The organism is Paenibacillus sp. P32E (assembly GCF_001909085.1).
Classification (GTDB): domain Bacteria; phylum Bacillota; class Bacilli; order Paenibacillales; family Paenibacillaceae; genus Paenibacillus_AQ; species Paenibacillus_AQ helianthi.
In genome coordinates, this window is sequence record NZ_LVYY01000001.1 from 115,343 (window position 1) to 173,013 (window position 57,671).

Annotated in this window: 24 protein-coding genes (2 of these 24 running past the window's edge); 18 read left to right on the top strand and 6 right to left on the bottom strand. The window is 54.9% G+C overall.

The annotated features are described in order from the left end of the window. From A3848_RS31520 to A3848_RS00465, 12 genes are all read left to right on the top strand, one after another. Positions 1-8,436 carry the final stretch of a non-ribosomal peptide synthetase gene (locus A3848_RS31520; RefSeq protein WP_143192313.1) on the top strand. The gene continues 14,361 nt to the left of window position 1, outside the view, so 8,436 of the gene's 22,797 nt are visible here — the last part of the coding sequence; the start codon falls outside the window, past its left edge; the stop codon is at positions 8,434-8,436. Next, positions 8,426-25,183, top strand: coding sequence for a non-ribosomal peptide synthetase (locus A3848_RS00415; RefSeq protein ID WP_074082882.1), 16,758 nt, complete (start codon positions 8,426-8,428; stop codon positions 25,181-25,183). The genes A3848_RS31520 and A3848_RS00415 overlap by 11 nt, the downstream gene beginning before the upstream one ends. Positions 25,184-25,228: 45 nt before the next feature. Then, positions 25,229-28,099: a beta-ketoacyl synthase N-terminal-like domain-containing protein gene (locus A3848_RS00420; RefSeq protein ID WP_074082883.1), complete on the top strand. Its 2,871-nt coding sequence runs from the start codon at positions 25,229-25,231 to the stop codon at positions 28,097-28,099. Between the two features lie 66 nt (positions 28,100-28,165). Further along, positions 28,166-39,109, top strand: coding sequence for a non-ribosomal peptide synthetase (locus A3848_RS00425; RefSeq protein ID WP_074082885.1), 10,944 nt, complete (start codon positions 28,166-28,168; stop codon positions 39,107-39,109). 30 nt (positions 39,110-39,139) lie between these two features. Further along, positions 39,140-40,468, top strand: coding sequence for a diaminobutyrate--2-oxoglutarate transaminase (ectB, locus tag A3848_RS00430; protein ID WP_371916069.1), 1,329 nt, complete (start codon positions 39,140-39,142; stop codon positions 40,466-40,468). A gap of 83 nt (positions 40,469-40,551) precedes the next feature. Continuing rightward, positions 40,552-41,973: an MATE family efflux transporter gene (locus A3848_RS00435; RefSeq protein WP_074082888.1), complete on the top strand. Its 1,422-nt coding sequence runs from the start codon at positions 40,552-40,554 to the stop codon at positions 41,971-41,973. A 52-nt stretch (positions 41,974-42,025) separates the two neighbouring features. Continuing rightward, a complete protein-coding gene (gene uvrA / locus A3848_RS00440; protein ID WP_083611826.1) occupies positions 42,026-45,874 on the top strand; it encodes an excinuclease ABC subunit UvrA in 3,849 nt (1,282 codons plus the stop codon). Between the two features lie 83 nt (positions 45,875-45,957). Beyond that, a complete protein-coding gene (locus tag A3848_RS00445; protein ID WP_074082891.1) occupies positions 45,958-46,635 on the top strand; it encodes an MBL fold metallo-hydrolase in 678 nt (225 codons plus the stop codon). 28 nt (positions 46,636-46,663) lie between these two features. Next, positions 46,664-47,032 carry a hypothetical protein gene (locus tag A3848_RS00450; RefSeq protein ID WP_074082894.1) on the top strand — a complete coding sequence of 123 codons (369 nt, stop codon included), beginning with the start codon at positions 46,664-46,666 and terminating at the stop codon, positions 47,030-47,032. 35 nt (positions 47,033-47,067) lie between these two features. After that, positions 47,068-47,802, top strand: a complete 735-nt coding sequence (locus A3848_RS00455; RefSeq protein WP_178381863.1) for a 4'-phosphopantetheinyl transferase family protein — start codon at positions 47,068-47,070, stop codon at positions 47,800-47,802. Positions 47,803-47,819: 17 nt separating this feature from the next. Next, a complete protein-coding gene (locus A3848_RS00460) occupies positions 47,820-48,779 on the top strand; it encodes an acyltransferase domain-containing protein (RefSeq protein WP_074082897.1) in 960 nt (319 codons plus the stop codon). Between the two features lie 231 nt (positions 48,780-49,010). Beyond that, positions 49,011-49,205: a MerR family DNA-binding transcriptional regulator gene (locus tag A3848_RS00465; protein WP_305953415.1), complete on the top strand. Its 195-nt coding sequence runs from the start codon at positions 49,011-49,013 to the stop codon at positions 49,203-49,205. Positions 49,206-49,209: 4 nt separating this feature from the next. Here the strand turns inward: A3848_RS00465 and A3848_RS00470 are convergent, their stop codons facing one another. The 5 genes from A3848_RS00470 to A3848_RS00490 form a co-directional block, all read right to left on the bottom strand. Further along, positions 49,210-50,007, bottom strand: coding sequence for an RnfABCDGE type electron transport complex subunit D (locus A3848_RS00470; RefSeq protein ID WP_074082899.1), 798 nt, complete (start codon positions 50,005-50,007; stop codon positions 49,210-49,212). Continuing rightward, the gene (locus A3848_RS00475) at positions 49,997-50,893 is read right to left on the bottom strand and encodes an FAD:protein FMN transferase (protein WP_074082901.1); all 897 of its coding nucleotides are present in this window, start codon (positions 50,891-50,893) and stop codon (positions 49,997-49,999) included. The genes A3848_RS00470 and A3848_RS00475 overlap by 11 nt, the downstream gene beginning before the upstream one ends. 11 nt (positions 50,894-50,904) lie before the next feature. Then, complete coding sequence (locus tag A3848_RS00480) at positions 50,905-51,450, bottom strand: FMN-binding protein (protein WP_074082902.1); 546 nt, start codon at positions 51,448-51,450, stop codon at positions 50,905-50,907. Between the two features lie 194 nt (positions 51,451-51,644). Continuing rightward, complete coding sequence (locus A3848_RS00485; protein ID WP_074082904.1) at positions 51,645-52,907, bottom strand: sensor histidine kinase; 1,263 nt, start codon at positions 52,905-52,907, stop codon at positions 51,645-51,647. Continuing rightward, positions 52,897-53,583: a response regulator transcription factor gene (locus tag A3848_RS00490; protein WP_074083318.1), complete on the bottom strand. Its 687-nt coding sequence runs from the start codon at positions 53,581-53,583 to the stop codon at positions 52,897-52,899. Before A3848_RS00490 ends, A3848_RS00485 begins: the two co-directional genes overlap by 11 nt. 648 nt (positions 53,584-54,231) lie before the next feature. Here A3848_RS00490 and A3848_RS33265 point away from each other — a divergent pair. Further along, on the top strand, positions 54,232-54,414 hold the full coding sequence (locus tag A3848_RS33265) for a hypothetical protein (RefSeq protein ID WP_305953416.1): 183 nt from the start codon (positions 54,232-54,234) through the stop codon (positions 54,412-54,414). A 29-nt stretch (positions 54,415-54,443) separates the two neighbouring features. On the opposite strand, the gene thyX is transcribed toward A3848_RS33265, so the two are convergent. After that, positions 54,444-55,151, bottom strand: coding sequence for an FAD-dependent thymidylate synthase (thyX, locus tag A3848_RS00500; RefSeq protein WP_074082906.1), 708 nt, complete (start codon positions 55,149-55,151; stop codon positions 54,444-54,446). A 145-nt stretch (positions 55,152-55,296) separates the two neighbouring features. Here thyX and A3848_RS00505 point away from each other — a divergent pair, with 145 nt between their 5' ends. The 5 genes in view from A3848_RS00505 to A3848_RS00520 are tightly spaced (at most 21 nt apart) and all read left to right on the top strand, a layout consistent with a single transcriptional unit that may run on beyond the window. Further along, on the top strand, positions 55,297-55,815 hold the full coding sequence (locus A3848_RS00505; RefSeq protein WP_074082908.1) for an NUDIX domain-containing protein: 519 nt from the start codon (positions 55,297-55,299) through the stop codon (positions 55,813-55,815). Next, on the top strand, positions 55,812-55,958 hold the full coding sequence (locus A3848_RS32015; RefSeq protein ID WP_178381864.1) for a hypothetical protein: 147 nt from the start codon (positions 55,812-55,814) through the stop codon (positions 55,956-55,958). Before A3848_RS00505 ends, A3848_RS32015 begins: the two co-directional genes overlap by 4 nt. A gap of 2 nt (positions 55,959-55,960) precedes the next feature. Next, positions 55,961-56,809, top strand: coding sequence for a GNAT family N-acetyltransferase (locus A3848_RS00510; protein WP_074082910.1), 849 nt, complete (start codon positions 55,961-55,963; stop codon positions 56,807-56,809). Positions 56,810-56,830: 21 nt separating this feature from the next. Further along, positions 56,831-57,316: a GNAT family N-acetyltransferase gene (locus A3848_RS00515; RefSeq protein WP_074082912.1), complete on the top strand. Its 486-nt coding sequence runs from the start codon at positions 56,831-56,833 to the stop codon at positions 57,314-57,316. A 15-nt stretch (positions 57,317-57,331) separates the two neighbouring features. Continuing rightward, positions 57,332-57,671, top strand: the 5' portion of a protein-coding gene (locus tag A3848_RS00520; protein ID WP_256702106.1) for a YoqH family protein. It continues 212 nt past the right edge of the window; 340 of the gene's 552 nt are visible here — the first part of the coding sequence; the start codon lies at positions 57,332-57,334; the stop codon falls past the right edge of the window.

Here is a 57,671-nt window from a genome sequence, read left to right on the forward strand (position 1 = left end):
ACCGCCGATTGGCGGACCGAGGATGGCTTGGATCAGCTTGCCCGGTCCTGGACGGCGGGCGGCACCTATGACTGGAGAAGGTTGTACGCGAATCCAAGTCCGCGCAAAGTTTCGCTGCCCGCCTACCCCTTTGCCCGCAAGCGGTACTGGGTGAACAGAAGCGAGCGCGGGCTTAACGAGCAGCGGGCAGAGCATAGCCGCCTGGGCGCCTTGCTTGATTCCAACCTGTCTACTTTCGGGGATCAGCTTTACCGAAAAGTGTATGATCCATCCGAGTTCTATTTGAAGGATCATATTGTGAACGGGCGGATGATTCTTCCGGGTGTCGTCTATCTGGAGATGGCCCGTTCGGCCGGGGCCTTATCGAGTCCCGGACAGAAGGTAACCGGGCTTAGAAATGTTGTGTGGACCCAGCCATTGGAATTGACCGGCGAACCGAAGGAAACCGGCATCAGGCTGCGGAAAACAGACAAGGCTGCCGAATATGAGATTGTATCCGAGCAAGGGGCCGTATACTCCCAGGGGGAAGTTGCATATGATGCGTACCCGGAAGTAACCGGCGGGTCGGTGGCCATTGAGCAGGTTCTTGCCCGGTGTACTGAAAAGGTCGAGCATCCGAGGCTCTACTCCCTGTTTGAAGCAGCGGGCTTCCGCTACGGGCCCAGCTTCAAGCCGGTTCATGGCTTGAGCTGCAACCGGACGGAAGCCTTGTCCCGGATTTCCGTCCCTGAGCCGCTGAGAGAGAGTATGGACGACTTCTTGCTGCATCCGGTGCTGCTGGAGGGTGCCTTGCAAACGGCCGGATTTCTGGTGCATCACGGACTGGAAACGGCCTCCCCATACATTCCGTTTGCGCTGGGCAGCCTGGAGATACACAGCAGACTTACGCCGGATTGCTGGGCTTATGCCGCCTTTGCGCCGGAACAGGAGAGCGGCGGTGTAAGAAAGCTGGAGGTGGCTATTGTGGATGAGTCCGGCAGGGTGTTAATCCGAATGAAGGATTATATGGTACGGCCGTTATCGAAGGACAAGCCGTCAGTGCGGACATCGCCGGTAGCTGATGTCCCGGTGGCTCAAGCCGAGGAGCGGAATACAGATGCGCTGCTTGCTTATCTGCGTGAGGAGCTGACCGGCATTCTGGCCGGGATGGTGAATATTCCGGCTGCGGACATATCCGCGACCCGTGACTGGAGCCAGTATGGCATCGAATCGATTCTGTTGACGGAGCTCTCCGGTTTGATTAATGCCAGACTGCATCTGGAGACCACACCCGCTCTTTTCTTCGAGGTGAACGATTTGACTGTCGATAATGTAGCCGGTCATCTGCTCGCCAAGAAGAGGGGAGCACTAGAAGAGCGTCTCAAGGAAAGTGAGCTGCAACAGATCCGTCAGGAGCATGAACTATCGCGGCTTACCGTTGCAACAGCCTCCTCTCCGGAATACGCCGGCGAAACCGTTCTTTCCTCCGTAAGTGATGAAGGGGGAGCAGAACCGATAGCGATTATTGGTATCGGCGGAAGAATGCCGCAGTCAGACAATCTCGATGCGTTCTGGGAGCATTTACGGGAAGGGCGCGACCTGATTACGGAAATCCCTCCGGACCGGTTCGATTGGCGGGACTACTATGGCGACCCCCGGAAAGAGGCCAACAAGACGAACAGCAGATGGGGAGGGTTTTTAGAGGAGGTCGATAAGTTTGACGCGGCTTTCTTCAATTTAACCCCTGCCGAAGCCAAGTACATGGACCCGCAGCAACGGCTCTTTTTTGAGACCGTATGGGAGACGATCGAGGATGCGGGGTATAAGCCCCGCAATCTGTCCGGCAGCCGGACCGGTGTATATGTGGGGGTGTCCAACGGGGACTATTCGGAGGTTCTGGCCAAAAGTCCGGTGGATGCCTTGACGATGACGGGGAACAATCATCCGATGATTCCGAATAAAATCTCCTATCATTTTGGCTTCACTGGACCGAGTGAGCCGATTGACACGTTATGCTCCAGTTCGCTTGTGGCGATTCACCGGGCAGTGGAGGATATCCGCAGCGGCCGCTGTGATCTGGCCATTGCCGGCGGGATCAACGTTATCCTGAGTCCCAAGCTGTACATCAGCTACAGCAATGCGGATATGCTCAGCCCGGACGGCCGCTGCAAAACATTTGCCAAGGACGCCAACGGCTTTGTCCGGGGGGAAGGAGTCGGAGCGCTCCTGCTTAAGACGCTCAGCCGGGCGGAGGCAGAGGGTGACCGGATCTATGCGGTAATTCGGGGAAATGCGGTTAACCATTGCGGGCGCTCCAAATCTCTGACTTCACCGAACCCGCTGGCCCAAGCCGAAGTGATTAAAGCCGCTTACGGTAAGGCGGCCATAGATCCGTCTACGGTTACGTATATTGAAACGCATGGCACCGGCACCCCGCTGGGCGACCCTGTAGAGATTAACGCGCTCAAGCTGGCTTTTGAAGAGCTGTATGACCAGTGGGGCATTCGTCCTGGAGAAGTTCCGCATTGCGGGCTGGGCTCTGTCAAAACAAACATAGGACATCTTGAATCTGGGGCGGGCATAGCGGGGGTACTGAAAATTCTGCTTGCCCTTAAACATAAGACCCTTCCGGCAAGCCTTCATGTGAAGGAGATAAATCCGTATATTGATGTGAAGCATAGCCCGTTCTATATCCTGGAGCAGAGCCGGCCTTGGAGCCGGCTCCGGGACGGAGAGGGGCACCCGGTTCCCCGCAGAGCGGGAGTCAGCTCATTTGGAGCAGGCGGGGTAAATGCCCATCTGGTCTTTGAGGAATATGTGAAGCAAGATGCGCCCAAGTCTGCAGACATCTCCCGCTCCGGGACTGCCGGCAGCCAGATCTTCGTTCTGTCCGCGAGGAACGAAGAGCGGCTCCTTGCCTACGCCGAGCGGGTGCTGCAGGAGCTTGGCCGGACAGAAGCGGATTTGGAGGATATTACTTTTACGTCCCAGACGGCAAGGGAAGAGCTGGAGGTGCGCTTCTCCGCCGTTGCAGAAGATAGGCATGCACTGGTTCACAAACTTCAGCAGTTTATCCGCGGTGGAACCGGCGACTGGTACAGAGGAAGCATCTATGACGAGGACAATCTGACAAACGCCGGTGCTGCGGAACAGGCTATGATCCAGGAATGGATAGAGCGGTATAATCCGGGGGAGCTTGCGGCTCATTGGGTGAAGGGAGCAAGAATTGACTGGAGATTGCTACATACGTCGTCGGCACGCTCACGGGTAGCTTTTCCGACATATCCGTTCCAGAAAGAACGTCATTGGATAGACGGAACAGACAGCATCAAATGGCTGTACGGGATACCAAGTTCCGGTGGACCAGGCGCTGAGGGGGGAGATGTTAAGTTAACGGAGGCAGGCGGCAACCATCCGCTGTATACGGCCAATACCTCAACCTTGCGGCAGGTAAAATTTCTTTCGACACTCCGCAGCACCGCCCCGTTCATCCGGGATCACCGCATACACGGCGGCATGATTGCTCCCGGTGTCATCTACCTGGAGATGGCCAGAGCGCTGGGTGAACTCGCCGCCGAACAAGCGGTTGCGGGATTGCAGGATGTGGTATGGGTTCAGCCGTTGACCGTGCCGGAGGGGGGCAGGGAGCTGTCTGTTTCCTTCTCCGGGCTTGAACGGGATTCGGAAAGGCTTAACTTTGTAATCTCCAGCCTGCAGGCAGACGGGAGCGAAATCGTTCATTGTCAGGGCCGGGTTCTGCTGGGGAGGCAGAGCCGTAAGGAGCCCGACAATCTGCCGCTTGCAGAGCTTATTCGCCAATGCGGCTCAGAAGAGACGGGGAAGGATTTCTACGAGCAGGCGCAGCGGAAGGGTTTCTCCTACGGTCCCGCTATGCGGAGTATCCAAAAAGTGCATAAAAATGAAATGAAAGCGCTCTCCAATTGGATTATACCTAAAGAGTGTAGGTCTTGGGATGCAAAGTATATGCTGCACCCGTCGATTATGGATGGCGCGCTGCAAAGCACAATGGTCTCCGGACTTGAAGAAGCCGGCGATACGGCATATCTGCCCTTCAGCCTGGCAGAGCTGTATTGGTACCGTCCGCTGCCGGAGAAAGGGTACGTGTATGTAACTCCGGCAGGTGCAGGCGGTTTGGATGCAGCGGTTGGGCAGACGTTCAAGAAATATCATATTCGGCTGCTTGACGAAGCGGGCCGTGTCTGCGCAGAGTTTACGGACTTTGCCAAAAAAGCGGCATTCCTTCAGCCTGGACCGCAGCATACGGACAGCTTCCTGTTCACCCGCAGCCGTTGGATCGAAGCGCCGTTGAATGGGGATGGCAGAGAGGAGCGGCCGAGAACTGCCGTCGTATTCGTATCCGGCGAAGAGGCCTTGCTTCAGGTCAAGGATAAGCTGCCTGGTACCGAATGCCTGATTGCCGTTATGCCCGGAACTGAATTTGCGGCATGCGGCAAGCTGGAGTACCGGATCAATCCGGTGAACCGCCGGGATTATGAGGCTCTCTGGAGAGTGCTGCAGGAGCGGGGAATACAGCCGGACAGCCTGCTGAGCATGCTGACGGATGGCCAGGCCGGGCTGTCTGCTGTAGAGTCCGGGTTCTATTCACTGGCCTATATGATGCAGTCCTTTGGACAAATCATGAAGCCGCTGCCGCTGCAGCTTGTGTTCGCCTATCCGGTCCACCGGGAACCGCAGGAGACCGAGGTATACCACGCCGCTGCAAGCGCGCTGCTCAAAAGTATGGCGCTGGAGAACCGCCTGCTGGCGTGCATTTCCTTAAGCTCAGACCAGCCGGATCTTCTGGCTGCACAAGCGGCTGCGGAGCTAAGGCGGGAAGCGAAGCCGGCTGAGGTAGAAGTAGTCCGTTATCAGAATGGGCGCAGGCTGACCGGCAAGCTGATCGAATGCGGCCTTCCCCTCAACGGAAAGGGGCCGTCGCCGTTCCGTAACGGCGGGGTCTATATTATCAGCGGCGGCTTAGGGGGCGTAGGCCGGTTGGTGTGCAAGCATCTGTTGTCGGTCTATCAAGCCCGGATAGTCGTGTTTGGCCGTTCTCCGCTCGATGGGGAGAAGGAGCGGGAGCTGCGGGAGCTGGAGGAGCTGGGCGGCGAAATCCTGTATTGGAACAAGGATATTACCAACGGAAGCGATGTGGCCTTCGTCATCGAAGAAACGATACGGTGTTTCGGAAGCATCCATGGTGTGCTGCACCTGGCCGGGACAATCCGCGATGCTTATTTGACGCGTAAAACTGAAGAGCAAATGCGGCAGGTGCTCGCTCCCAAAATCGATGGACTCCTCCATCTGGACACGTATACCCGTGACCTGCCGCTTGACTTGTTTGTCCTCTTCTCTTCGATTTCAGGCCAGATAGGGAATGTGGGACAAAGCGATTATGCTTATGCCAACCACTTTTTGGATCACTTTGCGGTATGGAGGGAGAGCCTTCGCCGGAAGGGGCAGCGTCACGGCAAATCGTTATCTGTCAACTGGCCGCTTTGGCGCGACGGGGGAATGACGATAGATGCTTCCGCCGAAAAACAGATGCTGGAGCTGACGGGCATGGGAGCGATGGACACCGCTTCAGCCTGCAGCATCCTGGAGGCGGGGCTTCATTCCGGGGAAGCCCATGTTACTGTGTTCAGCGGGAACCGGAATCAAATCGCAGCCGTGTTTGGCATCGGCAGAGCAGAGCAAGGTCCGGCTGCGGCCGACGTTGCCGTCCCTGCCCCTGCGGAGGCCGCTGATCTGTCGGCAGAAGCCGTCAGCCGGGAGGCGGCCGATTCGACTGGCTTGCGGGAGCGGACGCTGCTTATGCTGACAGAGGTATTTGCCAAGATCAGCGGGATTGCGGTCGATACCTTCCAGGAGCGGGTTCCCTTCGAAAGGTACGGCCTTGATTCCATCATGCTCATGAAAGTCAGCACGGAGTTGGAGGCTTACCTTCCTTCTATGTCCAAGGTGATGTTTTTTGAGCTGCAGACCTTGGGCCAACTGGCAGATTATTTTACCGAGCATTATGAGCTGCCGTTGCGGGAGCATCTGGATATGCTGCATGAAGCTGCTGTGGCAGCCGAACCGTCGACTGAAGTGCATGTGCCGGCCGAAGCTGCAGAACCGACGCTCCCGGATTATACCGGACAGCATAACGTTGTTCAGCCGGCAGACCGGCGTGACGGTCAGGAGATTGCGATCGTAGGCGTGAGCGGCAAGTATCCCTCTGCAGCGGACCTGGATGAATTCTGGGAGCGGTTGAAAAGCGGGACCAACTGTATTACCGAGGTGCCGCAGGAGCGGTGGGACGGAGACATTTATTATGATGCCGACCAGGAGGTTCAGGGGAAAAGCTATTCCAAATGGGGCGGTTTCATCGACGGTGTAGACCGGTTTGATCCGTTGTTCTTTAATATTTCTCCGGCAGAGGCGGAGCTGATGGACCCGCAGGAACGCCTGATGCTGGAGACGGTCTGGGCAACGATGGAAGACGCAGGTTATACAAGAGAAACGCTGGGAAGCTCTGTGGGCGTGTTCGTGGGTACGATGTACAAGCATTATCCTTGGGCAGCCAGACATTTGGAGGTTGGGAGCCTGCTCGCCAGCACCTCCTATTGGTCGATCGCGAACCGGATCTCCTATTTCTTTAACTTTCAGGCGCCGAGCATGGTGATTGATACGGCTTGCTCGTCTTCCCTGCATGCTATACACCTGGCCTGTGAGAGCATCAGGCGGGGAGAATGCTTGAGCGCCGTTGCCGGAGGCATCAATCTGACATTGTTGCCTGACAAGTATTTGGGGCTGAGCCAGACCCGGATGATCGGAAGCGCCGACCGCAGCAAAAGCTTAAGCGACGGTGACGGCTACGTCATGGGGGAAGGGGCGGGAGCCGTACTTCTGAAGCCGTTGTCCGAGGCGGTCAAAGACGGCGATGTCATTTATGGCGTCATCAAGAGCAGTTGCTCCAATCATGGAGGGAAAACGAACAGCTTCACCATGCCAAACCCCAATGCGCAGGCAGCGCTCGTAACGAGAGCCGTGCAAGAGGCCGGCATTCCGATAGACACGCTTCGTTATGTGGAATCTGCCGCCAATGGTTCTCCGCTTGGCGATATGATCGAGATCCATGCCCTTATCAAAGCGTTTAAGGAGTTGGGCAGCCGACCGGGCAGTATTTCGCTCGGAACGGTGAAGGCCAATATCGGCCATTTGGAAGCGGCCTCGGGGATCTCCCAGCTGACGAAGGTGCTGCTGCAGATGAAACACAGAACCTTGGTGCCGACCATCAGCGCCGATCCGTTGAATCCGGATATTAAGCTTGAGGGTTCGCCGCTATACCTTCAACAATCGCTCCAGGAATGGGAGCCTTCCCCCGGTGAGCCTCTCCGCTCATTGATCGTTTCATTCGGTGCCGGAGGCTCCAATGCCGCACTGGTCGTGGAAGAGTACAGGGTAGCTCAGCCTGGCGGCAGCGAAAGAGTGGATACCTGGCCGCTGTTGTTCGTATGGTCAGCCAAGAATGATGAGCGGCTCATGGAGCATACGCGCCGAATGTACAGCTTCATCGCGAATCATCCAAGCCTACCGGCTGCGGATATCGCTTATACGCTGCTGAGCGGACGCGAAGGGATGGAGAGCAGAGTGGCAATCGTTGCAGAGAGCAGAGCGGATCTGCTGAAGAAGCTGGAGCTTGTCCTGGAGGGAAGCCGCCGCAAGTGGGGGATTTATTACGGAACACTCGACCCTATGGACGGGATATCCGGGAAGGAGGAGGCAGACGATGTGCAGCGGGCTTGGGAACGCGGAGATCTGGGTGGGCTCGCACAGATGTGGGTGAACGGTGCGCAGATCGAAGCCCGCTCGTTCCCGCAGCTGAGTCAGGCCCGCCGTGTTCCGCTGCCGTCGTACCCTTTTGAGCGTAAACGCTGCTGGATTACAGAATCATGGACAGGTGCAGAGCCGGGCGGCAGGATCGCTCCCCCGGAAGAGGTGGCAGCGGGCAGCAAGCCTGAACGGCCTGAAGGATACACACTTGCAGAGCTGGTGAAACAGCTGGTCGCCGATATTGTCAAAATTCCGGTTGAAGAGCTAGATGCCGATTTGCCGTTCCACAGGTTTGGTTTTGACTCGTTAAGCGGAATGCGCTTTGTAAATAAACTGAAAGAACGGCTTGGGACAAAAATACCGGTCAGCGCCTTGTACGAACATCCGACCGTTCATAAGCTGGCGCAACATTTAGCGGATGAAGGGATCTGGAGCAGCAACGGATTGACCGAAGCTGACCAGCGCAGAGAAGGTGGCAGCGATGGTGCAGCGGAGGTGTTCCGCATGCTGCTTGCGGGGGTAAAAGCGGGAAGACTTACCGCAGCCGAAGCAAGCAGGCTCCACCAAAAGCTTGTCAAAACTGAAACGAGAGGTGGCTCTAAGCGAGATGAAGCTTGAAGATTTGTACCAGTTGGCATCGGAGCTGTCTGACGAAGAAGCATTGGAGATGTGCAGACAAGAATCGTGGGAAGCCGCTGAACCGGAGCGGGACGAAGCAGCGGGATACCCTTTATCCGAAGGACAAAAAGCGTTATGGGTCATCTATCAGCTCTCCAGGGACAATTACGCGTACAATACGCCCTTGGTCTTCCGGTTGCGGCCGGAAGCCGATCTTCCGGCACTGAAGCGGGCGGTTGGCCTTCTGGTGAAGCGCCGGACCATCCTGTCAACCCGGATTGCCGTCACAGACGGCAATCCGTTGCAACATACGGATGCCGGGCTGCCAATCGATATGCTGGAGCAGGACACCGCCCGGATGACGGAGGAGCAGCTGGAGGTCTTGATGAAGGAGGAGGCACGCAGCCCGTTTGAGCTGGAGAACGGTCCGCTGTTCAAGGTACGGCTGTATCGGCGGCCGGATGGTGCGCATTTGTTATTTTTCAACATCCACCACATCATATTTGACGGAATATCTTCCCAGATTCTTGTAGAGGAGCTGGAAGCCTGTTATCAGGCGGAGCTGTCCGGCGGGAACGGCAGTCCCGGAAGCGACGAACTGGATTACGGTGATTATGTGCGGTGGCAGCGGGCATTCTTGGCCGGCAGAGAAGGAGAAGCGCAGAAGCAGTATTGGCTCGGCAAGCTGAACGGGGGGCAAGGCCATATCGAACTCCCGTATGACAAGCAGCGGCCGGCCTCTCCGGGCTTCTCCGGCAAGAGCCAGGCGTATCCGCTGCCCGGAGATACCGCAGAGAGGGTTCGTGAACTGGCTGCCCAGCATGGTTTTACTCCATTTATGGTGATGTTGTCCGCTTATACAACACTGCTCTACCGGTACAGCCAGTCCGAGGATATCCCGGTGGGGACTCCGATGGCGGGAAGGCCGGAGGCCTATTTCGAGCGGGTGATCGGCTATTTCATGAACATGGTGGTCATCCGAAGCAAGCTAAATGAGCATTCCCGCTTCATTGACCTGCTTCGTAATGTCAAACAAGCCGTGTTTGAAGCGCTTGAGAACAGCGACTATCCGTATTTCACGCTGCTTCAGGATATGCGCAGACAGGATAAGTCGGTCCAGTCTCTGTTTAATACGGCATTCTATTACCAGAACTGGCTGGAGCAGCCGGGTCTCAACAAGGCATCTGCCTTGATTGCTGGCCCGTATGAAGGGCTTCGCCAGGAGGGCGAATTCGATTTGACTCTGGAGATTATGGACCTGGGGGACGGATACCGGCTGTACTGGAAGTACAACCCGGATCTGTTCGAGGACCGTACGATTGAGCGGATGAACGGGCACTATGTCAATGTGCTGTCGGCCTGCGTTGCGGATACGGAGCTTTGTCTGTCGGAGATCGGCATTATGGAGCCTATGGAAGCAACCGGGATGCTGGACAAGCTGAACCATACGGAATGCACCTATCCGATTGACAAGAGCGCCGCCTGTTTGTTCGCAGAGCAGGCAGAGGCGGCTCCCGCTGCCACAGCGGTAATTTCAGGCGGACAAGCGCTGACCTACGGGGAACTGGATCGAAGAAGCGATGTTCTGGCATCTTATCTCCAGTCCAGGGGGATCGGCAGAGGCCGGTTGGTTGGCGTATTTATGGAGCGGTCGGTTAACCTGCTGACGGCATTGATCGGGGTGCTGAAAAGCGGAGCCGGCTTTGTGCCGCTGGACCCGCTCTATCCGCCAGACCGCATCCGGATGATGCTTGAAGACAGCAAAACTTGCTGTGTTATCAGCGAGGCCGGTCTGTTAAGCCTGCTGCCGGAAGGAGCTGCCACCGGGCTTGCCGTGGACTCCGAGTGGTCCGGCATTGAAGCGGCGGCCGGGAGTTACGGCAAGCCGTCCCGAGAGCATGATCCGAAGGATGCGGCCTACGTCATTTTCACATCCGGCTCCACCGGACGTCCGAAAGGGGTCGAGGTGGCACATCAAGGGCTGACGAACTTTCTGTGCTCAATGGCCGAAGCGCCGGGATTCGGAGCAAGGGATCATCTGCTTGCCGTCACCACCGTGTGCTTTGACATTGCCTATCTGGAATTGCTTCTGCCCCTGGTTTGCGGCGGGGTTGTGGAGCTTGTGCCCTCGCATGTGGCTAAGGACGGAATTGCGCTGAAGGACCGGATTGAAGAAGGCGGGTTTACCGTCATGCAGGCCACTCCGGCTACCTGGAGCATGCTGCTCAAGGCCGGCTGGAGCGGAAGCAGACCTTTCAAGCTACTGTGCGGAGGGGAAGCGTTGTCTCCCGGATTGGCCGATCAGCTGTTGGAGCGGGCCGGAGAAGTGTGGAATATGTATGGACCTACCGAGACGACAATTTGGTCGTCGGTCCTGAAGGTCAGCGGCGGCTCGCCGATCAGCCTGGGTCATCCGATCGCCAACACGCAGATGTATGTGCTGGATCAGAGGCTGCAGCCTTGTCCGCCGGGAGTAGCAGGAGAGCTGCATATCGGCGGATATGGTCTCGCCAATGGGTATTGGAATAACCGGAAGGATACGGACGCTAAATTCATTGTCCACAGTCTGGACGGCGGAACCGGGAAGCGGCTCTATAAGACGGGAGATCTGGCCTGTTACAGAGCGGACGGAACCATTGAATACTTAGGGCGGATGGACAATCAGGTGAAGATTCGCGGTTACCGCATCGAGCTGAGTGAAATTGAAACCGCATTGAAAGGGATCGGCGGGGTGCAGGATGCGGTTGTAGTGCTCCGCAATGAAGGTGAACGCAGGCCATTGACGGCTTTTCTCATAACCGGAAATGCGGCGGAGCCGGAAGCGGCGCTGCTTAAGAAGCGGTTGGCCGAAGTGCTGCCGGACTATATGATTCCCGCCCATTATATTGCCGTTGAGACATATCCGCACACCTTGAACAACAAAATTGACCGGAAAACATTGTCAACGGCACCGCTTGCAGATCTTCGGGGGATCGGGACAGCGGCTGCTGCGGAACAGCCGGGACCAACGGAACCGAGAGGCTCCGAAATTGCGGCAGAGGATATGAAAGGCGGGCTGATCCGGGCGATCGCCGGCATAATGGAGCTGGACCCGGACGAAATCGACACAAATGTGCCAATCGGCAATTACGGCTTCGATTCCATCTCGTTTACGGACCTTGGGGTTGCAGTCAACCGTCTTTTTGGTATCAAAATAAATGCGACACTGTTCTACGAATACAGCACGATTGACAACATCGCCGCCTACTTGTCGGAACAGGTCGGCATTGTCCCGGCACTCCGCTCCGAGCCGGTGCTGGAGGCTGCCGGGCAGGCTCCGGCGGAGGCGGAAGGGGACCGGCGTGCGGCAGCGCCAGGCGAAGCCGGGGCGGTGCTGTCCGGTAATGCCGGCGCGGCTGCCGAACAAGACCGGGAGGACAACCGGATTGCCATCGTCGGCATGTCGGCGCGGCTGCCCGGTTCACCCACTCTGCAGGACTTCTGGAATAACCTGGAGCGCTGTGCAGATTTGGTTACGGAAATTCCGGAGGACCGCTGGGATTACCATTCGTTCTACGGAGATTCCAAGAGAAGCAGCAATAAGAGCCATTCCAAATGGGGCGGATTCATGTCCGGCGTAGACCATTTCGACTCCCTGTTCTTCGGGATATCGCCTAGAGAAGCCGAGATTATGGACCCGCAGCAGCGGCTGTTTCTGGAAGTGGTCTGGGAGACCTTCGAGAATGCCGGTTACAGGCTGTCCGAGCTGTCGGGGTCGGATACGGGAGTTTTTGTCGGCTGCACAGGAACCGATTTTCTGGATGTGCTGCAGTCCAGCGGCAAAGCGATCAACGCCCATTCCATTTCAGGGCTGTCCCGCACCGTCATCCCGAACCGGGTTTCCTATCTGTTCAATTTCCATGGACCCAGCGCCGTTGTCGATACAGCATGCTCCAGCTCGCTGGTTGCAGTACATAGAGCGGTTGCCGCCATCCTGAACGGCGAATGCTCCATGGCTATCGCCGGAGGCGTCAATCTGATCCTCAGCCCCTTTGCTCACATTGCCCTGAGCAAAACGGATATGCTGAGTCCGGACGGACGCTGCCGGGCCTTCGACCAAAGCGCCAACGGCTATGTCCGCGGCGAAGGCATTGCGGCCGTGTTGTTAAAGCCGCTGGCTCAGGCGGTTGCGGACGGCGACCACATTCACGGGGTCATCTGCGCCTCGGCGGAGAATCACGGCGGTCGTACTAATTCTTTGACCTCCCCGAATGTCAACGCCCAAGCGGATCTGCTGGTCCAGGCTTACCGGAAGGCAGGGATTGATTCCTCCACCGTTACCTATCTGGAAGCTCATGGAACCGGGACGGCGCTCGGTGATCCGATCGAGATTAACGGAATCCAAAAAGCGTTCGACACCTTGGGGCATTGGAGCGGCGGCAGCAAGGACGCAGAGCCTTACTGCGCCATCGGTTCAGTGAAAGCGAACATTGGCCACCTTGAGGCTACCGCAGGAATTGCCGGTCTGCTGAAGGTGCTGTTGGCGATGAAGCACCGGACGATACCGGGCAATCCGCAGCTGAGCGAGCCTAATCCGCTGATTGAGCTGGAGCGCTCCCCGTTCTATCTGGTGCGCGGCACACAGGCCTGGAAGCGGCTTACGGGCAAGGATGGAAGGGATATTCCATTCCGTGCCGGGGTCAGCTCCTTCGGCTTCGGCGGAGTGAATGCCCATATCGTCATCGAGGAATTCATGCAGCCTGACAGCGTGGTCAGCGACGACACCGGCGGAGAGTTCCTGATCGTTCTGTCCGCCCAAACCGCAGAGGCTCTCCGGGAGTATGCGGAAAGGCTGCTGAACTTCCTGGAGAATGCTCAAGCGGTCAGCTCCATTCCCTTGAGTAAGCTCGCATTTACGTTGCAAACGGGCCGTGAGGAGTTCGAGGAACGCCTTGCGCTGTCAGTTCATTCACTGGATGAGCTGCAAGAAATGCTGATCTCATTTATCGACGGGCATGCTCCGGCGGGCAATCTGTTCCGGGGAAGCGCCGGTGGCGATGGACAGAGCGTCCATCAGTTGCTGGAGGGCTCCGAAGGAGCGGATTACGTCCGTATGCTGATAAAGAACAAGCGGTACCGGAAGCTGGCCTCTCTGTGGGCCGACGGAGCACGGATCGACTGGAAGCTGCTGTACGGAACCAAGCCGGGCAAGCTGCCGCTGCCGGTGTATCCTTTTGCCCGGACAGCCTTTAAGCTGCCGGTGGATTTCAACGAGCTGCTGAAACCCGCCGCCAGAAAGGCCCCGTTGATCGACCGGGTGTATCCGGCGCCGGGCGATGCGGCGGTCTGCTTCCACAAAACGTTCAACGGACGCGAGCCGATCCTGAAGGACCATGAAGTAAACGGCATGGAGATCATGCCCGGCGTAGGCTACCTTGAAATGGTGCATCAGGCGGCGTCCATGTTCAGATCCGGCCCGTTTGTCCTGTCGAAGCTGGCGTGGCTCCAGCCGCTGACTGTTGCAGAGGAGCAGCTGGATGTCTACGTGCTTCTCAAGGAGCGCGGGGAGCAGCAATTCGGCTATGAGGTGCGCAGCGGCGGCACAGAGGGAATGCTGCATGCCCAAGGCACCATCGGCAAGGCCTCCGAAGTTCAGGAAAGCAGGCAGGTGTCCATTCCGGACATTCAGGCGCGTTGCCGGACAGTGCATGAACGGGAGCCTTTTTACCGTCTTATCCGTGATGCAGGCATTCATTACCGGACCTACTTTCAGTCGGTGCAGCGGATATGGTCCAACGGGGAAGAGGCGCTGGGCGCCATGCAGCTTCCTGCGGACTATGCCCATGAGCTGGAGGAATATAATCTTCACCCATCTCTGGCGGACGGCGCGCTGCAGACGATGGCCATTCTTATGAACAAGGGCGGCGCCCCCCGAATCCCGTTCGCTGCCGAACGAGTGGAATTCTTTCGCCCGCTTACCGCTGAATGTTACGCCTATGTGCAGAGAAACGGCGAGCATTCATTCCACCTGGCCATTCTGGATGATAAGGGCAACGTATGCGTTGCCTTCACGGAGCTGATGTCACGGGGAGTGAAGCAGCCTGCGTCCGGAATGTATTATTCCACGCAGTGGAAGCAGGCAGGCTCGGCCGATTCCAGCGCAGCCCTAACCGGACATGAACAAGTTCTGGTCATTGCGCCGCAGCTACCGGTAGAGCTTGCACCTGAGTTCAGACAGCGGTTCCCGAATGCGAAGATGCTTCGTATGGGACGGCGGACGTTCTGCGTCCACGAACATGAGTATGAGATGGATACAGCCGATCCGCAGGCGTTCGAGCCTTTGCTCGAGGCCATCGGCCCCGTCGATCAGGTGTATTTCCTGGGCGGGCTGCATGCTTGCGTCTATGGACCGGCTGACTTGAACAGGATACGGGAGCTGGAGGAGCAGGGGGTTATCGCGTTGTTCCGGCTCATCCAGGCGCTGGGCAAGCGGGAAAGGACCAGACAGCCGCTCAGGCTGCTTATTGTGACCAACCAGGCGGCGCTCGTCACGGGAACGGAGACTGCGAATCCGGGGGCTGCGTCTCTGATCGGCTTTGCTATGGGGGCGGCAGCGGAATATCCGGCCTGGCGCATTCGCCATCTTGATATATCCTTGCAAGAAGCTGACCCGGCGGATCTAACGGCGAAGCTGATCGCTTATAACACACAGGATGTCAGTGAAGGAGAGGGGCTGACCGCACTGCGGGGCGATCGGCTGTACCGGCAAGCTGTATACGGGCTGGAGCTGCCTCCTGCCGCCCATAGTGCCTTCAAGCAGCAGGGAGTGTATTTTATCGTGGGCGGTGCAGGCGGCATCGGTCGAAGCTTGAGCGAATACTTGGCGGCCCAATACCGGGCCCGGTTGGTCTGGGTGGGAAGACGTACGCTGGACGAAGAAATCGGACATGCAATCCGGAGCATTGAAGCCAAAGGCGGAGAAGCCGTCTACCTTCAGGCGGATGCCAGCGACGCTGCACAATTGGGACTGGCGGCGGCACAGGCGGTGGAGCGTTTCGGCACAATCGACGGAGTTATCCATTCCGCCCTTACGCTGCGGGACCAGACCATTGAATCCATGTCCGAGTCCGTTCTGCGGGAGGTGCTCGCGCCCAAAGTTGCAGGCACGGCGGCCCTTTACCATGTATTCAAGGAAGCGCCGCTTGATTTCATGCTCTTCTTCTCCTCCACCAGTTCGTTTCTCAGGAGCGCAGGGCAGAGCAATTACGCGGCAGGCTCCAGGTTCCAGGACCTGTTCGCTCAAGCGGTATCCTCTGCGGCCCGCTTCCCGGTTAAGCTAATCAACTGGAGCTACTGGAGCGAAACCGGAATAGTGGCGGGCAAAAATTATGTAGAGCGCCTCAATTCACTTGGAATGACCGGCATCCACACCGGTGAAGGCATGGAGACGATCGAACGGGTCCTTGCGAGTCCGGTGGAGCAGGTGATTGTCATCAAAGCCTCTCCGCGGATACTGGAGGTGCTGGGATATGATCCGGAGCTGAAGCTGATCGCGCATCGGCCATCATCTCCCGCAGCCTCCCTCGCCCTGCCGCCGGCTCCGGAACCGACGGGAACCGCGGAGGTGGACCGGCTCATCGCCGGATTCCGCAATGTGGAAGCATACGGCATGCATAGGCTGGCCGGCGTAATTCGGAGAATGGGCGGTTCGCAGCATTCCGGTGAATCGCATAGCATAAGCGGACTGCGGGAACGTCTGGGAATCATTCCGGCATACGACCGGCTGTTCGATGCGATCGTGCGTATGCTGGCCGGGCGCGGCTACATGCTGCTGGCCGGGAATTCGGCCGCGATGCTGCCACGATTGGACCAGCCGGAGACAGCGCAGCCGAGCCAACAGGACATGCTTGAGGCCTATCCGCTGCTGAGCCCTTACGTTGCGCTGCTCGATACGTGCCTGGAGGCGTATCCCGAAGTGCTGACCGGCAAGCTGGACCACATGCAGGTGCTGTTCCCGGACGGCTCCAAATCGCGGGTAGAGCCGATCTACAAAGGCAATGCGCTGGTGGATTATTACAACAAGACCGTAGCTTCGCTAATCCGCCGGATCGTTGAAGCCCGCCTGAAGGCCAATCCGGGCGAGGTCGTCAAAGTATTGGAAATCGGTGCGGGAACAGGGGGCACCAGTGTTTTTGTTTTCGATGCCCTTAAGGATTTGCGGGAGCAGATTGAATACTACTATACAGACATATCCCCTGGGTTTACCCGGTACGGAGAGAAGCAGTACGGGGAGACCAGCGGGTTCGGACTGTTCCGAACGCTGGATATTGAGAAGGACATCGAAGCCCAGGGCTTTGAGCCGGATTCGATGGATATCTGCTTCGCCTCCAACGCCATTCACGCAACGGGGGATATTCAGCGGGCTCTCGGCCATGTGAAAAGACTGCTGAGAACGGGGGGGCAGCTTATTCTGAACGAGCTGACCTCCCTTCAGGTATTCTCAACACTGACCTTCGGCTTAACGACCGGCTGGTGGCTGTTTGAAGATCCCGAGAAGCGGATTCCGGGATCTCCGCTGTTGAGCCCAAGGCAATGGAAGGAGGTGCTCGGATTATGCGGCTTCCGCCATACCCGACTGGTTGATTTGCTGCAGCGGGAAGGGGAGGACAGGAGCCAGAGCATTATTGTGGCGGAGAGCGACGGTGTCGCCCGCCTGCCGCAGCCGACACAGCTCCATCCGGCAACCGAACCGGTGCCGCCCAAGGCAGCGCTGCCTGCCGCTGCTGAAGTCCGGCCGGAGCCGGCCGTCGTACAGGGAAGCCCGGCTCCCGCTGCGGAGCAGAACGTTCTGGAGGAGCTGCGCGAAATGTTCGCTGCGGTGCTGAAGATCGCTCCGTCGGCGCTGAAGCCGGATGTGCCTTTTGAGAAATACGGGGTCGATTCCCTGATTATCATCGAGCTGAATAAGCTGTTCGAAGAGAAGTTCGGACAAGTATCCGGCACAGTATTGTTTGAGAACACCACGCTTAGGATGCTAGCCGCCTATTTTATGGAGCATCACCAGGAACAGGTTGAACGCAGCTTCACCAAGGAGCCTGCGGAAGCTGCTGCGCCGGTTGTACATGAGAACGACCTGCCCGATAGGTTTACGAAGGAGCCGCCGACAGCTGCTGTGCAGGAGCCAATCCACACAACATGGCGCGGCTCACTCCGGGAACAGCCTGCCGACATACCGGCGACGGGCAGTCATGCTCCTGCTGCAGCGGGGACGGGGGAAATCGCTGTAATCGGACTAGCCGGCCGTTACCCGCATGCCGATTCGCTGGATCAATTCTGGGATAACCTTGCCGCCGGCAAGAACTGCGTTGCGGAAATTCCGCCGGACCGTTGGGACTGGTCGGCCCATTATGATCCGTCCGGCTCTTCTGCGGACAAGAGCTACAGCAAATGGGGCGCTTTTATTGCGGACCCTGACAAATTTGATGCCGAGTTCTTTGAATTCAATGCAGGGTATGCGGCAGAGATGGACCCTCAAGAGCGCATCATGCTGGAGCTGACTTGGCATCTGCTTGAAGATGCGGGGTATCCGTACCGGTCATTGTCGGAGCAGGGACTGAAAACAGGTGTTTTTCTCGGTGTTATGTATGGGACTTATGGGATGATGGGGGCGCTGGCTTCGGCAGAGGGCGCTAACAGCCATGCTCAATCCTCGTATTGGCTGATCGCCAACCGCATCTCCCATTACTTTGATTTCAAGGGACCGAGCTTTGCCGTGGACTCCGCTTGCTCGTCCTCGTTAACGGCTCTGCATCTGGCCTGCGAGAGCATCCGTCGCGGAGAATGCAATACGGCGGTCGTCGGAGGGATTAATCTGATCCTGCATCCGAGACATTTGCAGCGGTTGTCCAATCTGCACAACCTCAGCTCGGACGACAAGACACGAACCTTCAGCGGGGAGGCAGACGGCTTTGTTGTCGGAGAAGGAGCCGGAAGCGTGCTGCTGAAGCCGCTTGAGCTGGCTGTGCGGGACGGAGACCGGATCTACGGGGTAATCAAAGGCACGGCCGTTAATTCGACCGGAAATGCCGGAGCCTTCATGTCGCCCAATCCGGCGGTGCAGGGTGCTTTGATTGCGGAGGCGCTGGAACGGGCACAAGTCGATCCACGGACCATCAGCTGTCTGGAGGCCCATGGAACAGGCACAGCTCTGGGAGATGCCGTAGAAATCAGCGGCTTGACCAAAGGTTTCCTTCCTGGCGGTGCAGATCGGCAGTATTGCGCAATCGGGTCGGTCAAATCGAATATCGGCCATCTGGAAGCAGCTGCCGGAGTATCCGCCCTGACGAAAGTGCTGCTTCAGCTGAAGCATCGGCAGCTTGTGCCCACCCTGCATGCTGAGAATCCGAATTCCTATTTGAAGCTTGAACGGACCCCGTTCCGCCTTCAGTTGGTGCTTGAGGAATGGAAGGCTCCGGTCATTGCTGGGACGGTGCTCCCACGGCGGGCGGGCGTCAGCTCATTTGGCGCCGGCGGAGCCAACGCCCATGTAATTGTGGAAGAGCATACGGCTGCCGAGCGGCCCGGATACGGAGAACAGCCGCATCTGATTGTGCTCTCCGCCAAGAAGGATGCAAGACTCCATGCCTATGCAGCCAACCTGTATGCGTATCTACAGGAGCATTCCGAGCATTCACTCGGGGAGATTGCGTATACGCTGCAAAAGTCCAGGTACCACATGGACAGAAGATTGGCCTTTATTGCAGAATCCAGGGAGAACCTTCTGCACATGCTTCGTCAGGCCTCCACCGGCGATTATACCGGCATGCTGTGCGGGGGCGCGGAGCCGGATTTCGAGACGGATGATGAAGCGGTAAGCGCAGCTATTCAGGAACGGAATCTGCCGCAATTGGCCCGGCTGTGGCTGGCCGGCAGTCGAATCGACTGGCCTGCCCTGTATGCACACGGCACACCGGCGCTTGCGACGCTGCCGGGGTATCCGTTCGAGCGGGTCCGGCACTGGTTGAAATCCGGTAAGAACGGGGACGGCCTTCTGCTGCCGCCGGTTGAACGGCCTGCCGGGGAGCGTTCGGGAACCGGCGTCTACACCCGCACCTTCAGATACAATGAACCTTATCTGCGCGACCATGTTACATTCGGGAAGCAGGTGATGTTGGGCGTTACCCATTGCAGCCTGGCACTTGAGGCAGCCCGGAAGGCGTATCCCGATAGACCTCAGGCGCATATCCGCAACCTTCTGCTGATAGAGCCGGTTATCGTGGAGCGGGATGAGTGGGTGGAGGTCGGTATTCAGATGGACGGCGCTGCCTTTGCCAGCGTGTATTCCGGCGGAGTGCACAGCGGACCAAGGAAAGCGGCGCGGGGAGAGTATTACTTCTCCTATGAAGCGGAGCCGCCGCCCCTGGATGTGGAGGACTTCATCCGCCGCAGTGACCGGACGTATACTGCCGGAGACATCTACACAAGGAAGAAGCCCGGCGTATACGGACCGGCTCTCCAGACGGTAGCCGAAGCGTATGTATGCGGGGGCGAGGCGGTAGGCAAGCTCAGGCTCACAGATGAAATGCTGCGGGACGGGCAGCGGTACTTCGTTCATCCGGCTTATCTGGACGGAGCGATGGTTACCCGGTTCGCGCTGCTGGAGGATAGCGGAGAGCCGGAGCCGTTCATTCCCCTGATGGTCAAGAGAATAACCGTCTTCCGGCCGCCGTCGGGCATTTGTTACAGCCGGGTGCAGCCGGTTAAGAGCAATGAAGAAATGTGGGAGGTGGATCTGACGCTGTATGACGAAACGGGAGCCCCTTTGGTAAGGCTGGAGGGCTTTGTCGCCAAAAGAGTGAGAACCGATGAGGACGACAGGCGCAGGAAGGATCCGGTGTTTGCGGCCGTTTCGGCCGGAGAGCCGGAGGAGGCGGCAGAGACGGGTGGACCGATCCCGGCGGTCAGAAGCTATATTGCCGGGAAGCTTGCCGGAATTTTGCAGGTGCCTGCATGGTCGCTCAAGCCGGAGAAGAACTTTATGGACATGGGTGCCACTTCGATGGTGCTGGTTAACCTATCGCAGACAATCGCAAGCGATCTGGATGTGGAGCTTTACCCGACGCTGTTCTTCGAATACCCGACTATTGGCGCGTTGTCGGAATATCTGGCGAATGAGTATACGCAGCAGTGCACCGCTTATTTAGCCGGTGCAGAGCTTCTCAGCCCTGCCGGGGCGATTGCCGCGGCAAGCGAAAAGGAGCCGGGAGGGCGAGCAGCGGCGCATATGCGTGAGGCGCAGGCCAAGGCAGGGATTGTGCTGGAGGAACGGAAGGAGGCGGACGATCCGTTGGCCGATACCGGTGCGGCGGAGAATGGGGCAGTCGCCATCATCGGGATAAGCGCGATGCTGCCGGGCTCGGCGGATCTGGAGGACTTTTGGAGCAAGCTCGAAGCAGGCGAAAATCTTGTAAGCGAGATTCCCGCAGATCGCTGGGACTGGCGGCGCTACTATAAGAATAACCCGGATGAACCGGGCACAACGAATATTATCTGGGGCGGGTTCATGAAGCACATGGATACCTTCGATCCGGGCTTCTTCGGCATCTCTCCCAGGGAAGCCAATCTGATGGACCCGCAGCAGCGGCTTAGTCTCCAGCTTGTCTGGAGCGCCATTGAGGATGCGGGCTATAATCCAAGGCAACTGGCCGGCAGCAATACAGGAGTGTTCATCGGCGTGGCAGGACATGATTATGCCGACGTATTGGCCAAGGGAGTTGTCGAGAGCGAAGCGCAAGCGCTGACGGGCAATGCCCATAACGTGCTCACCGGCCGGATCTCCTTCCTGCTGGATCTTCACGGTCCAAGTGAGCCGATCGATACGGCTTGCTCCAGCTCGCTCGTCGCTGTGCACCGTGCGGTTGAATGCCTGGGCAACGGCGAATGCGATTTAGCTCTGGCCGGGGGCATTAATGTCATTGCAAGCCCCTCCTTGTATGTTTCGTTCGACAGCGTCGGCATCTTGAGTCCCGACGGCAAGTGCAGGACGTTCGACAAGGATGCGAGCGGTACGGTCCGCGGCGAAGGAGCGGGAATTCTGCTGCTGAAGCCTCTGAACCAGGCCGTTCGGGATGGAGACCACATCTACGGCGTCGTTCGGGGAACCGCTGTCAACCACGGCGGCAAAGCCGGGTCCCTCACAGCGCCCAACCCGAAGGCGCAGGCCAATGTCGTCGCAGCCGCTTATGAAAAGGCAGCGATCGATCCGGGCACCGTCGGCTATATCGAAGCCCATGGAACTGGCACTGCCTTAGGTGATCCGGTGGAGATTAACGGTTTGAAGGCAGCGTTTAAACAACTGTACGGCAAGTGGAGCCGCACGTATAACGGCCCGCATATCGGCATTGGCACTTTGAAGACGAACGCCGGTCATCTGGAGACGGCGGCGGGGGTAGCCGGAATCCTGAAAATTGTCGGGGCGATGAAACGCGGGGTTTTACCGGGCCTCCTTCATTTTGACGAGATCAATCCGTATATTCAGCTAACCGGCAGTCCGTTCTATCTGGTCAAAGAGACGCAGCCCTGGAGCCGGATCAAGGACAACACCGGCCGCGAGCTTCCTTACCGGGCCGGCATCAGCTCCTTCGGATTCAGCGGAGTGAATGCCCATGTTGTATTGGAAGAATACACCGGCGCTTGTCTGCCGGAGCCTGATCGGGAAGATGTGCTGATTACTCTGTCTGCACGCAACGAAGAGCGGCTGCGGGAATACGCGGAATCGTTGAGCCGGTTCTTGAAGCAGAGCGGGACCGGGGAGTCCGGCCACGCTGCAGCAAGGCTGCAGGCTATCCTTACCGGCGAGGTGCAGCAACTGGTCGCCGAGATTGCCGGAATTTCAGGCGAGGACCTGGATGGCGAAACTCAGCTTATGGAGTGCGGCTTGGACACCATTCTGCTTGCCCGGTTGGGGGAAGCGGTGGAGGAGCGGTTCGGCCCAGGAATGGAGAGCATGGAATGGCGGCCGGAATGCCGCATTAAGGAGCTGGTGCGAATCCTTGCTGCCACAGCATCTGTGAAGCGCCGCTTCGGCCGGCACAGGGGAGCTGCTGCAGGTGTCAGTCTGCGGCAGATTGCGTACACGCTGCAAACGGGCAGAGAGGCCATGGAAGCAAGACTTGCCTTTATCGCCGAGGACCTGGAGGATCTGCAGGCCAAGCTTGAAGCATACCTTGACGGAGCAGCGGCTGGAGATTCCGGCATCAGCTCATCGCAAGGTAGGGGGGCTCACAGGTCCGAAGACGACCTGGAGGCAGAAGTGGCACAACTGAAGCTTCCCGAAGAGCTGGAGCGGCTCGCTGCCTTGTGGGCGCAAGGCGCTGATTTCAGCGAATGGAACCGGCTGTATCCTTCCGGCTTGCCCGGAAGAGTACAGCTGCCCGCATATCCGTTCTCCCGCCAACGCTATTGGGTGGAACCGCTGGCGGAGGTGTCCGCCGGGTCGGGAGAGCCGCCTGCCGTTGTCCCGCAGGCGGCTCTGACCGCACTCATCGACAGCAATGAATCGAATTTAGTCCGCCAGTGCTATAAGAAGCTGCTGCGGGCGGAAGCGTTCTATCTGCAGGATCATATCGTTGACGGCCGCATGATTCTGCCCGGTGTGGTCCACCTGGAGATGGCCCGCATGGCCGGGGAATTGGCACATCCGTACCAGCATGTGACCGGCTTGGCCAACGTCACGCTGATTCAGCCGCTGCAATTGACGGGAGAGCCTGTCGAAGCATGGACCTCCATTCATCAGTCGGCAGCGGGCTACGACTTCAGGATTAGCCTGGAAGACGGAACGGTCAGCTCCCAAGGCGAGATTCACTACGGGGCACTGCCGGATGTTCCGTCCGAACGTTTAGATCTGCAGGGAATCGCCCGGCGGTGCCGCACGGAAATGGAGCAGAACGAATTTTACCATTTGTTTGAGGGTGCCGGATTTGCCTATGGCACAACCTTCAAGCCGCTGCGTCGAATCTCCTTTTACGGTGATGAGGCGCTCGCGAGCATTCATTTGCCTGACCGCTTGCAGCAGGATTTCCATTCATTCCTGCTGCATCCCGTCCTGATGGAGGGGGCGCTGCAGACTGCGGGCTTTCTGGCCAACCGCCATGCTCAAAAGGAAAGTCCGTACATCCCGTTTGCGATTGGCAGTCTTGAAATCTACGGTGAATTGCCGGAGCACTGTCTGGTGTATGCCTCGTTCTCGTCCTCTGCATGCGAAGAAGAGGTGCTGAGGCTGGATGTAAGTCTGATCGATTCCGAGGGGAACGTGCGAGTCAAGATTAAGGACTACAGCGTGAGGCCGCTTATCCGGCGTGGTAACGGCCAATCCCTCCTGTACCGTCCTGCTTGGGAGGAGAAGCACAGGGAGCAGGATGACGTTCCCGTGGAGGGTCCGATCGTGCTGTTCCATGATGACAGCAGCTTATGCGGGACATTGTCCGCAGCGACGGGCCAACGGGTCATTCTTGTGAAGCCGGGAGATCGCTTTAGGCGCATGGGGAACGACAGCTATCGGATAAATCCGTTATATGAAGAGGAATACCGCCAATTATTTGAAGAGCTGGAGGAAGTGGCTCCGGGCTACTCACATATCGTACACATGTGGTCGCTTGAAGCACGGGGCGAGAGCATTTCCCCGACCGACCAGCTTGATCGCGGCCTGTTGTCACTCTTCTATGTGAGCAGGGCTGCTGTCGCTGCCGATTCGGACCGTGAGGTCCGGATGGTTCATCTGTATCGGCGGGATGAGCCTGCAGGCGCGGCCGTCGGCGGCTTTTACAAAAGCTTATATCTTGAGAACAGACACTGGCTCGGCCGTTCCGTCGGTATGGACCCGGATGCCCCGGAGCTGCTTCCGGAAATTCTTCTGCGGGAGCTTACCAGCGGCGGACCTGAGCGTGAGGTGCGTTATCTCGGCGTTGTGCGGCAGGTGAGAAAGCTTGAGATTTACGAGCCGTCACACGTAAACACCACGCCCTTGAGGGAGAACGGCGTTTATTTGATTACGGGGGGCGCGGGCGGCATAGGGTTTCAGGTCGCCCTGCATCTGGCCAAAAGTTACCATGCTAGGCTGGTATTGAACGGCAGAACGGCTATGAACGAGGGGATTGCGGCCAAGCTTGCTGAATTGGAACGGGCGGGAGGCCAGGCGGTCTATGTGAGCGGAGATATATCCGAACAAGCGGATGTGGGATTCGTGCTGAGACAGGCCAAAGCCCAGTTCGGCCGGATTAACGGAATTCTCCACTGTGCTGGCATTATCCGGGATTCTATCGCCCTCCGCAAGCAGCGTGAGGATATCATGGATGTGCTGGAGCCCAAAATTTCCGGCGCGGTTTATCTGGATGAGGCGTTGCGGGATGAGCCGCTGGATCTGTTCGTCCTGTTCTCCTCGATATCGGGCGAGATCGGCAACGTTGGGCAATGTGACTATGCCTATGCCAACAGCTTCCTAGACCATTTTGCCCGCAAACGGGAAGCGCTGCGCATGGAGCATAAGCGTTACGGTAAAACCGTCTCCATCAATTGGCCATTGTGGGAGGACGGCGGCATACCGGTCGATGAGGCAACCAGGCGTTTCATGAAACAAACACTGGGGTTGTTGCCCCTTAGCCATGAACAGGGAATCCGCTTATTCGAGGAATGTCTGGGGTCTGACGAGGAGCAGCTGATGGTGCTTTACGGCAACCGGGACAGAATGAAGGCCGTGCTTATCGGATCATGAGGCAGAGCGTAAGGAAATACTTGGAGGAAGAGGAGGGGTTATACGTTGGATGCCCAAATTAATCTTTCGGTAAAAGTAACCAAAGATCTTATTCAGTCAATTGTGACTATTTGCAGTCTTAGCGAGCAGGAGATTTTGCACCATACGGAGCTGGAAAAGTACGGATTTGATTCCATAACCCTGACGGAGTTGACGAATAATCTGAATAAGAAGCTGGGACTTAAGCTTACACCGGCTCTTTTTTTTGAAATGAAAGAAATCACTGTACATTCTATTGCACAGCAGCTCTGTGCCAAGTATCCGCAGGAGCTGGCGGTATGCTATTCCGAGCCTTCAGGGTCTGCCAAATCTTCAAACCTTGGAAGCAAGGACATTGCCGCAGAGCCGGAGCTTGTATTCCGTAAAACGCAACCGTCGGCTGCAAGCTCTGCGGGAGAAGCGCTGAAAGACAGCGGCTTCGTGCCGGTCAATACCGCCAAGGCGGTGAACCCTTTCCGAACAGTTGCCCGTGTAACCGGCTTGCGGGAGGAGCCGCTTGCCTCACAGTCGGCCGGTGGCGATCTGCCCGAAGAGGCCCGGCCGGCGCCGGCTTTGAACGAAAGGGTTACAATGGATGAACCGCAACCTTGCGGGGCGGTTGCAATCATTGGCATCGGAGGGGTGATGCCCCAATCCGACAATCTGGAGGAATTCTGGGACCATCTCGTCAAGGGGAATGATCTTATAACGGAAATTCCTTCGGAACGTTGGGATTGGCAGGCATTTTACGGCGATCCGATGAAGGAAACGAACAAATCGCAATGCAAATGGGGCGGCTTCCTTAAGGATGCTGCCTCTTTTGACCCTCTCTTCTTCAGGATGTCGCCGAATGAAGCGCTGCTGCTTGATCCTCAGCAGCGCAAGTTTCTTGAAACGGTGTGGCAGACCATCGAAGATGCGGGCTATAGCCCGTCGTCGCTGGCCGGCAGCCAGACCGGGGTTTTCGTCGGTGTTACCAACAATGAATACACCGATTTGATTGCAGAGTCGGGACTTCCTGTGGATGCGCATTCGATCGTATCGAATGCGCACTTTCTGATTGCCAACCGGACCTCCTATATTTTCGATTTCCATGGTCCCAGCGAGGCGGTGGACACCGCATGCTCCAGCTCGGCGGTGGCTCTTCACCGGGCCGTAATGTCCTTGCAGGCCGGCGAATGCAGGCTTGCAGTGGCAGGAGGAGTAAATTTACTGGCCTCTCCACGCAGTATGGCAGCCTTTGACAAGGCAGGGATGCTCAGCAAGTCAGGACGCTGCAGTACCTTCGACAAGCAGGCAGACGGCTTTGTCCGGGGGGAAGGTATCGGGGCGCTGCTGTTGAAGCCGCTGGCCCAGGCGGAAGCGGACCGTGACCTGATTTATGCTGTAATCAGGGGAACCGCCGTCAATCATAGCGGACGGTCCAAGTCATTTACAGCGCCCAATCCAAGCGGACAGGCCGCAGTGATTAAAGATGCGGTTGCCAGGGGCGGTATTGATCCGTCTGCCGTTTCCTATATCGAGGTTCACGGCACAGCGACCACGCTGGGCGATACCGTGGAGCTGGAGGGGATCAAGAATGCATTCGCGGAGCTGGGCAAGCAGCGGGGGACACCAACTGTGCCTGCACCCGCATGCGGCTTGGGCTCGGTTAAATCCAACGCCGGACATCTGGAGGCGGCATCAGGGATGGCTAGTCTGCTGAAGGTAATCTTGGCGCTCAGAGCCAAGGAGCTGCCGCCCAGCATTCATTGCGGTGAATTAAACCCGTTTATCCAACTGGACGATAGCCCGTTCTACATTGTTCGCGAGAGACAGGAGTGGCGGCAGCCGGTGGATGCAAGCAACCGGAAGCTTCCGCGTGTGGCTGGTATCAATGTGTTCGGCGCGGGAGGGGTTAACGCCCACATCATTATCGGGGAATACGAACAGCCGGCTTCGCCGGAGCCTGCGGGTACGGACGAACCGGTCGTGATGGTATTCTCGGCCAAAACCAAAGACAGCTTGCGGGAGATTGTGAAGGCCACGGCAGCATTTGCTGAGGACGATCACCGTTTTGAGCTTCGGAATGCCGCCTACACCTTGCAGACGGGCCGTGACGAGATGGAGGAGCGAGTTGCTTTTGTGATTCAAACCGCCGAGGAATTTGTGGAGAAGGCCCGGCTCTATGCAAGCGGACAAGCGCCCGAAAGCGAGGACGGCATCTTTGAGACGGCGCCTCCAACGGTCAAGCAAGGCATTTGCGATTTAATGAGCCAGGATGCAACCAGCCGCTTGTATGTCGATATGCTTCTGCAGAGCAAGCAATGGTTCACCATTGCCAAGTTATGGGTGAACGGTGTTTCTGTAGAGTGGGCGAAGCTCCACCCGGCAGGAGCCAGATCCCGGTTGCGCCTCCCGACCTACAGGTTTGCGAAGCAGCGGTATTGGATAGCCCGGTCAGGGGAGCTTAACCGGAGCCGGGAGGGAGTGCCTTCTGCTTCAGGGGAGACGGAGAAGCGCTCAACGTTCACTGTCCAGGAATCCATCGGGCCGGAGGAAGCCGCCAGCCGGTATTTCGGGGACAGAATCAGCTCCATGCTGGGAATCCGTCCGGAGGAGCTTCGCATGGACAAGGAGCTGCAGGAATTCGGCTTCGATTCCATCATGGCAATGAAATTCAAATATGAGGTGGAGAATGAGCTGGGGCTGACGCTTCCGATGGAGGTGTTGGGAGAGAGCCGCTGTATCAAGGATCTGGCGGCGCGCATCGTATCCGATCCCGGACAGGAGGAGCTGCGGAAGGCGATCACAGGCACCTGCCCGGAGCCCGAGATCGAATCTTTAGAAACGGAACAGCTGGATGCTTTGTTCGAATCTTTGAACCGGAAGCTTCACGGCGAGACGGTGCTTCCTTAAGGACGGTCCTCCCGCCTTCGCATACATGTCTTGCAGTGAGCCTTTCACTCTGGAAGGAGAGAAACCATGCTAAACCACAATCAGTTTGTCCAACTATCCGACAAGGAGAAAAGGGAAGTTCTGCAGCGTATGCAGCAGCTTGTACAGGATAAAGAGCTTCATGAGGATTCCGGTTCACCGGTCCGGAATGAGGCTGCGGGATCGGACCGGGAGCGCTACCGCCCGTTTCCGTTGTCGGATATGCAGGAATCATTTTCGGTGGGCAAGTTTTTCGGGGGAACGACCGATCGTGTGGGCTGCCATATCTATTTCGAGCTGGAGGAATACGATCTGGATATCTCCGTCTTGACCTCTGCCTGGAACCGGTTGATTACGTATCATGAGATGTTGAGGACCGTCGTATTGGCCAACCGGTCCCAGCAGCTTCTGGAACAGGTTCCCGAATATGTGCCGGAGGTATATGACTTAACCGGCAAGGATCAGGGGGAGGTTGACCGCCGCATCGGGGAGATCAGGCAGCGCATGTCCCACAAGCTGTACGGCACGGGCGAATGGCCTTTGTTTGAAATAGGTGTGTCCCGGCTGGACCAGGGCCGGCATATCATTCACTTTAGCATTGATGAGTGGCTGGTCGATGGCTTCAGCATGGCGACATTGTTCAAGCAGTGGTACCGGCTGTACCGAGAACCGTCCTGTGAGCTGCCGCCGCTGCAGTTCACGTTTCGTGAATATATGTTGTATCAGCGTAATCAGGAGGGGTCTCCCCGATACAAGCGCGATTTGGACTACTGGATGAAGAAGTATGCCGAGGTGCCAAGCGGTCCTTCTCTTCCCTATGACCTGAACCCTGCCAAGCCGACTGAGCAGCCTTACTATGAGCGTAGGCGCTATCAGCATGTAGTCGGCAAGGAAGACTGGACACGGCTCAAACATATTGCCCAGGACATAGGCATTTCGCAAACGGCACTGCTCATCCTGTGCTTCAGCGAGCTGCTGTCGTATTGGAGCGGAGATGATGCTTTTTCTATCATCCTTACGTACTTTAACCGGCCGCCCGTTCATCCGCAGATTGACCAGGTTGTCGGTCCTTTTGTATCCACCAACATTTTCACGATCGAACAGATCCGCCGGCTATCGCTCAAAGCTAAAGCAAAGGGCTATCAACAAAAACTGTGGGAGGATCTTGACCACAGCAGTGTGAGCGGAATCCGGGCCTTGCGGGAGCTGCGGGTGCGCAGCAAGCAAGCCCCCGCTCTGTCCATTCCGGTTGTATTCACCAGCATGCTGAACAATGCGGGGCGGGCGGCGGAGGACAGCTGGCTGGCCAAGACAGTGTATTCGATCTCCCAGACACCGCAGGTCTGTCTGGACCACCAGGCCTATGAGCAGGATGGTCGGCTGACCGTGATGTGGGATGTTGTGGAGCAATATTTTCAACCGGGGACTGTAGCCCGCATGTTCGCCGATTACGTGAATATTATCGGGCAGCTCGCGAGCGGGGAGATCTGGGACCAGATTTCCTTGAAGGACAAGCTTCCGGCACCGCAGCCGCTTGCCGCAGGAACATCTCCGGCGGGAAGATATGATAAATTCCGGCTGTCCGATATGCAGCAGGCGCAATTATTCGGACGTCTGAACCATAAGACGGGCTGCCGGATGTACCAGGAATTTGATTTGGAGGGGCTTGATATTGCCCGCCTCCAGCAAGCCTGGAACCGTGTGGTCGGAGCCCATGATATGCTGCGGGCCGTCGTTCACGAGAACGGCACGCAGCAGGTATTGGAATCGGTGCCGGAGTATGTGGTTTCTGTTGAATCCTATCGGCAGTCGAATGAAGAAGTGGACCCTCGGGCAGCGGAAAGGATACGGCAGGACAAGCAGCAAATGCAGTTTCCCTTGAACCAGTGGCCCTTGTTCGATCTGTCGGTTTCGATGTGGAAAGGGAACAAGGCGCGGATTCATTTGACCATCGATGCATTGATCGCAGATGGGAACAGCATTGCTATGCTATATCATGACCTATTCAAGCTGTATGAGACTCCCGAAGCTTCCCTGGAGGAAGCCGGGTTAACTTACCGTGATTATCTGGAGGAAGCCGGCCGTTTCCGCAAATCGGACGAGGGCAAGGCGATGGCGGCATACTGGAAGGAGAAAATGAAGGATCTGCCTTCCGGCCCCATGCTCCCCTATGCTGTCGGCGGCGGAACGGCAAACGGACACCGCCGGCTGGAGGGGAGAATCCACAACTGGGCGGGGGTCAAGCGAAAGGCAGCGGAACTGTCCATTGAGCCCGGAATTCTGTTGTTCGCCGCTTATGCTCAAGTGCTGGAGGAGCAGAGCAAACAGGAGCCCTTCACCGTCGTATTCGTCGATTGGAGCCGTCCGGCGGTTCATCCGGATATTCAACGAATCGTTGGTGACTTCACCTCGCTCAGCTGGGTTGTGATCCGCCCTTCCGGTCTGTCTTTTGCCGAGAGGGCCCGCAGCTTGCAAGAGAGCATCCGTAAGGACTTGGCCTGCGGTGCCGTCGGCGGCTTGGGAGAGCTGCGCAAGAAGCTGATGCTTGCTTCACCGGCTGCTCCGCTCAGCTTCCCGGTAGTATTTACTAACAGCATTGCAGGCGGAGCCTTGCCGCTGCCGCCGGAGGTGGCGGCCGGGTTCGGGCAATCCGCTACCCCCGGTGTCTATTTGGACAACATGAGCCTTGAGCGCGAGGATTCCCTCTGGGTCCAGTGGGATTACGATGCATCCATGCTGCCGCCGGAAATAGCGGAGAGCATGTTCGAGCGGTACCACGGCTTGCTGACCGACCTGGCCCATGATCCCGATCTGTGGGGGGCGGATTACGTTAACCGGCTGCCTGAGTCTACCGGCTGCATCCACTCGCTATTCGAGAAGCAGGCGGCGAGAAATCCTGATGCCGTGGCCCTTACCTTCAACGGATTGCAGATGACGTATGGGGAGCTGAACAAGCGGGCGAACCGGCTGGCGCATTATTTGCGCAAGCAGGGTGCAGGGCCAGAGGTGATGATCGGATTGTGCTTGGAGCGTTCCTTCGAACTGCTGATCGGCATTCTGGCTATCCTTAAAAGTGGAGGGGCCTACATACCCTTGGACCCTCATAGTCCCAAGGAACGGCTGGCTCTCATTATCGAGGATGCCAATCTGCCGCTTATTGTTACCCGGACCGGGCAGCTGTCCGAGCTGCCTAAACCGGATCAGGCCCGGTTCATCTGTCTGGACCTTATTGAGGAGGAGCTTGCCGTAGAGGATGACCGCAATCCGGACAGCGGTGCGCACGGCGATAACGTATCTTATGTCATCTATACGTCCGGCTCCACCGGCAAGCCCAAGGGAGCTCTGATTCCCCACTCCAACGTAGTCCGCCTGTTCTCTTCGAGTGAGGCTTGGTTCGGATTCGGGGAGAATGATGTCTGGACGCTGTTTCACTCGTATGCGTTTGATTTTTCCGTATGGGAAATCTGGGGGGCGCTGCTTCACGGCGGACGTCTGGTGATTGTTCCTTACGCGGTCAGCCGTTCCTTCGATGAGTTCTACCGGCTGGTTGCTGCCGAAGGGGTTACGGTGCTTAATCAGACGCCGACCGCCTTTAAACAATTTATGCTGACTGAAGACCGGCTGGAGCATCCGGCAGTCTTGTCGCTCCGGTATGTCATCTTCGGAGGGGAGGCGCTTAACCCGCAGAGCCTGGCTCCTTGGATTCAGCGGCACGGCGACCGGGAACCGGAGCTAATCAATATGTACGGCATTACGGAGACCACGGTACATGTTACCTACCGGCCGATAACCGGCGCTGATCTTGTCTCCAAAACCAGTGTCATCGGCACTCCTATCCCCGACTTACAGCTGTACATATTGGATGCCAAGCTGCGCCAGGTGCCATCAGGGACTCCGGGGGAACTGTATGTAGGAGGCAAGGGGCTGGCCAGAGGGTACTTGAACCGACCGAAACTGACTGCAGAGCGGTTTATTCCGAACCCGTTCTCCGGGGAGCCGGGCAGCCGGTTGTATAAGACCGGGGATGCCGCATTGCGTCTGCCTGGCGGCGATGTGGAATATCTCGGCCGTCTGGATCTGCAAGTGAAGGTGCGCGGCTTCCGGATCGAGCTGGGTGAGATCGAAACGGCGCTGCTCCGGATGAACGGGATTCGGCAGGCGGTTGTGGCTGTGCAGGACAAGGATACCGACGATCCCAAGGTTGTCGCCTACGTCATTGGCGCCAACCGGGAGGAGCTGACTGCCAAGGAAGTCCGGCAGCATGTAAGAGGACTCCTGCCGGATTATATGGTGCCGAACGTTATTGCCCGGATCGCTGAGCTTCCGTTGACAGAGAACGGCAAGCTGGACCGGGAGGCTCTGCCATGGCCGCTTCCGGCCGTAGAGGCGGAGCGGCCTGCCGGGAATGGCAGTGCCGACTATCAAGGATTGGTCAGCAGTCTGATCGACATCTTCCGTGAAGCGCTGGACACCGGGGATGCGGTAACGGCGGAGGATGATATTTTTGATCTCGGGGCAACCTCGTTGACACTCATGACGGCCAATCAGCGGATTGCGGACCGGTATGAAGTCAGCGTCCCCATCGAAATCTATTTCTCCAATCCGGCTATCCGGGATATCGCGGCTTATATACACGGTCATGCGGCAGGCGGAAATCCCGCCGACATTGAAGCCAAGGGAGAGACGTCCGCAAGCCGGATCGGCTTGACGGAGGAGCTTCTTGGAATGTTCAAGGAGGCGCTGGAAACAGAGGAGGATATTCAGGCATCCGACGATTTGTTCGATATAGGCACCACCTCGCTGACAATTATGACAGTAAGCCGGATGGTGGAAGAGAAATACAAGGTCACGATCCCGGTGGATCTGTTCTTCCGCTCGCCTACAATTGAGGAAGTTGCCAAGTTTATTGCAGGTGAGGCGATGACGGACGCTTCCGGCTCTTCCCTTCCGGCATTGGGAGCTGCCGGAGTTGCTGGAGCTGCCGGAAGGGAAGCAGCGGCTTCTGCACTGGCCTTGGAAGAGAAACCGGTACAGACCGTACAGCTGCAGGCTCCGCCGTTCAAAAAGATCTTTTACCGCTTCGCATCAAGCAAACACCGCTTTGTGCAGAAGCCGATATCATTTGATGTTTTTTCCGCTTTCCTTGCACTGCTGAAGATGGAGAAGGTGAAGGGTGACAGCAAATTCCTGTATCCTTCGGCCGGCGGACGCAATGGCGTTCAGGCGTATGTATATATCAAGGAAGGCGGCATAGAAGGTCTGGCCGGCGGCTTGTATTATTACCATCCGCTGACGCATGAACTGTATTTAATCAGCAGCCCGCTCATGATCGATTCCTCTGTCCATATGGAGTTGAACCGGTCTGTGTTTGAGCAATCCGCTTTCAGCATCTTCTTCATCGCCCAGCTAAATGCACTGCGGCCGGTGTACGTGGATTACAGCGAGAGTCTGGCCAAGCTGGATGCCGGATACATGGCGCAGCTGCTGGTGAACAGACAGCACGAATTCAATATCGGGTTGTACCCGGCCATCGGGCTTGATTTTGAGCGCATTGCCGACAGCTTCCGGCTGGACGACGGCAACCGGTATATCTTCTCTCTTATGGGCGGTTACTATGATTATCGGGTCGAGGATGGTCCGCTGTTCGATGAAGCGGCATTGGTGCAGACCTTGAGGGACAGCCGCCTTGACATTGCCGGACATTTCAGAACGCGTCCCGTATACGAGACGGCGGCGGATATTCTCCGCATCCAGCGTGAGCGGAAGTTTAATATTCTAAGCCGCAAAGAGCTTGTTCAGCTTACGCGGGAACAGCCCCATATCCGCAGATTCCATGAAGACGATCAGCGGATTGCGCTGGCTCCGCACGAATGGGACTCGTCCCATTACATCCTTCGCGCCAGCAGACGGCATTATATAGATGCCTCTGTTTCCTTCCGCCAGTTCAGCAAATGGCTGTCCACGCTTGGTACGGAAGAGATTGATTCGGTGGAGAAGGGGCTGTACACGCCTCCCGGCGGTGTCTCCGGTCTAAAGATATACATCTATGCCAAAGAGAACGGTGTAGAGACGCTTCAGGAGGGGATATACGAATACAATCGGAGTAAGAATGCTTTAACCATGATTCACGCCGGCTTATCCGAGCCGATTCGCGCCTGCCACACCCCCTTCAATATCAAAATCAGTGTGGAAGCCAAGTTCTTCATCTTCCTGGTCGGCAATTTGTCGGAGAGCCGTCTTCTCCTTGGAGAGGGCTGCACGGCTTATGCACAGCTGGAATCCGGGATGATCGGACAGGTATTGATGGACAGACAGGCGGAATGCGGAATCGGAACGGTGCCAATCGGCGGAATGGACTTCGGCAAGATTGCCCGCGATTTCGGGGCCATGGATGAGGATATCTATATTCACAGCTTCATGTGCGGCTCCGTGGAATTCGAAGAGGAGAGGGACCCAGGATATGTCCTGGAGGAGAACGGGGCAGCGCCTAATCTGCTGACAGAGAAGCAGCCGCAGCATAAACAAGCGGAATCTCCCGTTCGGACGGCAGAACATTTGGAGTTGCCTCTCCAGCAGGCCGAGCGTCCGAAACTGCCCGTCCAGCAGGGCAAGCTGCATTTTCCGTTGTCGCTGGGACAGCAATCGTTGTTCTTTGTACATTGCTCTTATCCGGAGAGTGCCGCGTACAATACGGCTTACCATGTCAGAATTCGGACTCCGCTGCACCTTGATCTGTTCAAGCGGGCGCTGGAGTTTCTCGTCTTCAAGCATCCGCTGCTCCGGACTACCTTTGCTGTTATCGAAGGGGAAGAGACGCAGATTGTACACGAACAATATGATCCTCCCATCGAGCTGATCGATGCCTCCGGATGGGATGAAGCGCGGCTGACCGCCGAAAATATCAAGGAGTACCGTGTTCCGTTCACTTTGACGGAGCGGCCGGGCTTCCGCGTAGTTCTATTCCGCATTACGGATAACGATCATGTGCTGCTATTTAATATCCATCACATCATCACGGATTTCACCTCCACAGGTCTGATGATTCAGGATTTGTGGACGTTCTACGGCAAGCTGATGGATGACCCGGGGACTGTGCCTGTGACTGGGCCGGATATGCGTTACTTCGATTATATTGCCTGGCAGAGAACGGAACTGGAGGGCGAAGAGGGGAAGAGGATGTGGGCGTACTGGGAATCGCAGTTAGGCGGCGATCTTCCCGTGCTTAACTTGCCGACGGATCGTCCCCGTCCGCCTGTCCAGACCACCAGTGGGGCAACCCTGAATTTTAGCATCGACAAGGCATTGACGGACGAGCTTGTGAAATTTTCACGCAAGGAAAAGAAAACATTGTACACGGTGGCATTAACCGCCTTCCAGGTGCTGCTCCACCGTTATTCCGGGCAGGAGGATGTGCTTGTCGGGACGACGGCTTCAGCCAGAGGGCCGCTCCGCTTTCAGGATGCCTCGGGTTATTTCATTAACCCGCTTGTCATCCGGGCGGATCTGTCAGGCGGACCGACCTTCAGGGAAGCGCTTGAACGGATCAGCCAGACGCTGTATTCGGCTCTGGACAACCAGAACTATCCGTTCTCGCTGATGGTCAAGCAGTTGAAGCCGGTAAGGGATCTCAGCCGGTCTCCCGTATTTCAGGTTACCTTCCAACTGCTGAGCCAGAATATGACCGCCAAGATGAACGGCGGAGACGGGACCGTCGAACGTTATGAAATCCCCCAGCAGGAAGGCCAGTTTGATCTGGAGCTGGAATTGCTGGAAGGAACGGACGGAATGAAGGGCAGATTGGCCTACAACAAGGACTTATGGCATGAGAACACGATGGAGCGATTCCAGGCGCATCTTGTTAATCTGCTGCGGGAAATCGTCGCCGATCCGGATCGGAAGCTGCTGTCTTACGATTTTCTCGGACAAGAGGAGAAGCAGCTTCTTCTGGAGACATGGAATGACGGGACCAGGGACTATCCCCGTAATCAGTCCATACACGGGCTGTTTGAGCAGCAGGTGGAACAACATCAACATGAGCTTGCCGTTACCGCACGGGGAGCAGGCGGCCAATCTGCATCGATCACCTATGGGGAGCTAAATGCACGGGCTAACCGGTTGGCACACTTCCTGCGCTCCATCAGCACGAAGCAAGGCGGAGTAGTGGGAATCTGCCTGGAGAAATCGATGGAGACGGTCGTATCCGTGCTTGCCGTCTTCAAAGCGGGCTGCGCCTACGTGCCGATTGACCCCGCTTATCCGCGGGAGCGGATCGGATTTATAACCGCAGACGCCAATGCCGGAATTATTATAACCACCTCCGATATGGAGCCGAGCTTCGATGCGCAGCAGTCCACCATCATCTGTCTGGATTCAATGCAGGACCAACTGGACCGCTGCAGGGACGACAACCCCGGCGATCCGCCGCAGTCCGAGAGCCTGGCCTATGTGATCTACACCTCCGGCTCAACGGGAACGCCCAAAGGTGTAGGCATTACGCATGGCAGTGCTGTCAACATTTTCTGCGGATATCGGGATGTTTACTTACTTGAGAAGAACAACAGGATTCATTTGCAGATGGCGGCCTTCACGTTCGACGTATTTATTGGCGATCTGATGCGGGCGCTCTGTTCAGGTGGCCGGCTGGTGCTCTGCCCAAGGGAAAGCGTAATTGATCCTGTCCAGCTGCACCGTCTGATCGTTGAAGAGGGCATTCATATTGCAGAATTTGTGCCGGCGGTGATGCGGCATCTGGTTCAATATATGAAGAATGCAGGCATAATGCTGGATACCATGCAGACCGTGATCATAAGCTCTGACAGCTGGAATATGAAGGATTTGCAGGAGTTCCGCCGTTATTTCGCCAAGGGTACACGGTTTATCAACGCCTATGGGGTGACAGAAGTTACCATTGACAGTACCTATGTGGATTGCGCGGAGCTGGATTCCGACAATCAGGGCTTTGTCCCCATCGGCAGGCCCTTCCCGAATACCGACATCTACATTGTGGACCCGGAACTGAAGCCGGTTCCCATTGGTGTAGCGGGTGAGCTCTGTATTGGCGGCAAGGGAGTTGCGGCAGGTTATCTGAACCGGCCGAAGCTGAACGCCGAGAAATTCGTCGCGAACCCGTTTAGAGAGGGCGGTAATGAGCGGATGTACCGTTCGGGCGATATGGCGCGGTACTTGCCGGACGGCAGCATTGAATTTCTGGGCAGAGCGGACTACCAGGTGAAGGTGCGCGGCCTGCGGATTGAAGTGGGCGAGATTGAGGAGGTGCTTGCGCGTCATCCCTCCGTCGGGGCCGCGGTTGTGCTTGCGAAGCAGGATCAGACAGGCGAGAGCATCCTGATCGGTTACTATACAGAGAACGGGCCAAGCAATCTGCCGCTCGACGAATTACAGGATTATGCGCGGAGCAAGCTCCCGGAATACATGGTGCCGACGATCTTTATCCGGCTTGACGCCTTCCCGTTGACCAGCAACGGCAAGATCGACCGCAAGGCTCTGCCGGCGCCGGACTTGGCATTGAAGGTATCCATGCGCGATATCGTCCAGCCGGCAACTGAAACGGAGCGGCGGATGGTTGCAATCTGGCAGCGGGTTCTTCAGTTGGAGAACCTCGGTGTTACGAACGACTTTTTTCTGGTCGGCGGCCATTCATTCCTGGCGATCAAGCTGCTTGACGAGCTGAAGCGGGAGCTGTCGGCGGATATTTCCCTGATGGAATTTTTGGAGAATCCGAACATTCGCGAAATGGCCCGACGGTTTGACAAGGAGGACGAACATGTAGACGAAGTGGAAGAAGCATGGGCCGGCAGTCTGGAGGCAGAGGCCATACAGGCAGAGGTGGCTTATCCGGAGTGGGACAGACCGCGGAACATCCTGCTGACCGGTGCGACGGGACATCTGGGAATATATCTGCTGGTGAACCTTCTTGAATTGCATGAGACGGCGGTGGTTCATTGTCTGATTCGCGCGAAGAATGTGGCTGAAGCCCGTGACAGGCTGGAACGTACGCTCCGGAAGCATCTGCTCTGGCGGGAGAAGCTGCTTGACAGAGTGATTCCTGTGGTTGGAGATTTGGAGCAGCCGCTGCTGGGGCTTGCCAGCGATCAATATGACGAACTGGCGCGCAAGATCGACCTCATCTTCCATAATGGCGCATATGTAAATTTTGCTTATCCGTATCAGGTGCTGAAGAAGGCCAATGTGAACGGAACAGCGGAGGTGCTGAAGCTGGCCGCCCAATCCAGAATCAAGCCGGTACATTACATTTCTACCACCTCCGTCTTTGAGAATACCGAAGCAAGATCCGGCATGTTTCAACGTGACATCGTGATCGGCGACAATGCGGAGCTGGTTCACAACAGGAAGCTGGACCAGACGCTCGGATATACCCAGAGTAAATGGGTGGCGGAGAAGCTGGTGCAGCGGGCCAGAGAGCAGGGAATGCTTGTTACCATTTACAGACCCGACATCATCTCGGGACATAGCCGGACCGGCATCTGGAACAACAATGACTTTGCAGCCAAAACATTGCAGAGCATCGCAGAAGCGGGAATAATCCCCAAAGGACGTTTCAAATTCAACTGGCTGCCGGTGGAGCAGGCAAGTCAGGCGATCGTGCGGCTATCGAGCCTCCCGAAATGTCTGAACCGCAATTTTAATGTCGCCTCCCCGTATTCCTTCGAGCTGCGTGACTTGGCGGAATGGCTGACCGAAGCCGGATTCCCGGTTAAGGAATTGCCCTTCCACACATGGAGAAGACAGATGGAAGAGCTCCAAGCGAAGGCAAGCGTCTCTGGACAAATCCCAGACGAAGTATGGAAGGCCGCTGATAGTCAAGACTCGCGGGCAGTGCATGTCTATGATCTGAAGAATCTGAAGATCGGCCTTAGAGAGACGGACATCAGCTTCGAACCGATCGGCAAGGAACACATCCGTAAATACGTGGAATACTTTGTGAAGAATGGCTATTTGAAGAAAAAATAATAGATATGAAAAAGTAATAATCGCCAATAAATGGCGATTATTACTTTTTTTGTAGTGAATATGGCGAAGGGAGCGATTATAGTGATTCATGAAGAGCTCGAATCTAATGTGAAATCGTATTGCCGGTCATTCCCAACTACTTTTGGCAAAGCCAAAGGCTCCATTCTTTACTCCTCCGACGACAGACCGTACATTGATTTTTTTGCCGGAGCGGGTGCCCTCAATTACGGGCACAATCACCCTTACATCAAAGAGCGTCTGATCGCGTATTTGCAGGAGGACAGCATCATTCACGGCCTGGATATGTACACAGAGGCCAAGCAGCAGTTTATGACGGATTTCCAGGAACATATCTTAAGCCCCCGTGGAATGGAATACAAGCTGCAATTCTGCGGGCCGACAGGCACCAATGCAGTGGAGGCCGCCATGAAGATAGCCCGTAAGGTCACCCAACGCGCAGGCATCATCTCGTTCATGGGCGGGTTTCACGGGATGTCCCTCGGAAGCTTGGCGGCGACGAGTAATCGCTCTTCCCGTGCAGGTGCAGGTATGCCGCTGCACAATGTGACCTTCATTCCTTACTGCGACGGGTATCTCAAAAATTTCGATACTCTGGGCTACTTGGAGGCACTGCTCTCGGATACCCATTCCGGCGTGGAGAAGCCGGCTGCCGTTATCATCGAGACGGTGCAGGCGGAAGGGGGAATTTATGTTGCTCCTGCGCAGTGGCTGGAACAGCTGGCTGCGCTCTGCAAACGGCACGATGTGCTGCTGATCGTCGATGACATTCAGGTAGGCTGCGGCAGAACAGGATCATTCTTTTCCTTTGAACGCACGAATGTGCAGCCCGATCTAATCGTATTGTCCAAATCGATCAGCGGTTATGGACTGCCTATGTCTTTGCTGCTGCTGAAGCCGGAGCTGGATGTCTGGAGTCCGGGCGAGCACAATGGAACCTTCCGCGGGAATCAGATGGCCTTTGTTGGGGCTTCGGCTGCATTGGAATTGCGAAGCAACGAGAATTTAGATCAATCTGTATTGCAGAAGGGGGCTATCATCGAAAATTTCCTGCGCAATGAGATCAAACCTTTGATTCCGGAGGTAGACATACGCGGGATTGGACTGATATGGGGAATAGATTTCGGAGGCTGCGCTGATCCGATGAGTGCAGAGCGTGTAGCCAAAGCCTGCTTCCAGGCCGGGTTGATCATTGAGCGGGTCGGACGCAATGATACCGTTCTGAAGATCATGCCGCCTCTGATGATTGAACAGGATTTGCTGCTGCAAGGCTGCGAGATTATCAAGCAAACCATCCGATTGATCGCTTCGGGAGAACCTTTGGCCTCTTCTATTCTTTGAGAAATGCAAGTTGATTATTTTATTACTATTAGTGTAACATATGTATGTAATTCAAAAAAATAGGAGATTGGAGCTGGGAATCTATGAGTGAATCTAACAATTCCATAGAGAAAGCGGGGGGCGGACTATCCGATGAGATATTGAGAGGACCGATTGCTCCCACATCGATCAAGCTGGCTGTGCCGGTCATCATTGGGCAATTAATGCTGCTTGGCTATGGTATAACCAATACGGTGTTCATCTCTATGATCGACAAGTCCTCGACAGCATTAATGACCGGAATCGGGCTGGTCTTTCCGATACATATGTGTTTCCTTGCCATGAGTCTCGGCCTGTTCACCGGGATGAGCTCGATTGTGGCAAGAGGGATCGGTGAGAAGAACAAGCAGGTAACCGACAGGGCGGCGGGTTCGGGCATTTGGCTGGCGGTTGGGCTGGCACTATTCTCCATTGCTGTAATCTATCTGTTCTCTGACAATATTCTCCCGTTCCTGTCCGGCTCCCAGATGAGTGAGGAAGCACTGAACAACGGGCTGACCTACTTGCACTGGATTCTCCCCGGACTCGGGATGATGCTGGTATTTCAGACGCTTCTGGGCGTGCTGCAGGGCGAAGGTCTATCCAAATATTACGGAATGGCTATGCTGCTCTCCACGGTAGTCAACATTATCCTCGACCCGATCTTTATATTCGGGCTGAATATGGGCGTTGCCGGCGCCGCATTGGCCACCACAATCTCGATCACCGTCTCTCTGTTATTTGTAATCAACCTGTTCCGCAGCAAGAAATCGAGTCTTCCTGTCAACTGGAAAGCCAGACATGTGGAACGTTCGGTAATTGGCAAGATAGCCTATATCGGTCTGCCGCAGACGCTCAGCATGATCTCTTTGTCGGTTGCAAGCGCAGTTATTAACAATTTAATGGGCTCCATCAGCGAGCATGCAATGAACTCCTGGATCATTGTCGGAAGAATCGACGAGCTGCTTTTGCTGGCAGGCTATGGCTTTGGCAGCGCTGCATTGACCCAGATCGGTCAGAACTATGGCAGTGGAAATATGTCCCGCGTGCTCAGCATTTTCAAGACCAATGTGCTGCTGTCGCTTGCGCTTTGCATCGTGCTTGTTCTTATCTACAACGGCTTGGCGCCGTTTATCTTCTCCATGCTCACGGGAGTATCCGATGTGGTAGAGGGCGCCGTAAGACAGGTGCGGATTGTTTCGTTCTCTTATCTGGGCGTAGTGGCAGCTATTGTAGTTACCAGCTCCTTTCAGGCAACCGGAAGAGCAATGCCGGGGCTCATTCTCGACATTCTGCGCATGGGGCTTCTGACCATTCCTGTGTCGTATATGCTGTTCTATTGGTATGACGCGGGCGCCACCGGTATTTTCTATGCGATGGCGGCGATTAATCTTGTTATGATGGTGTTCGCCTTAGGCTGGTGCTATCTGTATCTTAATAAACTTAAGCAGTCCACAGGTTTGACGGAGGCTATGGCATTCAAATAATAACCCAGCGCATATCGATTGGCCTTGGGTACAACGTCCAGCGGAGGGGAATATGAGATACTTGCATACAGATACGAAGCTCAAAGAGTACTACCGACAGCACGGAGGGATAACTGACCCTGGCGAATGGTCCGCTCTCTATAATGACCTACCCGCCCAGCCCAATGATCTGTGCTTGCTGATTCAAGGCCTGGCAATTGATTTTCAGCATGCAGATCTTTATGGAGTGAAGCTGACGAATAACCGGAAGGAAGAGGTGGAGCTGCGTTATGCCGCCAGGCTGCTGGGCAAGCTCTATGAGCTTCAGTCCGAACCGCTGAACGTGCGCAGGGAACCCAAAGACCGGCTGCTGCTGACTTCACGGGATATCAACGTTATGTTGTGCTCCATGTTGCGCCATCAAGGGATACCAGCGCGTGTGCTGTGCGGCTTCTCCGCTTACCGCACCGACTTCTATCCTGCCCACTGGCTCTGTGAGTATTGGAAAGAAGAGGAGGAGCGCTGGGTGTTGGCGGATGCTTCTCTGGATGAGACGCTTCGCAGCTCCTTGGGACTGTTCTTCGGGCCGGATGACATTCCGCAGGAGAAGTTTTACCGTTCCGAGGAGGTCTGGACGAAGTGCCGCAAAAACCTGCTCGATGACCGTCTTTTCGGGTATAAGCAGGACACAGGGCTGGGCTTTATCCGGGGCAACCTGATTCGCAACTTTGTATCCCTTAATAAATATGAAGTATCGCCTTGGGATAACTGGTGGGGATTCCGTGCCAGAAAAGATATGAAAAAAGATGATCTCGACCATCTGCAGAAGATAGCGGATATTTTGTCAGTTGGAAATGACGGCTTTGAGGCTATGAGAGCCCTCTTCGAAACAGATGTCTTCCTCTCGTCTCCTGTTCGGACTAAGCTGGATCAGCAGCAAAGCACAACAGAAGACTTGCGCGGGAAGGCTCAAGATACGTCCCGCATCGTAGTCGGCAGCCCCCCGGACAGCTTCCGCAGCTTTGACTCGTCCAAATGGGATACGGGAGAAGAAGTCGTTATAGATCAGCTGGTGATCGAGGGCGCCAAACATCATAATTTGAAAGATGTTCATCTGAAAATACCTAAAAACCGGATGGTTGTCTTCACCGGGCTAAGCGGCAGTGGAAAATCCTCCCTGGTGTTTGATACGATTTATGCCGAGGCGCAGCGCAGGTTTATGGTTGGCATGTCGCCCTATGTTCGCAAATATATGGATAAAGTGGAACGGCCCAAGGTAGATTCCATCCACGGGCTCAGTCCCGCCATTGCCATTGAACAAAAAACATTAAGCAATAACCCCCGCTCCACCGTTGGGACCGTTACGGAGATTTCCAGTTACCTGCGGTTGTTGTACTCGCGGATCGGATTCCGGGAATGTCTGAAATGCGGCACGGCAATACACCCGCAAGGACCTGCGGATATTGCCGCAGCCTTGTACGGCTCTTTGTCCGCAAGGGATACATTCCAGCTGTTTGCACCTGTTCTGGTTCAGTATACCGGGGATATAAGTTATACCGTTCAGGATTTGCAGAAGAGAGGCGTAACAGAGCTTCGGGTCAACGGAAGACGGCAGTCTGCGGGTGAGCTGGATGTATCCCAAGCGGTCAAGAGCTGGAATGTTGAGCTAATCGGCGAACGTTTTACTGTTCCCGATAAGTCGGCTGCTTCAGCCGTGGAACGGGAAACGTTCATCCAGCGACTGACCGGCTCCATCCAAGAGCTTCTCAAAGCGGCCAAGTATACCATCTCCGCTGAATTACAGGATGCCGCCTACCTGTTCACAACGAAGATGATCTGTCCTTGCTGTCACTCTAGCTTCCCGGAGCTCAGCTCCCAGCATTTCAGCTTCAATACACCGCTCGGCATGTGCCCGGAATGCAACGGCCTTGGAACGAAGCAGGACATCTCCCCGGAGCTTCTGGTGGATGATCCTAACTTGTCCATTCTTGACGGTGCCCTGAAATGGTTTGGCAACCTGAGGGAAGGCAAGAAGACAACCTGGCCAACAGGCCCGCTGGATGTCGTCTATGCCCACTATGGATTGGATATTGAGAGTCCATGGAAGGATCTCCCCGAATGGTTTCATCGGATTATTTTCTACGGGTCAGGCCAGGAGAAGGTCAAGTTCCAGTCTACGCTGGGCAACAAGGAAACCGCGAAGCCGATCAAAGGGCTTGTGCCGGAGCTGTCCCGTCTGTATTACGAAACGGAATCGGAAGCCTCCAAGAAGAAATACGGCACCTATATGGAGTCTGCGGAATGTCCAGGCTGCGGAGGAACCCGGCTATGCAAGGAAGCAAGGGCGGTCCGGCTCAGAGGCAAGAATATCTCGGAGGTCAGCTCATCCTCCATTGCAGAGATGCTGGAATGGATCAAGGGCGTATATGAATCTCTCGATGCAGACATGCTGGACATCGGAGAAGAGCTGATTATAGAAATCTACAACCGGCTCTCCTTCATGATGAACGTCGGGCTGCACTATCTTACACTGAATCGGACGGCACCAACCTTATCCGGGGGAGAAGGGCAGCGTGTGCGCTTGGCCAGCCATCTGAGCAGCGGCATGGTTGGCGTGCTCTACGTACTGGATGAGCCTTCCATCGGGCTTCATCCACGGGACATTCGCAAGCTGCTGCATACGCTGCTGAAGCTGCGGGATCAAGGCAATACCGTGCTTGTCGTTGAGCATGAGGAAGAAATTATGCGGGAGGCCGATTATTTGGTGGACATCGGGCCAAAGGCAGGGGTGCTGGGCGGAGAAGTGATGGCCGTCGGCTCACCGGTTGAGGTTATGGCTAACCCAAGGTCCATTACCGGGCAATACTTGAATGGAAGCAAGTCGGTTCAAGCCCCGGCAACGTCCAGAAAGCACAAGCCGATTCAGGATTGGCTTGTGCTTGAAGGAGCATCCCATAACAATCTGAGAGATGTAACCGCAAGAATCCCGCTGGGCTCCTTTACTTGCGTGACCGGTGTCAGCGGCAGCGGCAAAAGCAGTCTGATTGGCGAAACCCTGGAACCGCTGCTGGAGAAAATATTGAATGGGAGCGATACCCAGCCGGGACCATACCGGAAAATATCGGGCCTGGATCAGCTGGATAAAGTTATCAATGTCTCCCAAGATCCGATTGGCCGCACGCCACGTTCTAACCCTGCGACCTATACGGATCTGTTCAACAAGATCAGGAAGCTGTTCGCCCAGACTGAACAGGCGGGCGAGATGGGGTTCTCCTACGACAGCTTCAGCTTCAACTCGTCGGCCGGGCAGTGCGAGGTATGCCACGGTCAAGGACAGGTCAAAATTGAGATGCACTTTTTGGCCGATATGTGGATTACGTGCAGCGAATGCAAGGGCAAGCGCTTTAAGCCAGATATTCTCAAAGTGACCTATGATGGAAAGAGCATAGCAGAAGTACTGGAGATGGATGTCAAGGAAGCCGCACAATTTTTCAGCAAGCATAAAGAGATCAAGCGGATTCTCGGTACATTCCAGGATGTCGGGCTGGACTATATTAAACTAGGGCAAAGCGCAACCACGCTTAGCGGAGGCGAAGCGCAAAGAGTCAAGCTGGCCAAGGAGCTTAGTCAAGTCAAGAAGGGGAAGATGATCTATATTCTGGATGAGCCGACCACTGGGCTGCACTTCAATGATATCCAGCATTTGCTCAATATTCTGCACAAGCTTGCAGATGAAGGACATACGGTCATCGTCATCGAGCATGATCTGGATGTAATCAAGACAGCGGATTGGATCGTGGACCTGGGACCGGAAGGCGGTAAGGGCGGTGGCCGGATCATCGCCCAATGTCCGCCGGCTGAGTTGATGCTGGAGCAGGACAGCTATACAGGTCAGGCGTTGCAAGCCAAGCTGAAGAAGTAGAAGAATTGCAACGAGAAGGAGAAGATGTCGTCAACAACATGTATGTGTTGTGTGACGGCATCTTTGTTTGGGGGGGGATTTCTATGAACCGGAGCTGCATCGTACATGTAATCAGAACCCGCTATGCGGATTTTATCAACTATTGCTATCTTGTCGAGGAGGTGCAGTCCAAGACGGCGTTCATAGTAGACCCGTCCTGGGAGCTGGAGAAGATACTCCGCAAACTGGAGGAGCTGCAAGTACAACTGCGGGCTGTTTTGTTAACCCATTCTCATTTCGACCACACCAATCTGGTAGAGCCGTTAATCGATTTGTACAATCCGGAAGTCTATATCTCACAGAGAGAAATCAATGACTACCATTACCAATGCAGAAATATTCACGGAGTGCATAACCTGGAGGAGCTTACTCTGGGCAATACCTCAATCCAATGTCTGCTCACACCCGGTCATACATCCGGCGGCATGTGTTATCGAGTGGCGGACTATCTGTTTAGCGGTGACACGCTTTTCAGTGAAGGCTGCGGCTCATGCTTTGGCCAGGGAGGCTCCGCTGACCAGATGTTCGAGAGCATTCAAAAGCTCAGAAGGGCAATTCCGCCCGAGACAATCGTGTTTCCCGGCCACTCTTTCGGCATGGCTCCCGGACAGACGATGCGGACACTGCTGAATCAGAATATTTATTTTCAGTTTACAGAAAGAGAGGATTTTGTGCGATTCCGAATGAGAGGCAATCAGAGCTCATTGCTCAATTTCAAATAGACCACACATTGTTAAGGGAGATGAGAACGTGACGGAACGCAATTCGATCCATCTAATATCGAATCATTCTGCAAACGACGGGCAATTCAGACAGTGTGATTTGGCAATCAGGATCACCTGTCCCTTGTGCGGCAAAGACATGCGCGGTTATGTGCAATGTGCACTCAATATACTTCAGCAGGTTCATTTCCATTCCTGCACCTGCAGCCAGACGGCACAGATGTGCCGAACACTTGAACCGCTGTTCAGAACGGCATCCATCGATGATCTGTATGATGATGGCTTTATCCAACAGGTTGCAGGGCAATTGTCATCCTTCAGTCCGGAGCTGCGTGTTGCAGGGTTAAGCTTTTCCGATAAAATTCTTTACGCATTCTACAATAAATATTTTACATGAGCACCATGGAGCAATTACCGAACCGGACGCCGCTTGTGGCTAAAGCGTTATATGAACTGACCGCCGAGTGCGGGCGTTATCCATGGGGCTGGAGCATGTGTTATATGCCTGGTCCACAATATTATCGGGCAATCCTATCGCACCTGCATCCGCAGGAGGTTGACTATTTGAACGGCCTGCAATACGAGGCGAGAATCCGAAGCTATCTGTTGGGGAGGTATGCGGCAAAGACAGCGGCGTCTCAGCTCATCGGAGAGCAGGATTTGCGGCAACTGCAGGTGAAGAACGGAATCTTTCAGCAACCTCTGTTGGTCTCCGGCGATGGACACCGTCATCCGGTCAGCATCAGCCACAGCGGGGATGTGTCGGCGGCGGTTGCTTTTCCGGCGGAACTTCAGATGGGGATTGATGTGGAAGCGTTTGACGAAGTTAATGTTGCAGCTGTTGAGACGCAGATGACCGAACGCGAAAAAGTAACCGTCCGTAAGCTGCCGATCTCTTACGAAAAGGGCCTGATGATGTTATGGACCGCCAAAGAATCTTTATCAAAAGCAGTGAAAACCGGGCTGACCACGCCCTTCTCCATCTATGAAATCAATCAAATTGAGCTTAGGCCGACCTATATGGTAAGCACCCATACTTATTTTACCCAATATGTAACCCTCTCGGTTCTGGGACATCGCTATGCGGTATCGCTAACCATACCCAAGCTTGCCAGGCTGCCGGAAGCATTCGGACAGGAGTGCCAAGCATTTCTAGCGAAGCTATGAAAGGATATCCTTAACCTATGACCAAATCCGTTGTATTTATGTTCTCAGGCCAAGGCTCCCAGTATTATCATATGGGAAGAGAGCTGTACAATAAGCAGCCTGTTTTTCGCGAGTGGATGCAGACATTCGACAGGGTCGCCTGTGAAATGCTGGGGGTGTCCTTAATAGAGATTATTTACGATGACGCCAAAACAAAAGGCAGCACGTTTGATCGTCTGCAGCATGCCCACCCTGCGCTGTACATGGTGCAGTTTGCCTTGGCACAGGTGCTGATTGCCCAAGGGCTGCGGCCTGACTTCGTTCTCGGAACCAGCCTGGGAGAGACGGTCGCTGCCGCTGTGGCCGGAGCAATGGCCGCCGAAGATCTGCTTCGGCTTGTCAACGGGCAGGCACGGCTGGTAGAATCCAGTTGCGAGCCGGGAGGGATGATCGCTATTCTGCATGATCCCCGGCTCTATGAAGAGGAACCTATGCTCTATTGCTTCAGTGAGCTGGCATCTGTGAATTACGAATCGCACTTTGTAGTTGCAGGCTACCAGCGGAATCTGGAGTGCATTATGAAGTATTTGAAAGCGGAAGGTATCCTGTTCCAAGCCCTTCCGGTTACGCGTGCCTTCCATTCCTCCTGTCTTGAACCTGCGCGAGAACAATATGCGGAGATGCTGCAGCATGTCGCCTGCCGCCAATTGCAGTTTCCTATGGTTTCGTGTGTCCACGGGGAGGTAATCCATCAGCTAGCTTCCGGTTATTTCTGGGACGCTGCCCGCCAGCCGATCCAGTTTCCCGCCGCCCTGCGTTCACTTGAGTCAGCTGGCCCTTGCTTGTATCTGGATTTGGGGCCGACCGGTACCTTGAATCATTTTGTGAAAAGTAATTTGCCCGCCGGTTCGCCATCCAGACATGCTGCCGTACTGACACCGTTTCAACAGGATCTACATCATCTTGAAGCAGTCTTGGACCGATGGCATTCAGGCTGATGCCGCTTCTGCTTAGAATCAACGGTTCAGCACGCCGGCATACTGAGGATACAACTAGCGGAGGCACAGCTTTGTTGAATGAATAAATGCCTACTTAACCAAGGGTACTAAAGCATGTTTAACAACTAATGATCGATCTAGCAGGAGATTGCTTGGATTAAGTCTACTTTTTCCACTATAGACCTTGTTTCTACTGAAGGTGGACCACTTAAGCCACTCACTACTTCAGGTATGCAAAAAACAGAGGGGAGAACAGGCATGGAAGGAATGGCACGAGGCGAACTGGCTCAGCGGACCGGCTTGAGCATGGCAACTATCCGCTACTATGAGGACAGCGGCATTCTGCCCGTCCCCGAGCGGTTAGCAAATGGCTGCCGGATCTACTCCGAGGATTATCTGGTAAAGATTCCGGCGGATAAGGAGTAGACGGTTATCTCGTCAGCAGCTGTGTACGATAAGAAGGTCTTGTTCTTGCGTAGTGATACAGGTTCCCGGCAAGCAGTCCCACAAATAAGTAGATCAAACCGCCGAAGTATGCATACACCATAGCCCCCGCAACAGCGCACAGGATACCGAAAATAATTTGATCTTTATACTTGGCCGGTGAGGTAGGCGGGTCCGTAAGCATAAACAGGGCAAAGAACAGGCTGGCATTGATATAAGGAATCCTCAGGGCATCTGTGGCGTCACCGAACTGGAATATTCCCATGATCAGCAGCAGGACGAAATATGTGCCGAGAAAGGAAAAGACCAAAGGGAATTTATTCACACGCTTAGTCACCAGATAACCGCCTATTACAGGGAAAATCAGGCTCCAGGCCGGAAGGTCGCCGAAGGCCCCCCACCAGCTCTGTCCGGTTTGAAAGAGCAGGCTGGATAACAGCAGGCCGAGAGCCGCCGGATTGAAAATGGCTTTTTTCTTATTCACAAACACATATTTCGGTACAATGGCGAGCAAGGCAGTTGCAGCGACAATGATCCATGAAGCACTTGTGCTTAGGATCAGAGCGACGATAAGTCCTGTGATGACGGCGCTATAGGGAGGAGTCCGTTTCTTTTTGACCAGAGAAGTGCCTAGCATGTCAGCGGCGACGGATACACTGACGGCAATGCCTGCGTTAACTACGCCTTTAATATCCATTGTTCCGGCTGAAGCCAGCAGGACATAGGCAAGCATGCATAGGATGACATAGCCTTTTGGTGTTTTGATCCATTGTTTAACTTTCAATGTCTATCCCTCCAAGCGTAACTGTTGTTAAATCGGAAGTGATAAAGAGTGCCTTGAGATTCACCTGCTCAATGAACGCTGTCCCATGCTTCACCCCTGACAAGAAGCTCGCTGTCGAGAAGGCATCTGCCATCATGGCATAAGGGGCAATTACACTGCAGCTAACCATTTCATGCGGGGATTGCTTGCTGCCCGGGTCGATAATATGATGAGTTTCCGGGTGGATAGAGCTTCTGCGTTCATAGCTTCCGGAAGTGCAGATAGCTTCATTTGAAAGTTCAACCGTGTGGATGATTTGTTCCTGATGCACAGGATGCTGAATACCGATCGTCCACTTGCTCCCGGTTTCAGCGAGGCCTCCGGCATACAAGTCGCCCCCGGCATTGACGACAAAACCATCAAAAGCTTGCAGCTCATGTGCGGCTAAATCAATGGCAAAACCTTTGGCAACCGCTCCTAAATCAATGACCAGCGGCTTCTGTAAATATAGCGTATGCTTCTCCTCATCCAGGACAATATCCCGGTAGGAGGCGGAAGCAGAGGTGAAGTTGTGAATCGCTTGCTGAGTCAAGTAATGCTCATTAAAACCCAGGTTCTCCAGCGCTTGCCCCACGGTGGGATCAAATAAGCCATCCGTCCATTCAGCCACCTCCAGGGCAAACTTCAGCGGCTCAAATAAAAACGGGCTAACCGGCACAGGGGTCTGAATCTGCCGCGTAGCCTGCATCAGCTCACTATCCGGGCTAAACCGGCTGCAGGCCTGCTCAACCTTGCGAAAGGCTTCGAAGGCCCGATCCAGGGCCGCGGCGGCGGCTATATCCTGTGCTCTACCGGTAATAACCTGGATCTCGACGGTGGTATCCATAAACAATTTTGTTCTCTTCATGTTACCCTCCGTTAAGCGTTCAACGCTTGGTCAAGCGCATTTTGAATAGCGTCCCTGAACGCCCTGGTGCTATAGGTTGCGCCTGATACATTGTGCACCTTAGCGCTCTGATTCTGTATAATCTCTTGGGGTAGTCCGGCTATATAGTCTTGGGAGTAACGCATTCTGTAATCACTGATTTCTACGCCCGTAATTTTATCATTCTTAATGCTCACCGCTACCTGAACGGACCCCCGCCGATTGTTTCCTGCGCCGTAGAAGGTTCCGTTTATATATTTGCTTTTGACCGTAGGCGCGGGGGTGGGGGTTGCAGTCTTGGGCTTAACCTTTGTGCTGGCCGGCTTGCTGGTCGGTTGGCTAACATTAACGCTGACCTGACTGCCCGCCGGTTGGCTATCCAGCTTGCTGCCCTGATTGCCGGATGAACCGCTGACCTGGCTGTATGGTACGGGCTGCTGAATAGCCGCCAGTGTGTCCGTTGTGAAATAGCCTGCAGTGTAGATCGCTCCAATGGCTGCGGAACACAGGATGACCCACTTGCTGTTCATCTTTGCCATATCGATTATCCCTCCAATAGAATGCTTGTGTGAATAATTTAAGTATAAGAAGGGATTATTGAAATTTTCTTAAAATATAAGAAAGTATAAGTTTCACCCGATACTTTATCCTTATATTTCTCGCTGAAACAGATACCGTCCTTTTGAGGACGGCGCAGCCGTTTCTACTTGAAATGACACAGCCGGAGAGCAGGCTACAGCTTCTTGGGGAAAATGAGCTGGAACTCCGTTCCGCTCCCCTCCTGGGAGGTGACATGAATCGTCCCTTTATGGGCAAGCACGATCCATTCGGCGATAGACAGGCCAAGACCTGTTCCGCCTTCGGTGCGGGACCGGCTTTTATCCCCGCGATAGAAGCGTTCGAACACATGTGGAAGATCGTCCGGGCTGATTCCGCAGCCGCTGTCTTTCACAAGGACTCGGACAGAGTGAGGGGAATTGTGGCAGGTCAGCTTGATGAAGCCGTTCGGCGGTGTGAACTTCAGCGCATTATCCAACAAAATAATAATCAACTGCCGCAGGCGGTTGTCGTCACCCTCGATTTCGGCGGGCTGGAACTGGGAACGGATCTGAATGGACCTCATTTCAGCCAAAAGCTCAAACTGCTCGGTGATCTCTTGGAGGAGAAGATGCAGCGGAACCGGGGCGGTGTGAATCTGTAGCTGGTTGGAGTCTGTTCTTGCCAGGGTCAGCAGATCGTCAATCAGCCGGCCCATGCGTTTGCTTTCTTTTAGGATCAGCGCAATGTTCTGGCTCTCTTCTTCAATGGTGTGCTGCGGATGACGGAACAACAGCTCGGTGCGGGTCAGAATCACGGCAGTTGGCGTGCGCAGTTCATGGGAGGCGTCTGCAACAAACTGCTGCTGCTTGTTCCACGACCGGCGAATCGGCACAAGGGCATGTCCCGCCAGGAAGAAGCCGATGAGTACCGAAAAGAGTACACCCGCAGCGCAGCCTATGACAAGGTCCATGCGGAGGGAGTCCAGCATTTTGTTCTCCTCTTCCAGATTCCTGACCACAACCACATAAGCGACATGAGAGGCTGCGAAAGAGCCAGCCGTTTCTCTAGAGGCATTAGCAAAACCCAAAGTCAGATAATCCCGGCCGTCACCAGTCTTCACAGTCTGTAATGCCCCCCCAGCGGCAGCATCCTTAAATCTCTGGGCCTCTTCACTTGTGAAGTCATGCTTCGGATATTGTATAATCAACTTTCCTTGCCCGTCCCAGAAGAAATAGGAGGTCCTCCGGTCGGCATCCGGTTCGGGATGATCTTCTTGAAGCATTTGGTCGATGGATGCATTTTTCATAGTTTTGGCTGTATTCAGAATAGCTTCATCTGCTTCGTGAAATAACCGATAGCGGAGCTGAGTATATAGGGCCAAGCCCGATACAAGTAAAATCAATACAAGGATTGCCGAATTCAGCAGCACCAACTGGCGGCGGGTTTTACTGAACATGATCTTCTCCCTTCAGCAGATACCCCACTCCGCGGATCGTCTTCAGATAGAGGTCGCCTCCATAGGGAGCCAGCTTCTTGCGCAAATGATGGACATAGACATCCACGGCAGAGGAGGCCGATTCCGAATCGAAACCCCATATCCGTTCGAAAATTTGCTCTCGCGATAAAATTTGATCTTTATTGCACAGCAAAAATTCCAACAGCTCATACTCTTTAGGTGTAAGCTTCAAGGCTTCCTCGCGGGCAAAGGCGTCTCTCAAAGAGGAGACCAATTGAATCTCTCCGCATGTCATATTGCCCTCCAGATTAACGGTTCCCCGGCGTCGCAACACGGCCCTTGTTCTGGCGAGCAGCAGGGTCGCGGCAAAGGGTTTAGTCACATAATCATCCGCACCGGCATCCAGTCCCTTCACAGAGTCCTCGACACTGTCCTTTGCCGTGAGCATAATGATGGGTGTCGCCACTTGCTTTTCCCGCAGACGTTTGACGATTTGAAGACCGTTCATTCCCGGCAGCATGATATCAAGTACAATAAGATCGTAGCTCCCATTCTCCGCCAAGTAGCAGCCCTCATCTCCGTTCGACGCCCCTGTTGCTTCGAAGGATTCATTTTCATAGATTTCAATGATCGCTTCTAGCAATGGAAGTTCGTCTTCAACAATTAGTATTTTCATCGGAATCACCTCTGATTTCATTCTCTTTCCATAGTATCAGCTGCAGATTAATTGTTTATTAAGAAGAGCCAATAGCAGCTTGACCTTGGAGTAGGATAACTTAAGAATCTATCCCCGTGAATCGATGATTCTCTGAATAACAGGGAATTCATGGGATCGCGTTATCCAATTTTTAAGTGCAGCGTAAGTAGGTGGAAAAAGGAAACCTAATCGCAAAAATCCGCTCCTTAAAGAAGGTTAGTTGGAATTAATATACTTATTTCGGGCTCTTTTACCGCATATTGGACAATATGGACGGATTAACTCTACTTTTTCCCACTAATGATCGATCTAGCAGGTGATTGCTTGGATTAAGTCTACTTTTTCCACTATAGACCTTGTTTCTATTGAAGGTGGACCACCTAAGCCACTCACTACTTCAGGTATGCAAAAAACAGAGGGGAGAACAGGCATGGAAGGAATGACACGAGGCGAACTGGCTCAGCGGACCGGCTTAAGCATGGCAACTATCCGCTACTATGAGGACAGCGGCATTCTGCCCGTCCCCGGGCGGTTAGCAAATGGCTACCGGATCTACTCCGAGGATTATCTGGTAAAGATGCCAAGTCCCTGGGATATTCGCTCAAAGAAATTCAGGAAGTGCTGCATATGCTCGGCCAGGACATGGATGCTGAGGCTCTTAGAGAGCTGGTCCGGGGCAAAATCATGGAAATCGACGAACGGATTGCAGCGATGCGTTCCATTCAGAAGTTGCTTGCCGGACTGCTTCAGACGCCAAATGAAGAGGTTCACGATTATCTGAAATCCTTCCATCCGGCGGACAAGGAGTAATAAGCAATAAGCAATAAGCAATAAGTCTGTTATTTGGACAGCAGCTCTTCCACCGCTACGGGGAACAATGATTTCACGATATCCAGGATGGCCTTCGCGTAGTCCTGAATTTCCTTTTGGGCATCATGCTCCAGCCGCTGGTTCAAAAAATGGGCAACGGACTGCAGGGAAGCCGTCCAATACCAACGCACGTACAGGCCGTAAGCCGCAAGGAACAGTCTGGCCTGCTCAGCGCATATGCCGTCAGCTAGAGCAGCTTCGTATTTCTGTATGCCCAACTGGACGTATTCCATAAGCTCTTGTGTATATTTCTCACCTAGCTCCCAGGCTATCAGGTCACCGCTGCCTTGTTTGGAGCTCTCCGGTGCACTTCTCCACTGTCCGGCAGATGGAATATAAAAAGCGGGTTCTTCTGTAATGTATCTGCGGCTCGATTCATTCCACGCCTCCAGGCTATCTCCGGTGCCCTCATAATGGGCTGAACCTACAACGTATTTCCACCACTGCCTGGCGACCATGAGCGGAGCATATATTTCCAGCTGGATTACGGCATGTCTGAAAGGCGAAGTGTGGCCTTCCCGTGCGAGAAACTGAATCAGCCGGATATCTTTTTCCGTCAGTGCTTCAGATTGTTTGGCATAGGATACGCGCGCCGCATTCACAACGGTCAGATCGCTGCCCATATGGTTAACCAATCGGACATAGCCCTTGTCCAGTACGTTAATATGCAAAATCATTACCCCCTAATAATAGTAAGCTCTCTAATTCTTATTCTGGAATGGGAGGGTTCTTTCCTGCAAATGGAAGTCCTACACTTATCTATTCCCAACACACATGGTATAATTTCCCTTATAGATATCCTTACTATAGAGGTGAACTTGGATGCAGCTTAGACAAATGGCCGTAGCCTTCTTATTGAATGAGCGCAGAGAGATGTTATTTCTGCAAAAGAAATCCACCAGCGCTTTTCTTCCTGGACAGCTCGTTCCCATCGGGGGGCATATGGAGGGGGAGGAGATCAGCGAACCGAAGCGGGCTTGCCTCAGAGAGATTGAGGAAGAGACAGGTCTGGCGGAACACGCGCTTGCCGGTCTGGAACTCAGGTACATTGTGCATAGAATCAAGGATGAGAGCGAAATTCGCATACAGTACATTTTTACAGGAGAGGTACAGTCTGGCAGCAGATTGATGGAGAGTGATGAGGGACGGCTGATGTGGGTGGATTGCGGTAACGTATTGAACCAGCGGGTTACAGCCTCTACCAAAGAGGTCGTACGGCACTACCTTGAAACGGGAATACATAATCATACAACGTATATCGGCACTATGCACGGCTTACAGGGACAAGCTGCAATGAGCTGGGCGGTGCTGGAAGATTGGGAAAGCAGGGGGAGTCTATGAACGGAACGGTGAGTATTTTGGGTGTGCCATTCTCCAAGCTGACGCTTAATGAGACGATCCTTCAACTAACTGAACAAATCGGGAGCCGGAGCGACAGGCTGTTTCATCTCATTACCGCCAACCCGGAAATGAAGGAGAAGTAAGGATGAAGCAAGAGAACAGCAAACCAATATTGCAGCTCGTTTCGCTAATTTCAACGGGAGCAGAGGATTTTGTCAGAGATGCTTTTGCCAAACAGAAGGTAACGGTTGTGTACCATGAAGAGTCCGGGGATAATCAGGGTGTGTTCTGTTTGGCAGAGGATGACGATTGCGTCATTGCTTATGCTGCTTTTATTCGAACGGACGGGATCGGCTCATTGTTGAAAGTGATAGAAGACAGTATTAAGCCGTACATAGCAGAAGAGTGCAGAGAATTGTGCTGTAATGTATACGGTGGAAATAAAGAAATTATTGAATGTATAAGATCGCTTGGTTTTACCTCGGATATGGAGGGGTATCAGTTCAAGTATGACTTATCCTCTCCAGGCTCATTGGATGAAACTTCTGTATTGTGGGAGCAGGGGTTCACACCGGATATGCTGGAGCCGTTTATTGTTTTATTTGACGGGGCCTATCATCAATTACTTCAAGACAATGGATGGGAAACAGACCGGTACCGAAAGGACCCTGAGCACTTTCTGAGAGCACTTACCCGGTATGAGTCGGCCGGGGGAGTCCGATCCTTTTGGCTGCAGAGTCAATTGGTTGGGGCGTATATTTCGGAAGGTCAATATATCCGTGATGTCGTTGTTGCTCCTGAATTTCAGAACCGGGGATTTGGGCGAATCCTCCTGCAGAGCTGTGTTAACCGTATGAGCAGTTTGCTGCCAGGGGGACCTATCTATTTGCGGGTGGCAGCAAGCAACCAGGGGGCTAAACGGTTCTATGAAAGAAATCATTTCGTGGAATGCTGTTATTTTGCTGAGCACACCTATCCCCGTCCAGATTGCTGAGAGAGGAAGGAGAGATGTCTAATGATCCGATTGTGTGAGAAGAAAGACGAGGAGAACATGTACCGGATTATCAACGATGCCGCTAAGGCATACCAGGGGGTTATTCCGGAGGACCGGTATCATGAACCTTATATGAGCAGAGCTGAACTCGATCACGAAATGAAGGATGGAGTCGTTTTTTGGGGATTTGAAGACAATGGAGAACTGTGCGGTGTGATGGGAATTCAGGATAAAGGCGAGGTAGCCTTGATCAGACACGCCTATGTTCGAACGGCCCAGCGCCAAGGCGGCATAGGGACAAGACTGCTTACGCACATCATAGAACGTACAGATAAGCCCATCCTGATCGGTACGTGGGCAGCGGCAGATTGGGCAATTTCCTTTTACACTAAGAATGGTTTCAATCTTGTGCAGCCAGACGAGAAAAGAAATCTGCTGAACCAATACTGGAATATTCCGGAGCGCCAGATCGAAACGTCTGTTGTTCTAAGCAATAAAGGCTGTTAGAGGTAAGGAGATCTTATGCTAGAAGGCCTTAATGTATGGCATAAGCGGCATATTCGTGGATGGCGTGGGGAAGAATATCCTTTCGAAAAAGGAGGGAGTACCATCAAAAAACCACTGTTATGGATTTGTGTCCTGCTGCTGGCAGCTATATTCCCAGTGGCCGTACAAGCCGCACCCCCAGAGAGTAAGTATCCTTGCAGTCTCATACTGAGTGCCAAAGAAAATATGCCGGTCAACGCCAAAGGTGTAGCTCTGGTTTATCGTGTACTTAGGGATGTCGGAGGTGAGCGGACAAGCTTGAGCATTCACGCCCAATACTTACCGGAGCCAGCCTCCCTAGGAAATTACGACAGGT

Bases quoted from the DNA above. Each gene is read 5' to 3' on its own strand.
- A3848_RS00415 (WP_074082882.1), top strand. From the start codon at position 8,426: ATGAAGCTTGAAGATTTGTACCAGTTGGCATCGGAGCTGTCTGACGAA.
- A3848_RS00425 (WP_074082885.1), top strand. From the start codon at position 28,166: ATGCTAAACCACAATCAGTTTGTCCAACTATCCGACAAGGAGAAAAGG.
- ectB (WP_371916069.1), top strand. From the start codon at position 39,140: ATGGCGATTATTACTTTTTTTGTAGTGAATATGGCGAAGGGAGCGATT.
- A3848_RS00435 (WP_074082888.1), top strand. From the start codon at position 40,552: ATGAGTGAATCTAACAATTCCATAGAGAAAGCGGGGGGCGGACTATCC.
- uvrA (WP_083611826.1), top strand. From the start codon at position 42,026: ATGAGATACTTGCATACAGATACGAAGCTCAAAGAGTACTACCGACAG.
- A3848_RS00445 (WP_074082891.1), top strand. From the start codon at position 45,958: ATGAACCGGAGCTGCATCGTACATGTAATCAGAACCCGCTATGCGGAT.
- A3848_RS00460 (WP_074082897.1), top strand. From the start codon at position 47,820: ATGACCAAATCCGTTGTATTTATGTTCTCAGGCCAAGGCTCCCAGTAT.
- A3848_RS00465 (WP_305953415.1), top strand. From the start codon at position 49,011: ATGCAAAAAACAGAGGGGAGAACAGGCATGGAAGGAATGGCACGAGGC.
- A3848_RS00475 (WP_074082901.1), bottom strand. From the start codon at position 50,893: ATGAAGAGAACAAAATTGTTTATGGATACCACCGTCGAGATCCAGGTT.
- A3848_RS00480 (WP_074082902.1), bottom strand. From the start codon at position 51,450: ATGGCAAAGATGAACAGCAAGTGGGTCATCCTGTGTTCCGCAGCCATT.
- A3848_RS00485 (WP_074082904.1), bottom strand. From the start codon at position 52,907: ATGTTCAGTAAAACCCGCCGCCAGTTGGTGCTGCTGAATTCGGCAATC.
- A3848_RS00490 (WP_074083318.1), bottom strand. From the start codon at position 53,583: ATGAAAATACTAATTGTTGAAGACGAACTTCCATTGCTAGAAGCGATC.
- A3848_RS33265 (WP_305953416.1), top strand. From the start codon at position 54,232: ATGCTCGGCCAGGACATGGATGCTGAGGCTCTTAGAGAGCTGGTCCGG.
- thyX (WP_074082906.1), bottom strand. From the start codon at position 55,151: ATGATTTTGCATATTAACGTACTGGACAAGGGCTATGTCCGATTGGTT.
- A3848_RS00505 (WP_074082908.1), top strand. From the start codon at position 55,297: ATGCAGCTTAGACAAATGGCCGTAGCCTTCTTATTGAATGAGCGCAGA.
- A3848_RS32015 (WP_178381864.1), top strand. From the start codon at position 55,812: ATGAACGGAACGGTGAGTATTTTGGGTGTGCCATTCTCCAAGCTGACG.
- A3848_RS00510 (WP_074082910.1), top strand. From the start codon at position 55,961: ATGAAGCAAGAGAACAGCAAACCAATATTGCAGCTCGTTTCGCTAATT.
- A3848_RS00515 (WP_074082912.1), top strand. From the start codon at position 56,831: ATGATCCGATTGTGTGAGAAGAAAGACGAGGAGAACATGTACCGGATT.